Raw genomic sequence first — 57,671 nt, 5'->3', positions numbered from 1 at the left:
TGCGGCTCCGCAGGTCGGTGTGCTCAAGCGCATTGTCGTGATGGATGTCGAGGACGGAAACCAGTATGTCCTCATCAATCCGGTGATCGAGGAGACAGACGGCGAACAGGTCGGCGATGAAGGGTGTCTTAGCGTTCCGGGAAAGACCGGTACGGTGACCAGACCGGAGCACGTCATTGTCCGCGCGCTCGATGAAAACATGGAGGAATTCCGCCTCGAAGGCACAGACCTTCTGGCAAGATGCATCTGCCACGAGTGCGATCATCTGGACGGTGTCCTGTATGTCGATAAAGTGGAAGGCGGACTCCGTGACGTGGAGGCGGGGGAAGACGAGGAAGAAGCATGAGAGCAGTTTTCATGGGAACGCCGGACTTCGCGGTTTCCATTCTCGACGCGGTGATTGAGATGGGCGTGGAAGTGACGGCGGTTGTGACACAGCCGGATCGCCCGAAGGGGAGAGGAAAAGCGGTTCAGATCTCCGATGTCAAGGCGAGAGCGATGGAACTCGGGCTTCCGGTCTATCAGCCGGTCCGCATCAAAAAGGATCCGGAATTTGTGGAGCTGCTCCGGAATATGGCTCCGGATGTCATGGTGGTTGCCGCTTTCGGACAGATTCTTCCGAAAGAAGTGCTGGAGATTCCGAGACTCGGCTGCATCAATGTTCACGCGTCGCTTCTGCCGAAATACCGCGGAAGTGCGCCGATTCAGTGGTCCGTCATCAACGGAGACCGCACGGCGGGTGTCACGACGATGCAGATGGATATCGGCATGGATACGGGCGATATGCTCGAGAAAGCTGAAATCGAACTGGCACCGGACGAGACCGGAGGGAGTCTTTTTGACCGTCTCGCCGTTCTCGGAGCGGATCTGATCAAGTCGACGCTTCGAAAAGCGGAAGCCGGAGAACTTCATCCGGAAAAACAGAACGAAGAAGAGGCAACCCATGCCTCCATGCTCACCAAAGAGATGGGAGACATTGACTGGTCAAAGGATGCCGAATCCATCGAGCGGCTGATCCGGGGACTGAATCCGTGGCCGAGTGCATTTTCCTCTCTGGACGGCAAGGGAATCAAAATCTGGAAGGCAAAGGTGCTTCCGGAGAGTGATTCCGCATCAAAAGCCGAGCCGGGAGAGGTGGTTGCGGTTTCAAAGAACGCCTTTGATGTCAGAACCGGAAAAGGTCTTCTGCGGATTCTGGAACTTCAGCCGTCCGGCAAAAAACGTATGTCTTCCGACGCTTTTCTTCGGGGATATCCGGTGAAGGAAGGCGACCGTTTCACAAAGGCATAGATTTCCCGTAACAATCTGTTCTCTGCACGGGCCGTTTCGGGTCCGCATCATGAAAGGGTGGGTTAGTTTTGTATTACGGATATTATGGTTACTATTTTGATCCGACATATTTTCTGATTCTGATCGCGATCGCCATCTCCGGCATCGCATCGATGAAGATGAAGTCGACCTTTCTCAAATACACCCGCGTTTCCTCCCGTCTCGGTCTGACCGGGGCGGAGACGGCAAAGCGCATTCTCGAGAGCCAGGGGATTTATGACGTTCAGGTGGTTCACGTGGCCGGCGAGCTGACAGACCACTATGATCCGAGAACACGCACCGTGAATCTCAGCGATCCGGTCTATGCGTCGACCAGCATCGCGGCGGTCGGTGTTGCCGCGCACGAGTGCGGCCACGCGGTTCAGGATGCGGTTGGGTATGTTCCGCTGCAGGTGCGCGGCGCAATCGTTCCGGTGGTCAACATCGGTTCCTCCCTGTCCTGGCCGATGATTCTGATCGGCGTATTTCTCAGCCAGGGGCGCCTGATCAGTCTCGGCATTGTGCTGTTCTCATTTTCGGTGATCTTCCAGCTTGTCACGCTCCCGGTGGAGTTCAATGCTTCCCATCGCGCGCTCAGGCTTTTGGAATCCACCGGAATTCTGATCCGGGATGAGGTGAATGACACGAGAAAAGTGCTCACAGCGGCGGCACTCACCTATGTTGCCGCGACGATCGGATCACTCCTTCAGCTGCTTCGTCTGCTGATCCTGTTCGGAGGAAGACGACGTGACGACTAAGAATACCGTGAGAGAGATCGCGCTCGACGCATTGCTCGAGATTCTGGAGCATGACCGTTACAGCCATATTGTGGTCGGACGGACGCTGGACAAGTTCCGCTATCTCAGCCGTCAGGAACGCGCGTTTTTGAAGCGCCTGATCGAAGGCACGGTGGAGTGCCGGATTCAGGAGGATTATGTCATCGGACAGTTCTCCACCGTAAAGATGAAAAAAATGAAGCCGGTGATCCGCACCATTCTGCGGATGTCTGTCTATCAGCTGTTTCATATGGACAGCGTGCCGGACTCCGCTGTCTGCAATGAGGCCGTGAAACTGGCGACGTCCAGAGGTTTTTCCGGTCTCCGCGGTTTTGTCAACGGTGTACTGCGCAATATTGCCCGAAAAAAAGATACCGTCACATGGCCGGACCGTTCGGTCCGGTATTCCATGCCGCAGTGGATCCTTGACCGTTGGGACAGGGACTGCGGAAAGGAAGCGTGCGACGCCATGCTGAACGCTTTTTCCGAGCCGTCCGGGATGACCGTGCGCGTTGTGGAAGGACTGGACCCGGAGCAGGTGATCCGGTCGCTGAAGGAGGACGGTGCCGCCGTCACGGAACTCTGGCCGGACAGAAGAATCCTCCGCCTTGACGGAGTGGATCAGCCGGATATGCTCCGGGCGTTTCAAGAAGGAAAAATCCGGATTCAGGATCTGAGCTCCGCTCTGCAGGGATATGCCGCCGGCTTCAAGGCCGGTGATACCGTCATAGATGTGTGCGGCGCACCGGGTGGAAAGGCAATTCACGCCGCGGAGCTTGTGGGACCGGAAGGCCATGTCACGGTCCGGGATCTCTCGGAGAACAAGATTCTTCTGACGGAGGCAAATATTGCCCAGACGGGGCTCTCCAATCTGACCGCAGAGGTCCGGGATGCATCCCGTTTTGTGCCGGAAGATGAGGAGTCCTGCGATGTCCTGATCTGTGATCTTCCGTGTTCCGGTCTGGGAGTCATCGGCAGGAAACCCGATATCCGATATCACGCGTCCGAAGAGGCGATCCGTGATCTGGCAGGACTTCAGCGGACAATCCTTGAAACCGTCTGGAAATATGTAAAGCACGGTGGGACACTAATCTACAGCACCTGCACCGTGACAAGAGAAGAAAATGAAGAGAACCGGAGATGGTTTCTGGAACATTTCCCATTTGAGGCAGTGGATATCTCGGGCCGTTTCGGAAGCGGCCTGGACGACGGGACACTGAAAGAAGGATATGTTCAGCTTCTTCCGGGGGCACATCCCTGCGACGGCTTTTTTATCGCAGTCTTCCGCAGACAGTAAAACCGTGTGCCGAAACGCTTCATACACAACTTCATATACAATAACAGGAAGAAACAATGAGTGAAAAAACAGACATCCGGTCCCTCACACTCGAGGAACTGAAAGAATATATGACCCGAATCGGGGAAAAGCCGTTTCGCGCTACCCAGCTTTATCAGTGGATGCACGTGAAACTGGCATCCTCCTTTGAAGAGATGACGAATCTTTCGAGGGATCTCCGGGCAAAGCTGTCAGAAAACGCCGAGTACGTTCATCTGGAGATTGCGGACGTCCGCATTTCCAAAATCGACGGGACAAGAAAATATCTTTTCCGTCTTTCGGACGGAAATGTGATCGAAAGCGTTCTCATGCGCTACCATCACGGCAATTCCGTCTGCGTGTCCAGTCAGGTCGGCTGCCGTATGGGCTGCCGCTTCTGTGCGTCCACCCTGGACGGTCTGGAGCGGAACCTGAGACCGTCTGAGATCCTGGATCAGGTGTATGAGATCCAGAAAGACTCCGGCGAACGGGTTTCCAATGTTGTCATTATGGGATCGGGCGAACCGATGGACAATTATGACAATGTCATCCGTTTTATCCGGCTTCTCACATCGCCGGACGGGCTCGACATCAGTCAGCGCAACGTGACCGTTTCCACCTGCGGCATCGTCCCGGGAATCCGGAAACTTGCGGACGAGGATCTTCCGGTGACTCTGGCGCTGTCCCTTCACGCGCCAAATGATGAGGTGCGGAAGACGCTGATGCCGGTGGCGAATTCCTACCGGCTGAAGGATATCCTGGCCGCCTGCCATGAGTACTTTGAGAAGACCGGAAGACGGCTGACGTTTGAGTACAGCCTTGTGGCCGGCGTGAACGACAATCTTGAGGAGGCACGTCAGCTCGCCGAGCTGATCCGCGGTCAGCACGGCCATGTCAATCTGATTCCGGTCAATCCGATCAAGGAGAGAGACTACCGGCAGTCGGACCGCCGTGCGATCGAGGCGTTCCGGGATTATCTGGAACAGAAGGGCATACCGGTGACCATCCGCCGGGAGATGGGAAGAGATATCAATGGCGCCTGCGGCCAGCTCCGCAAGAGCTTTATGGATGAGAATGTGACAGAGTAAACGAAAAGGAGATTCTTCCGAATGAGGATTTATGCAGCAACGGATATCGGTAAGAAACGACCGGTAAATGAGGACTGCCTGGCCGCTGTCGAAAAGCCGGTCGGTCCTCTGGACAATCTGATGATCATCGCCGACGGCATGGGCGGGCATAAAGCCGGTGATTTTGCGTCCCGGTATCTGGTGGATCATTTCACGGAAGCGGTTTCTGCTTCCGCAGCTTCGTCTCCGATCCGCGTGATGCGCGAAGCGCTCGAAAAGGTTAACCGTGAGCTTTTCCGAATATCGCTTGAGCGGGATGAATGCAAGGGAATGGGAACGACCATTGTTGCAGGAACGACGTCGGACGGACTTCTCTACGCCGCCAACGTCGGCGACAGCCGGCTCTACCTGATCCGAAGCGGCAGGATCCGTCAGATCACCCGCGACCATTCTTATGTGGAAGAGATGGTCGAGAAGGGGCAGATGTCCCGGGGAAGCGATTCCTACCGCCGCAGCAAAAACATCATTACACGGGCTGTCGGCATCGACCGGACGGTGGAATGTGATTTTTTTGAGGAAGAACTTCAGGAAGGAGACCGGATTCTTCTTTGCTCGGACGGTCTCACCAATATGCTCAGCGATGCTGAGATTCTCGCAATCGCCGAAGAACCGACCGATCTGAAACAGAGAGTGGAAAAAATGATACATCTGGCCAATGAACATGGCGGTAGAGATAATATCTCTGTCATCCTGGCGGAGCCGGAAACGAAAGAGGTGAACCGACATGATGCTTAAGATAGGACAGTATCTGCAGAATCGATACGAGATTCTGTCACTGATCGGCACCGGCGGCATGTCGGAAGTCTATCAGGCAAAATGCCATGTGCTGAACCGGCTGGTTGCGATCAAACTTTTGAAAGAAGAATACAGCACAGACGCAAACTTTGTCAGCCGCTTCAAGATGGAAGCGCAGTCTGCAGCCGGACTCTCGCATCCGAATATTGTCAGCATTTATGACGTCGTCGACGAAGACAGCCTGCACTATATCGTCATGGAGCTGATCGAGGGCGTCACCCTGAAAAACTATATCCGGAACAAGGGGCGCCTCGAGAACCGGGAAGCCATCGGGATTGCCATTCAGGTGGCACAGGGTATCGCGGCAGCGCACGATCAGCACATCGTCCACCGCGATATCAAACCGCAGAATATGATCATCAACAAAGACGGGAAGGTGAAGGTTGCCGATTTCGGCATTGCGAGAGCGGTATCCAGCCAGACAATCAACGGCAATGCCGTCGGTTCGGTCCACTATATTTCACCGGAGCAGGCGAGAGGGGAGTACAGCGATGCGCGCAGCGACATTTACTCACTCGGAATCACGATCTTTGAGATGGTGACCGGAAATACTCCCTTTGAGGGTGAGACTCCGGTTCAGATCGCGCTTGCTCATCTGCAGCAGCCGATGCCGCACGCGGAGAGCCTGAATCCGGAGGTGAGTTCCGCGCTCAGCCGGATCATTTCCCGCTGTACACAGAAAATGCCGGAAAACCGTTACCAGGATTGCTATGACCTGATCAGCGAACTTCGGAGAGCGTTAGTCGATCCGGAGGACGAACAGCTGAACCGCCAGGCAGAGAGCGATGATGCGCCGACACAGGTCCGCGGTGCGGAAAGTGACGGCCCCACGATCATACTGGACCGGATCGCCGACAGCAGCGATGCTCTAAAGAGAAAAAACACAAAATCCGCAGAGGAAAAAGAAGCCGCCGGTGCTCCGGAAAAGAACGGGAGAACAAACACTGCAAACGGAAAGCAGAAAAATGGCGTATCCCGCGGCAACGCCCACGAGGGAAACCGTCACAAACGCAGGGAGACCGCGTCCCTCGACAAGATGCTGAATGCAATCGGCGTTGCGGCAGCGATCATTATTGTGATCATTATCATTGTGATCGGTGTGAAGCTTTCCGGACTGTTCAATGACAGTTTTTCCGATTCGGGTAAGAGTACCGAGATCACTGCCGAGAGCGGAACGGACGAATCCACTTCCGAGAGTGAATCCGGCAGCACGGATGCCGAGAGCGGAGCACAGGAGAGCAGCGCAGGTGAAACCATCCGTCTTGATTCGCTGAATCTCGTCGGTATGACGCTGGATAATGCGAAGCAGATTCTGTCGGACAAAAAACTCGAAGTCAAGATTGAAGAAGAGAACAACACAGAGGTTGAGAAGGGAAAAATCATTCGCTTCTCTCCGACAGAGGCGGAAGAAGGCGATACGATAACGCTGATCAGCAGTCTCGGGCCGGAAAAGGTCATGGTTCCGGTTCCGAATATCACCGGAATGTCCGTGGAAAATGCAAGGGTGGTACTGGATACCATCGGGCTTTCCCTCGGCATGGAGACCAGAACCAAAGACGATGCTCCGGCCGGAACGATTCTTTCCCAGTCGGCAGAGCCGCAGTCGGAGATCGCAAAGGGTTCCACCATCGACTATGTGGTCAGTGAGGGAAAAGACACGCATTTTGTGGCTGCGGTAAATGATACCCTTTCGCTGCAGGATTATTTCGGACCGAGTTCCGGCAACACGGAACTGAAGATCTCCATTGTCATGAAACAGGTGGTCGATGGAGAAAATCACACCAAAGTTGTGATGGATCCGACGACGATCATGGCGAATACCGCGCTTCCGGTCCACTACAGCATCGAAGGAGCGGACGGCATCCGGAGGGGAACACTTCAGGTTCTGGATCTGACGAATGACCGTGTGCTGAAGACTTATAATCTCACGTTTGTCGAGGTGGCCAGATAATGCAGGGGAAGATCGTGAAAGGGATTGCGGGATTCTATTATGTCCACGACGGAATCGGTTCGGTTTACGAATGCCGTGCCAAAGGCGTGTTCCGCAACCGGAAAGAAAAGCCGCTGGTCGGTGATGACGTGGAGATCACGGTACTGGACGAGAAGAATAAGACCGGCAACGTGGAGCGGATCCTTCCGAGGAAGAACAGTCTGATCCGTCCCGCTGTCGCCAATGTGGATCAGGCGCTGGTGGTGTTCGCTGTGACCGATCCGGAACCGAATCTGAACCTTCTGGACCGTTTTCTGGTTATGATGCGGATGCAGAAGGTACCGGTGATCATTGCATTCAGCAAGGCGGATCTTACCGATTCGGACGGAGAGGAAAACCTTCGCAGAATTTATGAGCACGCAGGCTGTACCGTATGCTTTTTCAGCACCCGAAAACAGCTGGGCCTTGACCGGCTGGATGAGCTTCTTGCCGGTAAGACGACCGTTCTTGCCGGTCCTTCCGGCGTCGGAAAATCGTCTCTCACGAACCATCTTCAGCCGGATGCAGAGATGGAGATCGGAGAACTCAGCCGTAAAATCAGCCGCGGAAAGAATACGACCCGTCATTCGGAACTGTTTTTTGTGAAGGACGGAACCTTTGTCTGCGATACACCGGGGTTCAGTTCGATCTATGTCGACGGAATTGAGGCGAGAGATCTTCAGGCCTTTTATCCCGAATTTTCGGCGTACGAGGACCGGTGCCGCTTCCTCGGCTGCGTTCATGTCGGTGAGCGGGAGTGCGGCGTAAAAGATGCCGTTGCCGCGGGGACCATTGCTGCGTCTCGCTATGAGAATTATCTTCTCATCTATGAGGAACTCAGAAACAAGAGAAGGTACTGAGAAAAGAGGGTCCACCGGCGTCAGACAGATCTGCGCCCGTGTCTCAATATTTCATACGAATCATTCAAAGGAGAGTATCATGATCATCTTATCACCGTCTGTTCTCGGAGCAGATTTCACAAAACTCGGAGAGCAGATTGCAGCTGTAGACAGAGCTGGAGCTGAGTACATTCATCTGGATGTGATGGACGGAAGCTTTGTGCCGAGCATTTCCTTCGGTATGCCGGTAATCGCTTCCATTCGCGGATGCACCAGACGGATTTTTGACGTTCACATGATGGTGGAAGAACCGGGAAGATTTGTCGACGACCTGAAAAAAGCGGGCGCTGACATTGTCTGTGTTCATCAGGAAGCCTGCAGACATCTGGACAGAACGATCAATCAGATCCGTGAGGCCGGTATGAGTCCGGCAGTTGCACTGAATCCGGCAACACCGGTGGAAACCATTTCCTGCATTCTTCCGTATGTGGACATGGTACTGGTGATGAGCGTCAACCCGGGATTCGGCGGACAGAAGTTTATTCCGTACACTCTCGATAAGATCCGTGCTCTTCGCCGGATGATCGATGAGCAGGGGCTGAAATGCCGGATTGAGATTGACGGCGGCGTAAAACTCTCCAATGTAGAGGAGATTCTTGAGGCCGGGGCAGATACGATCGTTGTCGGATCCGCCGTCTTCAGCGGCGATGCAGGAAAGAATGCAGCCGATTTTATGGAAATATTCCGCAAGTATAACGCATGAAAAGATTTCACTTTGAACGAAAGCCGGAAGACGGACTTTGCCGGATTACGAAACCGGACAGCGATTGCTGTCTGATCGTGACCGGCGGAGACCTTGAACCGGCTTTTGCCGCAGACTTCATCCGCAGCAGAAGTTACGGCAGAATCATCGCTGCGGACGCCGGTCTCCGGTTTCTTGCACAGTCCCGGATTCTTCCCGATCAGATCGTCGGGGATTTTGATACTCTCGAGCCGGAAATCTTTGAAGAATTCCGCAAAGATGAGCGGATCTGCCGGGACATTCATCAGCCGGAAAAGGACGAGACCGACACGGAACTTGCCCTGATGGACGCATTGAGCGCGGGATTTCACCGAATGGAGGTTTTAGGTGCGTTTGGTGGCCGTATTGACCACGAACTGGCCAATATCCAGCTTCTTTACGAATACCGTAAAAAGGGAGCCTTCATTTCCCTGATCGATCCCCGGAACCGCATCAGTATGGCGTGGAGCGGGCGTGTATTCCGGAAAGACAGTCAGTTTGGAAAATATATCTCTTTTCTGCCTCTGACGACAAGTGTCACGGGGATTACGCTTCGCGGTTTCAAATATCCGCTGGAGAACCGGGATATCGAGATGGGCTGTTCCCTTCTGATCAGCAATGAGATTGTGGAAGATACGGCGGAAATCACCTTTGACGGCGGGGAACTGATCGTCATCGAATCGTGCGACAAATCGTTCCCTGAGCGCTAATTTTTGCTTTCATGATTCCGGCAGATGGTGTATAATCGAAAAAGTTATTATATTAAGGACATGGTGGGAGGTCATTATGTTAGATTTAAAGTTCCTCAGAGAGAATCCTGAGGCTGTTAAACAGAACATCCGCAACAAATTCCAGGACAGAAAGCTTCCGATGGTTGATGAAGTCATCGAGCTTGACAAGAAGAACCGCGCGGCGATTGCCGAGGCGGAGGAGCTGAGAGCGCAGAAGAACAAGATCTCAAAGCAGATTGGCGCGCTGATGGCTCAGGGAAAGAAGGAAGAAGCGGAGGAAGTTAAGAAGCAGGTAGCGGCCAATGCGGCACGCCTTGAGGAACTTTCCGGACTGGAGAAAGAGTACGCGGAGAAGATCAAAAAGATCATGATGGTAATCCCGAACATCATCGATCCGAGCGTTCCGATCGGTAAGGATGATTCCGAGAACGTGGAAGTTGAGAAGTTCGGAGAGCCGGTTGTCCCGGAATTTGACATCCCGTATCACACCGATATCATGGAGAGCTTTGCCGGTATCGATCTGGACGCGGCAAGAAGAGTTGCAGGTAACGGTTTCTACTATCTGATCGGCGATATCGCAAGACTGCATTCCGCCGTACTGGCTTACGCGCGTGATTTCATGATCAACCGCGGTTTCACCTATGTCATCCCGCCGTTCATGATTCACGGCAATGTTGTCAACGGCGTAATGAGCTTTGACGAGATGGATGCGATGATGTACAAGATCGAGGGAGAGGATCTCTATCTGATCGGCACTTCCGAGCATTCCATGATCGGCCGTTTCATCGATCAGATTGTTCCGGAGCAGCAGCTTCCGATCACTCTGACATCCTATTCTCCGTGCTTCCGCAAGGAGAAGGGGGCGCACGGTATCGAGGAGAGAGGTGTATACCGCATTCACCAGTTCGAAAAACAGGAGATGATCGTTGTCTGCAAGCCGGAAGAATCCAATATGTGGTATGATAAGCTCTGGCAGAACACCGTTGACCTGTTCCGCTCCATGGACGTTCCGGTCAGAACACTCTGTTGCTGTTCGGGTGACCTTGCGGACCTCAAGGTAAAATCCCTTGACGTAGAAGCGTGGTCTCCGCGCCAGAAGAAATACTTCGAGGTAGGAAGCTGCTCGAACCTTGGCGACGCTCAGGCAAGAAGACTGCAGATCCGTATCAACGGTGAAGACGGCAAAAAGTATCTTCCGCACACACTGAACAATACGGTTGTTGCTCCGCCGAGAATGCTCATCGCATTCCTTGAGAACAATCTTCAGGCGGACGGTTCCATCCGGATTCCGGAAGTGCTCAGACCTTACATGGGCGGCAAGGAAGTCCTTGTTCCGAACTACAACAGCATCGAAAAAGCTACTCAGAATAAACAGTAATTCTATCCGCAATGAATTCTCCACGGGAGATTCTCATATGCGAAACGGCCCGTACCGTTCGAAGTCTTGCGTCTTCAAACGGTACGGGCCGTTTTTTGGAATACAGAAAAGATTATTTTTCCTCGGCCTCCCGGATCAAAAGTTTCGGAACAGCCATGAGGGAATAGTTGGTGTGGTAAATGACAAAACCGGGAGCGGCACCGGCAACCTTGCGGAGTTCTCTGCGCTGAACGTAGTCGATTTCGACCTTGTCCGCATTCCGCCCCTTGCTGTAATAGGCGGCCAGCGCACCGGCTTCCTCGAAGGCACGGTCGGTCATCTCACGGCCTCCGGTTTTTACGATGACGTGAGACCCCGGAACTTTTTTGCTGTGGAACCACCAGTCATTGCCGGAAGCGGTCTTAAACGTGAGTTCTTCATTCTGATAGTTGTTTTTCCCGACATACATATCGAAGCCGTCACTCGAAATGTAATGGAACGGGCGGCTGGTCACTTTTTCTTTCTTTGTGCGCGGGCCGTGGTGACGGATGAAACCGTATTCCGTCAGCTCCTGCCGGATCTGCGTCAGATCTTCTTCCTTCAGCGCAATTTCGAGGGAGGTGGAGATGGATTCCAGATGTTCAATTTCCTGTCTGGTCTCCGCGGTCTGAACGGACAGTGCCTCCTGTGTGCGCTTGAGTTTCCCGTAGCGGTCAAAGAATTTCCGGGCGTTCTCCTGAGCGGTTTTCTGCGGATCAAGCGGGATGGTGACCTCCTCACCGGAATAGTAATTGGTACAGGTAAGCGACTTTTCGCCGCCCTTCAGCTCATATCCGTACGTATTCAGCAGTTCGCCGTAGATGCGATATTTGTCTTTCTTGTCCGTATCCGCAAGCTGTTTTTCCTGCAGATCGAGTTTTTTATAGTCTTTTTCGAGAAGATTGGATACGATCTTCCGAAGATCTGCGGATTTCTGGCGGATCCGGCTGGTCACATCGCGGTCGCGATAGTATGTCACGATGACACGGCTCATGGAAGTCATGGCCATCATGTGGGAATCTTCCGGAAAACGGGTGATCGGAAACGCGGAGTATTCCACCGGTTCCTCCCCCTGATAGAGGACGCAGGGCGAAAATGCCCCGGCAGTCACATCCTCCATCAGCCGGTGGAAGCTGTGGGCCAGATGCACTCGGGCGGCCTCGGACAGTCCGGACACCGGAAGGTCCGCATCCACGCCGGAGAGATGGACTATCTCAGAGGCAATGGACTGACTGATGCCGGTGTAGGTGCCGCTGAGGGTTTTGGCAGCCGGCATGTTGGAGGCCGAAAGGACATTGAAAATACTCTCCTCCGACGCTTCGAGAGGATCGGTTTTTCCGACGGTATTCGGAAGGAAATACGGTCTTCCCGGCAGAACTTCCCGGACCGATGACAGCGAGACCGGAACGTGCTTGATGGCGTCGATGATGACATTGTCATCCGATATAAAAATAATATTGCTGTATTTTCCCATCAACTCGATGACAAGAGTTTTGGTTCCAAGATCGCCCATCTCATCGCGGTGTTCCACGTCAAAGCGGATGCATCGCTCAAGTCCCGGCTGGGTGATGCTTTTGATCAGTCCGCCGCCAAGGTGCTTGCGAAGAAGCATACAGAAATTCGGCGCGGTCAGCGGAGACGGTTTGCCGTCTTCGGTGATGGCCGCGAGCGGAAGAGATGCATTGGCCGAGAGCGTCAGACGGATGTTTTTCCGGTCCGGCGCCTTGACGGTGAGCTGCAGCTCATCTTTTTCCGTCTGCGCGATTTTTGAGATATGACCGCCGGTCAGGCGATCGTTGAATTCCCGTACCAGAGCGGCTACGGTAATGCCGTCAAATGCCATATTGATTCACAACTTTCTTTATATATTCCATGAGATAAATGAAGACAGCGGATCCGGAAGCACAGGGTTCTCCGTGCCGGTTTTTCACGCTGCACAGATCTACATTTTAACATAATCGCAGAGAGGCGGCAAGCGAAGGCCCGGAGGTGGTTGACGGGATTCCGGATTCGAAGTATAATATCAAGAACTATGGATGAAAATCAGAGGTGATTCATTATGGTAAAGAGTATGACGGGTTTTGGAAGAAGTGAAGTGATCACTCCGGAATACCGTATGGCTGTTGAAATGAAGGCAGTCAATCACAGATACCTCGACCTTTCCATCAAGATGCCGAGACGGTTCAATTCTCTGGAAGCGCAAATCCGTGCCGTGCTCAAAGAGTATATGGAGCGCGGAAAAGTCGATGTCTATATCAACTATGAGGACTATGCGGAGAACCGCGTTTCTCTGAAATACAACCGCGGCATGGCAGCGGAATATGTAAAATATTTCGGCCAGATGACAGAGGAATTCGGAATTGCCAATGATATCACGACAAGCCGGATGGCCTCTCTCCCGGAAGTATTTCTGATGGAGGAAGAGGGCGACGATGAAGAGCATCTCTGGAAGATCCTCGAACCGGTTGTCCGAAGCGCCGCGGAGAAATTCGTGGAAGCGAGAGTCCGTGAGGGTGAAAACCTTCGCGCGGATATGCTTGCAAAGCTTGAAGAGATGTCGGTTCTGGTGGATGAGATTATTGAGAGATCTCCGGCAATTGTCGAAGAGTATCGCACAAAACTTCTCGATAAAGTGAAGGAACTCATCGGCGGAACGCATGTGGATGAGAGTCTGATTGCGACAGAGGTGACCGCCTATGCCGATAAGATCTGTACCGATGAGGAGACCGTCCGCTTAAAGAGTCATATCGGCTCGACGAGAGCAGAACTCGAGAAGGGCGGCAGCGTCGGCAGAAAACTTGACTTTATTGCGCAGGAGATGAACCGTGAGGCGAACACGATTCTCTCAAAGGCGAATGACATTTCGGTCAGTGACCGGGCGATCCTGCTGAAGACGGGAATTGAAAAAGTCCGCGAACAGATCCAGAATCTGGAATAAAGAGGGTGCCTGTCTGTCAGGCAGTACCTGGCGACGGACGATCTTTTTTCGCAAATATATCACAGAAAGAAGTGTTACAATGGATAATCGCGGTGTATTAGCGGTGATTTCGGGCTTTTCCGGTTCGGGAAAAGGAACGCTGATGAAGGCGCTCCTTGAAAAATACGACAATTATGCACTTTCCGTGTCGTGGACAACCAGAAAGCCGCGTGAGGGAGAAGAAGACGGAGTATCCTATTTCTTCCACACACAGGAAGAATTCGACCGGCATATCGAAGAAGACGGTTTTCTGGAATATGCGCGGTATGTGGATCACTCGTACGGAACTCCGAAACAGTATGTCTTTGATCAGCTGGATCAGGGAAAGGATGTGCTTCTTGAAATCGAGATGCAGGGAGCGCTTCAGGTGAAGGAGAAGTATCCGGATACCATCCTGATCTTTGTCACACCGCCGGATGCCGAAGAATTAAAACGGCGTCTGATCGGCCGCGGAACGGAAGATATGGAGACAATCCGGAAGCGCCTTGCGCGCGCGGATGAAGAATCCAGAGGAATGGAACAGTATGACTATCTTCTGGTCAACGACTCCATTGATCGCTGTGCCGAGGAGCTTCACGGAGTGATCATGGCAGCGCATGCAAGGATGGGAAACCATCTGGAGCTGGTAAACAATATTAAGGAACAGATGAAACAATTCTGAAGGGAGAATTTACATTATGATGTTACGTCCGTCTTTCAATGAACTGGTAGATGCAGCAAACAAGTATTCCGGTCAGGAGGAGCCGGTTGTTGAGAGCCGCTATTCCATCGTAATCGCTGCTGCGAAGAGAGCAAGACAGCTGATCGACGGCGATGAGCCGTTAGTGGACCCGAAGGGCAGAAAGCCGCTTTCCATCGCCATTGATGAGATTTATCAGGGAAAGGTTCAGATTCTTTCTGAGGATGATAACGCGGATATCGATTGATATTCTCCGGAAACTCAATTCTGACAATGCCATCACCGCTCATCTGGACGGTGGTGGTGTTTTATTTGACTGAAAGGTTCTGTTTACATGAAAATTTTATGCGTTTCACTTGGCTGTGATAAAAATCTCGTGGATTCCGAGATGATGCTCGGTCTTCTGACCAAAGACGGGTATCAGCTCACGGATGACGATCAGGAGGCGGATGTTGTCATTGTCAATACCTGTGCTTTCATTGACGCGGCCAAAGAGGAAAGTATAAACACCATACTCGAAATGGCCCATCTGAAAGAGGACGCAAAATGTCAGGCACTGGTGGTGACCGGCTGCATGGCAGAGCGATACAAAAAAGAAGTGCTGAAGGAGATTCCGGAAGTGGATGCCGTGCTCGGAACCACGACATACGGCGAGATCAGCAAGGTTCTGAAGCGTCTTCAGGACGGGGAAAAGCACATTGAAGTATATGAGGACCTCTCAAGAATGCCGGAGGATGACCACCGTGTGTTCACTACCGGTTCCGCTTATTCCTACCTCAAGATCGCCGAAGGCTGTAATAAGAGATGCACCTACTGCATCATCCCGTATCTTCGCGGTCCGTACCGCAGCGAACCGATGGTGAAGCTGATCTCACAGGCAAAAAAGATCGCGGAAAACGGCGTGAAGGAGCTGATTCTGGTAGCGCAGGAGACGACGCTCTACGGCACCGATCTGTCGCAGAAGAAAATGCTTCCGACCCTTCTTCGGGAACTGGGACACATCGACGGTCTCGAATGGATCCGTCTGCAGTACTGTTATCCGGAAGAGATCACCGACGAGATCATTGAAGCGATCGCCAAAGAGCCGAAAGTCTGTCATTATATCGATCTTCCGATCCAGCACGCGAGCGACCGCATTCTGAAACGCATGGGCAGAAGAACCACTCATGACGAGATCATTTCACGAATCCGCAGGATCCGTGAGCTGATTCCGGATGTTGCGCTCCGGACCACGCTGATCTCCGGTTTCCCGGGAGAGACCGAGGAAGATCATCAGATCCTGATGGATTTTGTCCGCGAGGTTGAGTTCGACCGTCTCGGCGTGTTTACCTACTCGCAGGAGGAGGATACTCCGGCAGCGCAGATGGAAGATCAGATTCCGGAAGAGGTAAAGGAACGCAGAAGAGACGAGATTATGGCACTTCAGCAGGAGATCGCCTTCCGGAAAGAAAAAGAAAAGATCGGAAGCGAGATGCGCGTGATGGTCGAGGGCCGTATGCCGGAGGAAGAATACGGCTTCGGCGTTTACACCTGCCGTACCTACATGGATGCGCCGAACATTGACAGTCAGATCTTTGTTCACTCGGAGCGGGATCTGATGAGCGGTGATTTTATCCGGTGTACCGTCACCGACAGCGACGGTTATGATCTGATCGGCGAGGAGATTGCCGATTGGGACGACGAAGAAGAGGACTGATCCGCAAATTTGAGGAGGAGTATTACGATGAATATGCCGAATAAACTGACAACACTGCGCGTACTTCTGGTTCCGCTGTTCGTGTTTTTTCTGCTTCTCGAACATGGTCAAAATCATACATTCCGCATGATATCACTCTTGATCTTTGTTGTGGCCAGCCTGACGGATTTCATCGACGGGCGGATGGCGCGAAAACACAATATGGTCACGGATTTCGGAAAATTCATGGATCCGCTGGCGGACAAGCTTCTGGTCTGCTCCGCACTGATCTGCCTGATTGATCTCGACGCCATTCCGGCGTGGATGGTCGTGGTGATCATCTCCAGAGAGTTTATCATCAGCGGTTTTCGGCTGGTCGCTTCGGACAACGGCGTTGTGATTGCCGCAAGCTACTGGGGGAAATTCAAGACAACGTTTCAGATGATCGCAGTGATTCTGATGATTCTCGACATCCCTGTTCTCGCTCCGGCTACCGCAGCCTGCACCTGGATCGCCCTGATTCTTACGATCATCTCACTGGTGGATTACATTGCGAAAAATTATCAGATTCTCCTGAAAGGAGATATCTGACCTTATCCGGGTTTCCGGTTCCTGTCCGCAGACAGCGGATATGGACGGAGCCCGGATATTTTGATACAATAAACACGGAATGATCCTCATTCTCAAAAAATTCGGTAGTCTCCGGCCGCGGGCCGAAGAGGACATCGGAATCGGGAATGAAGCGGTATGGCATAAAGAATAAGGAATACCAGACGACATGAGAATGTATGACAAGCTGTTTCTCGGCCCGAAGGCCGCAAAACACAGATTTACGGTACTGCAGCGCATCCGGCATCAGAAATGGGTGGATGGGCTGTATGTTCTTGTGCCCAGTTCCAATCCTGGGAATATTATGGATATTCTCCCGGCTGCTGCACTGTCGGAAAAACACGGGATTTACCGCGATGCGCTGATCATCGGAGCAGCAAAAGGCTACGATGAGGCCTGCGAACTGGCCGGATCGATTGTTGCAGCAATGTACCGGGATCACGGCAATTTTAATCTGGAGGCCTTTCTGTGACGGGCGTGCTGCTGACTGTTCTGAAAATCATCGGGATTCTTCTTCTGATCCTGTTCGGAACGGTCCTTGCGATTCTGTTCACGGTTCTGCTGGTTCCGGTCCGTTACCGCGCCCGCGGCAGTTATCACGAAAAGCCCGAAGGGGTCGCCGACATCACGTGGCTTCTGCATCTGATTCATCTTACGATCGGTTACCGGGAAGATGTTTTTTACACTCTTAAGATCGCCGGCCATGTCTTTGCCGCTTCCGATCACGCGGAGCCGGATGACACTGACGGAGATAAAGAAGGCACCGCTGCGGGAAATGAAGATGGCACCGTTACCGGAAACGAAGAGGAAAGCATTGAAGAAGCGTTTTCTCTCGGCGACTCCTCATCCTCAGGAGAAAAAAGGGATGAGGAAACGGAACCGCTGCCGGAGGGAAATGCCTCTCCGGACGATCTCGTCCACGAGTCACTTCCGGAGAAAACCGAAAAGGGAGAAAAGCTCCCGGAAAAAAAGAAGCGATGCCGAAAGAAACTCTCGTTTACAAAATGGCTGGAACGGATTCTTTCCGGGCTGATCCGGAAGATTTCTTCCGCCGTCCGGAATATACGGAAAAAATGGCGCCGGATGGAGAAGAAATACCGGTATATACGGAAGGTGATCGGAGATGAGAAGAACCGGAAGACGGTCCGGCTGCTTTTGCGTCAGATCAGGCGGCTGGCCGGTCATATTCTTCCTCGAAAGGCGGATGGATATGTCTCGTTCGGATTTGAGGATCCGGAGACGACAGCTCGCGTCCTCGAAGCATGCGCATTTCTGTATCCGTTTTACCGGGGATGCGTGTCCGTCACCCCTTATTTTGACCGGAACTGCCTTGACGGCGAGCTTACGGTAACCGGACGTGTGCGAATCGGAACGGTTCTATGGATCGTTCTGCGCATGTTCTTTGATCGGAATTTCCGGAAATGGCTGAAACGGCTCATGCATCATTGATGTTTTATGGTATACTGATACATATTTATACAGGAGGCTAACGATGGCAGAGAACCATTTTAATGATACGGTAAAGGCACTTTTTGACGGCATGGACCGGTTTGTCACATCGAAGACTGTGGTCGGAGAAGCGGTCCATATTGACGAGGAGACGGTGATCGTTCCGCTGATTGATGTCAGCTGCGGGATGGCAGCCGGCGCGTTCAACAAGGATTCCAAGAATGACGGAGCAGGCGGACTGAATGCGAAAATGTCACCGTCCGCGGTACTGGTCATTCAGAACGGAGCGACCAAGCTTGTCAGCATCAAGCATCAGGATGCAGTTACCAAGGTTGTCGACATGGTACCGGATCTGATCAACCGTTTCACAAAGAAGAATCAGGTGACCGATGAAGCGGTTCACCAGGCCGAGAATATTGCCGAAGAGATGAAAGACGAGACCAGTGCGGAATAAAATCCGACGCTGTGAGAAAAGAAAGCGCGCAGAAGAGCGAATCGTTCTTCTGCGCGTTTCTTTTTGAAACAGATCATTTCTCTGTGTTTTCTCTGTGATATTCTGTAACAATACGACCCGCGGGATGCGATCGCCGAAGAGTGGCAGATGTCGCATTGATCCGCGGGGCGTTTTCCCGCGATCCGTATTCATTTTCAATGTTTTCTGTTAAAACAGTCTCAGGACAGAAAAAGAACCGCCCGAAGGCGGTTCTTTTAAATCACACGAATGTATGTGAGCTTGATTAAGCACGCTCTACAGCCCCGGATCTCAGGCAGGAAGTACATACGTACATCTTGCGCGGACCATTATCGGTAATAACCTTAACGGACTTAACGTTTGCCTTCCACATTCTGTTGGATCTTCTATGTGAATGGCTCACATTGTTACCGAAGTGAGCAGCCTTTTCACAGATTGCACATTTTGCCATCTTATCGCACCTCCCTTACTGAAGATCGTAGGACTTCATTTCCAAAGTCCATAACGATGATATAATAGCAGAATCTTTTCGCTATTGCAAGTGCAATCTAAAAAATTGTTTTCTTTTTACTCAAAATAGGTTATACTCACATCATCACGAATTATGGTGAATCATATTATGAAAGAACGGAGGCTGTCATAATGAAAGGACGCATAGACAACAAATTAGGCTCGATCACCATCGACCCGGAAGTAATTGCCATGTACGCAGGCACGACAGCGGTCGAGTGTTTCGGTATCGTTGGTATGGCCGCTGTTAATATGAAAGACGGTCTTGTAAAACTGCTTCGAAGAGATAGCCTGACACACGGCATTAATGTCAGCATTAATGATAATTCCATTAGCATCAATTTCCATGTAATCGTAGCATACGGCGTCAGCATCGCTACTGTTGCGGATAACCTGATCGAAAGTGTCAAGTACAAGGTCGAGGAATTCACCGGCATGACTGTCGACAAGATTAACATCTACGTCGAAGGCGTGAGAGTGATAGATTAAGGAGGACCAGACTTGTGGTTATGAATTCAGTCGATGCGCAGACGCTGAAAAAAGCGTTTCTTTCCGGCGCAAAAAATCTGGAAATGAATAAAGAGTTCATCAACGAGCTAAATGTATTCCCGGTACCGGACGGTGACACGGGAACGAATATGACGATGACGATCCTTTCGGCGGCGAGAGAAGTTGCCGCAATCGAAGATCCGACGATGGAGAAACTGGCAAAGGCAATGTCTTCCGGTTCCCTTCGCGGAGCGAGAGGAAACTCGGGTGTCATTCTTTCCCAGCTGTTCCGTGGTTTTTCCAAGGAGATCCAGACGGTCGATACCATCAACGTCACAACGCTTGCCAATGCGTTCGGCCGAGCAACGGAGACAGCGTATAAGGCGGTTATCAAACCGAAAGAGGGAACCATTCTCACGGTTGCCAGAGGCATGGCCGACAAGGCGGCGGAGCTGGTTTTCGATACGGACGACGTAATTGAGTTTGCCGAGAAGGTGATTGCCCACGGCGATGAGACGCTTCAGAAGACGCCGGATCTTCTTCCGGTGCTGAAGGAAGCCGGCGTGGTGGACTCCGGCGGCATGGGACTCATGACCGTGTTAAAGGGCGTTCTGGCCGGCCTCAGGGGTGAGGATCTCGGCGAGCTGATGCCGGAAGGCGTGAAGCCGGTTACCGACCACGCCGGAGCGGATTACAGTGCCGTTGAAAACACGGATATCAAGTTCGGATACTGCACTGAGTTCATCATCAACACCAAAGAAGAGATGAGCGAGCAGGAGCAGGACGAATTCCGCAGTTATCTGGAATCCATCGGTGATTCCATCGTATTTGTCTCTCTGGATGACATTGTCAAGGTTCACGTTCACACGAACGAGCCGGGTAACGCGATTCAGAAAGCTCTCGGCTACGGCTTCCTGACCAATATGAAGATCGATAACATGCGTGTCGAGCATCAGGAAAAGCTGATCAAGGATTCGGAAAAACTGGCAAAAGAGCAGAAAGCAGCGAAAGAGGCGAAGAAGGCAGCCGCTCCGAAGGAGAGACTTCCGTATGCAATGATTGCCGTATGCGCTGGCGACGGCATGGCAGAGATCTTCCGCGGCATCGGCGCAACCGACGTCATCAGCGGCGGACAGACCATGAATCCGAGCACCGACGATATTCTGAGAGCGTGTGAGAATGCGAATGCCGATGTGGTATACGTCTTCCCGAACAACTCCAATATCATTCTTGCGGCCAATCAGGCCCGCGATATCTGCGAATCCTGCCGGATCGTTGTGGTTCCGACCAAGACCGTTCCGCAGGGCGTCGAGGCAATCATCAATTTCGTGCCGGAGATGAGTCCGGAGGAGAATCTCGGGATCATGACCGATGAGATTGCCGGCGTAAAGACCTGTGAGATCACCTACGCGGTTCGTGACACGACAATCGACGGAAAGCCGATCAATCATGGCGATATCATGGCCATCGGCGACAACGGTCTGGTTGCGGTCGGACGCGAGATCGAAGATACCGCTCTCATGGCGCTTCGCGAGCTCATCGATGAGGACTCCGAGCTGGTTACCATTTATTACGGCGAAGAAGCGGAGAAAGAAAAAGCGGAGAGCCTGTGCGAACTGGCGAAGAAGGAATTCGACGGATGCGAATTCGAACTTCATAACGGCGGTCAGCCGGTATATTATTACGTTCTTTCGGTGGAATAAGAAAGACGTTACGCGGGGAAAAGAGCGAAAATACGACGATACAGCCTGCGGCGGGATATCCTGCTGCAGGCTTTTTGCAGAATTGCGAAAGCTGGAAAATGATTTGCCCGATTCGAGCGAATCTGACTTATCTTTTGCGGTTTCACCACGCTGTTTCATGCTGGCGGCGAGAAATGCAATCGTCTTATCAGAAACGGGAGAGAACTCATGAGAGGACATAAGATCACGGAATTAAAGGGAATCGGCGCAAAGACCGGTGAGCTTTTTGCACGCCTCGGTGTCAGAACGACGGAGGATATGATTCATTTCTATCCCAGAGCATATGACGAATACAAGGCTCCGGTGACGTTACGTGAGCTGATCCCCGATACGCAGGCCGCCGTAAGGATCACCCTGAAGAAGGACCCGGATCTTCTGCGATACGGAAAGCTTCCGGTCACCTCAATCAATGTGCAGGAGGACGGCATTTCCCTATCCGTGGTCTGGTTCAATATGCCCTGGCTGAAAAAACAGCTCCCGGCGGGAAATACCTTCGTGTTCCGCGGACACATCGCGAAAAAAAGAGGTCGTCTTACCCTCGAACAGCCCGAAATCTTTACCGAAGAACAGTACCGGTCGAAGGAGGGGACGCTTCAGCCGATCTATCCGCAGACGAAAGGCCTCGGAAACAAGACCATCGCAAAAACGGTACAACAGATCTTTGAGACCCGCGACCTCTCACGGGAATATCTTCCGGAATCGCTTCGGTCCCGATACGGTCTTGCGGAGTACAATTTTGCCATCGAACGGATACATTTTCCGGAAAACCGGGATGAACTGATGTATGCCCGAAAGCGGCTGGTGTTCGATGAGTTTTTCCTCTTCACACTGTCCGCGCGTTTTCTGAAAGAGAAAAAAGAGGATGTGATGAGCCGGAACCGCTTCCGGATCACCGGAACGGCACAGAGAGTCCTGGATCTTCTTCCGTATGAGCTGACCGGAGCCCAGAAAAAGGTCTTAAATGAGATCTTCCGTGACCTGACCGGAGGCCGTGTGATGAAGCGGCTGGTACAGGGAGATGTGGGATCGGGCAAAACGATTATCGCGGTCCTTGCGCTCCTCGAATGTGCGTCAAACGGGTATCAGGGCGCCCTTATGGCGCCGACGGAGGTTCTGGCAAAACAGCATTTCGAGTCCGTCACCGAACTCCTGCGGACCTACGACATTCATTTTACGCCGGTTCTTCTCACCGGTTCCATGAAGGCAAAGGAAAAGCGGGAAACACTGGAAAAAATCAGGAACCACGAGGCGGATCTCATCATCGGCACACACGCGCTGATCTCGGAAAATGTGAAATATGACCGTCTGGCGCTGGTGATCACCGACGAACAGCACCGCTTCGGCGTCAATCAGAGAGCCGTCCTGGAGGAAAAGGGCACAGAGCCGCATGTGATGGTTATGAGTGCCACGCCGATTCCGAGGACACTTGCCATCATCCTTTACGGAGATCTGGATATCTCTGTCATCAACGAACTGCCGGCAAAGCGCCTTCCGATCCGGAATGCGGTGGTCGGAACGGATTATCGGCCCAATGCATGGCGGTTCATCGCAAAAGAGGTTCAGAAAGGGCATCAGGCCTATGTGATCTGTCCCATGGTAGAGCCGGGGGAAATGCAGGATCTGGAAAATGTTTTGGATTATTCGGAGAAACTGACGGCGGAGTATCAGGGGACCGGCATTCGAGTCGCCTTTCTTCACGGACAGATGAAGACGGATGAGAAAAACCGCATCATGGAGGCCTTTGCGGCGGGAGAGATTCATGTGCTCGTCTCCACCACGGTCATTGAGGTTGGCATCAATGTTCCGAATGCAACCGTCATGATGATCGAGGATGCGGAACGGTTTGGCCTTGCGCAGCTCCATCAGCTCCGCGGCCGCGTCGGGAGAGGAGACGCGCAGTCTTACTGCATCATGGTCAACGGCTCCGGTGACGACCATGCCGGAAAGCGCCTGGAGATTCTGAAGAAATCGGATGACGGTTTTTATATCGCAGAGGAGGACCTGAAACTCCGGGGGCCGGGAGATCTGTTCGGTGTCCGGCAGTCCGGCGAACTGGAATTCAGGCTCGGAGACATTTACACCGATGCGGAAGTTCTGAAGACGGCCGCCGCCGAAGCCAGAGACCTTCTGGAGCGGGACCCGAAGCTGGAAAAAGAGGAGAACGCCGACTTAAAGAGAATGCTGGACGGTTATCTCGAAGATAAATTCCGGGAGATCAATCTCTGATCGGAAACACACAAGAGCCCCTGCCGGCGTGGCAGGGGCTCTTGTGCAATTCAATATATAATTTATTTCAAAAATCAGATGAGCGGGAATTAAACCAGGCTCTTATAGTACTGATAGCCGTCATAGTCTTCCATGTACTTGCGGATCAGTGTCTGGATGCGGTCGGTGGAAACGAGAGCGCTCTCCAGAGATACGTTGTGGTTCAGAGAGTTAATGATGGAAGCGATGAACTTGGACATATCCGCCTCCACATACCAGTCACGCTGAAGCAGATCCGGAGTGCGGTAGTTCAGGTTGGTGGTGATCAGGAAATCAAAGTATCCCTTCTTGTGGAACTCATCGAACTTGTCCAGACCGTCCGTGAACAGTCCGAAGGTGGTTGCCACAATAACTCTCTCTGCCTTGCGCTCCTTGAGCTCGCGTGCGGTATCCAGCATGGACTCGCCGGAGGAGATCATATCGTCAATGATGATCACCGTCTTTCCTTCTACGGAAGAACCGAGGAACTCATGAGCGACAATCGGGTTCTTTCCGTTTACGATGGTGGAGTAGTCGCGGCGCTTGTAGAACATACCGACATCAACGCCGAGGTTGTTCGCCAGATATACTGCTCTGGACATTGCGCCCTCATCCGGGGAGATGACCATCATGTGATCCTTGTCGATCTTCAGTTTCTTTTCACGGTCAAAGATTGCCTCGATAAACTGATAGGTCGGCATGAAATTATCCAGACCGGTCAGCGGAATCGCGTTCTGTACCCGCGGATCATGCGCATCAAAGGTGATGATATTGTCCACGCCCATGGCAACCAGCTCCTGAAGCATCATTGCGCAGTCCAGAGACTCGCGGCCGCTTCTCTTGTGCTGTCTTCCTTCATAGAGGAACGGCATGACAACATTCACACGGTGAGCGGTGGAAACGGAAGCTCCGATGATTCTCTTCAGATCCTGGAAATGATCATCCGGGCTCATGTGGTTGGTAAAACCGTTGATGCGGTAGGTGAGACTGTAGTTTGTCACGTCAACCATGATAAAGATATCATCGCCGCGGACCGACTCATTGACCTGACCTTTTGCCTCGCCGCTTCCGAAACGCGGACATTCAATATTAAGGAGGTAGGAATCTGCCTCATAACCCTTATATTTCAGATCCTGTTTTTTCTGGTCTACCGCAGCATCACTGCGGCGCATCTCAACAATATGCTGATTGACCTTATCGGCAAGATCTCTACAGCTCTCCAGGGCAGCAATCTTCAGCGGTCCAACCGGAAGAGTGTTTGTAAATACGTGATTATCTGACATGACGGCCTCCAATATTATAGAACACTATGTATTTTTATAAAAACAAAGCATAAAAAATAGAGATATTAACGCTTTGTCCCCGTCGAATAATATCATTTTCCGCAACACCGCGTCAATACTCAACTTTACAAAGAGGAACGAAATTGATACAATCCTTTAATATGGATAAGAATGGACATTTGATAGCGTCTGTCGATCCGGGCTCCATAGCGGACCAGCTTGGCATTGAAGCGGGAGATATTCTGCTCTCCATCAATGACGACCCGATCGAGGACATTTTTGACTATCAATATAAATTGAACAATGAAACGGTCACGGCGGTCGTTCTGAAAAAGAACGGCGAAGAGTGGGATCTGGATATTGAGAATGATTATCAGGATCTCGGACTGAATTTTGAGAACGGTCTGATGAGCGATTACCGCTCATGCAGCAACAATTGTATCTTCTGCTTTATCGATCAGATGCCGCCGGGTATGCGTGACACCCTGTATTTCAAGGACGACGATTCCAGACTGTCCTTCCTTCAGGGAAATTATGTCACTCTAACAAATATGAAAGAGCATGATCTGCAGAGGATCATTAAGTTCAAGCTTGCCCCGATCAACATTTCGGTGCACACCACCAATCCGGAGCTGCGTGTGAAAATGCTGCACAACCGCTTTGCCGGTGAGGCGCTGAAAAAGATCGATACGCTCTACGAAGCGGGGACTCCGATGAACGGGCAGATTGTGCTGTGTCCCGGGGTGAATGACGGCAAAGAGCTGGACCGCACCATCGGCGATCTGACGAAATACCTTCCGCATATGCGAAGCGTATCGGTTGTTCCGGTCGGGCTCTCGAAATACCGCGATGGCCTTTGCCATCTGACCTCTTTTACCAAAGAGACGGCAGCAGCAGCCATCGATCAGATCGAGCGTTGGCAGAAACTCATCTATCCGCAGTACGGGGTGCATTTCATCCATGCCAGCGATGAGTTTTATCTGATTGCCGGTCGTCCGCTTCCCGAGGCGGACCGGTATGACGGTTATATTCAGTATGAGAACGGCGTCGGGATGCTGCGTCTTTTAAAGGAAGAAACCGATGAGGCGCTGGAAGAACTTTCCCGGGATCCGGACCGCGAAGCCAAAGAGGAAGTGATCTCGATTGCGACCGCCAAGCTTGCATATCCGTTTATCAGGGAGATCTCAGAAAAGTTCATGAAGATCTGTCCGGAAAAGAAGATTCATGTCTACCTGATTGAGAATGATTTCTTCGGCCATATGATCACAGTGGCAGGACTTCTGACCGGAAAGGATCTGATCGCGCAGCTGAAGGGAAAAGAGATCGGCTCCAGACTTCTTCTGACGACCGCGATGTTCCGCAGCGGCGAGGAGGTCTTCCTCGACGATGTCACCAAAAGCGATGTGGAGCGGGAACTTGGTGTCCGCGTGGATATCATCCCGGAAGGCGGAGACGAACTGATCCGCGCCATGTCGGCACCTTATGACGGACCGGCGCCGATGCACGGCGAGTATGAGCCGGATGAGGGCGAATTCATCGAATATGAGGAGCTGTAGGCTGCGGGAGAAGACCGCAGACCGCGTTGCGAAGGCTTTGCAGAAATCATGAGGTAATTTCATAAGAGTCATGCGGAAATATCACATGAATATTTATAAGAATATAGAAAGAGAGTGTTTTATATGAGCAGAAAACCGGTGGTAGCGGTCGTGGGCCGTCCGAATGTCGGAAAATCCACCTTATTTAATGTACTGGCGGGATCCAGAATTTCCATTGTACAGGATACGCCGGGCGTAACGCGCGACCGCATTTACGCGGACGTGGAATGGCTTGGAAAGAAGTTTACGCTGATCGACACCGGCGGCATCGAGCCGGACAGCAAGGATGTCATCCTCGCGCAGATGCGCGAGCAGGCGCAGATCGCCATTGATACCGCGGACGTCATCATTTTCCTGTGCGATGTCCGTCAGGGACTCACCGACGCCGACATGAAAGTCGCCGATATGCTGAGAAAATCCAGAAAGCCGGTGGTTCTCACCGTCAACAAAGTCGACAGCTTCAAAAAGTTTGAAACCGACGTCTATGAATTCTACAACCTCGGCATCGGCGATCCGTATGCGATCTCTGCGGCGAGCCGTCTCGGTCTCGGCGATATGCTGGATGTGGTTGTGGAAAAGTTCCCGGCGGATCTCGGGGATGACGAGGAGGATGAAAGACCCCGTGTTGCCATCATCGGTAAGCCGAATGTCGGCAAGTCGTCTCTGATCAACCGTCTGACCGGAAAGGACCGTGTCATTGTGTCGGATATCGCCGGCACTACGCGCGACGCCATCGACACTCCGGTAAAGCACAACGGAACCGAGTATGTCTTTATCGATACCGCAGGTCTTCGAAGAAAAGGGAAGATTAAGGAAGAGATCGAGAAATATTCCGTTTTCCGCAGCGTGGCCGCGGTGGAGAGAGCAGATGTCGTCATCGTCATGATCGATGCGACCGAAGGAGTGACGGAGCAGGACGCGAAGATCGCCGGTATTGCCCATGATCAGGGTAAGGGAATCATTGTCGTGGTCAACAAGTGGGATGCCATCGAGAAAAATGACAAGACCATTTACGAATTCCGCAACAAGATCAAGCAGACACTGTCCTTCATGGCCTATGCGGAATACGTATTCATCTCCGCCAAGACCGGACTTCGAGTGGACAAACTCTTCGATGAGATCGATCTCGTCCGCCAGAGCCAGTCGCTGCGCGTTCAGACCGGTGTGCTGAATGAGATTCTCGCGGACGCGGTCGCAATGCAACAGCCGCCGTCAGACAAGGGCCGGAGACTCAAGATCTATTATATGACACAGGTCGGTGTCAAACCGCCGACATTTATCCTGTTCGTCAATGACAAAGAGCTGATGCATTTCTCCTACACCAGATACATTGAGAACAAGATCCGTGAGGCTTTCGGTTTTGCCGGAACTTCACTGAAATTCATTACGAGAGAAAAGAAGGAAAAGGATGTATGAGTATTCTGACCGGAAGAATCGTAAGTCTGCTTATAGGTTATGTGTTCGGTCTGTTTCAGACGGGATATATTTACGGTAAAGTGATGGAGCGGCTGGATATCCGCAATTACGGAAGCGGCAATGCGGGCTCAACCAATGTGCTCCGTGTGCTTGGAAAGAAGGCCGCATTTACCGTGCTTCTCGGCGACGTCTTCAAGGCAGTCTTTGCCATGCTGCTGTGCAGCTGGATGTTCCGCGAGACCGGAAATGCCTCTCTATTCGCCATGTACGCGGCTCTCGGCGTTACCCTCGGGCATGATTTTCCGTTTTATCTCGGTTTTAAGGGCGGAAAGGGAATCGCGAGCATGGCCGGTATCATGTCGGTGATGGACCTTCGCATGACGCTGGTCTGTTTCATCCTGTTTGTCAGCATTGTGTTCTTTACAAGATATGTCTCCCTCGGTTCCATCCTTGTCTCGATGACCTTCTGTGCTATGAATGCGTATTTCTGCATTCAGGGAACTTATCAGGCGGAGAGGGCGTCGTATCCGGAAATTATTGGAATCGCCGCCTTTCTGATGATTCTCGCAGTCTGGCAGCATCGGGCGAACATCGGTCGGCTTATTGCGGGAAATGAGAACAAAATCGGCTCAAAGGCTGTAAAAGATCAAAAAACCGATCCGCAGTGACCATTTTGCGGTAGCCATTCCGCGCTGACCGGAACCTGCATTCCGCAAAACAGAATTTCATATGTAAATCCGATACGGGGACATCCCGTATTCAGTTGGCCGTCCGAAAGAAATTCTTTCGGGCGGCTCTTTCTATAGTAAGTTAAAACTGAGCGGGATGGTGAAACCGGTTCATCCGAAGAATGCTGTTATGCATATTATCAGGTTCGGTTATTTTTTTGCGTTTTTTTATAAGCAATATGACTATTTTACATAAAAACAGGTTATAATTAAGACACAAAAAGGGCCTATAATGGGTTTTATTCGAATAAAAAAACGAAAAAACATGTTTTTTTTATTGACATTCAAATCCTATCAACTATAATGTGTATAAACTTCAACATAACAAGAGAGAATAACTGCATGAGTTAAAGTTAACTTGCAGTTAAAACTAAAGGGAGGTTATGCATCATGAAAAGATTAGCAGCTACATTACTTGCAGCAACCATGACCGCTTCCATGGCAGCATGCGGCGGTTCCTCCGCCTCTACCGCAACAACAGCAGGCGCGGCAGAGACGAAGGCGGCAGAGTCCAAAGCAGAAGAGTCCAAGGCGGAAGCAAAGCCGGCAGCAGACGGCGCTTCCTGGAAGATCGGTTCCATCGGTCCGATCACCGGACCGGCCGCTGCTTACGGTTCTTCTGTCAAGAATTCACTTGAACTTGCAGCGAAAGAGATCAATGAAAAGGGCGGAATCAACGGTTATCCGGTTGAGGTTCGTTTTGAGGATGATGAAAATGATCCGCAGTCCGCAGTCAACGCGTATAACACGCTGAAGGACTGGGGCATGCAGATGCTTCTCGGAACCGTTACTTCCAAGCCGTGTATCGCGGTTGAAGCGGAGGCACAGGCAGACAATATGTTCCTGTTTACTCCATCCGGTTCTGCGGTTCAGTGCATCAGCGGCGACAATGCATTCCGTGTATGCTTCGCGGATCCGGCACAGGGAACTAAGTCCGCCGAGTACATCGGAACCAACAAGATTGCAACCAAGATCGGTATCATCTACGATTCTTCCAGCGAGTACTCCACCGGAATTCACGATTCCTTTGTGGAAGAGGCATCCAATCAGGGGCTTGAAATCGTATCCGACGAGGCGTTCACCGCAGATACGAACACCGATTTCTCAGTTCAGCTCGACAAGGCGAAAGAGGCCGGTGCAGAGCTGGTATTCCTTCCGATCTACTATCAGGAGGCTTCCGTAATCCTGAAACAGGCCGCTGACAAGAACTTTAAGCCGCAGTTCTTCGGCTGCGACGGTATGGACGGTATTCTCAGCGTAGAGAACTTCGATAAGTCTCTTGCGGAGGGGCTCATGCTCCTGACTCCGTTCTCCATCGACGAGGAGAGTTCTCAGGATTATGTCAAGGCATACCGCGATGCATACAAGGAGGACCCGCTTCAGTTCGGCGCAGACGAATACGATGGCCTCATGGCTGTAAAGGCTGCTCTGGAGAAGGCAAATGTTACACCGGATCAGAGTGCATCCGATATCTGCGATGCCCTCAAGAAGGCAATGACCGAGATCAAACTGGACGGACTGACCGGAAAAGATATGACATGGACAGCAGACGGCGAGCCGAACAAGGCACCGAAGGCGGTTCAGATTACAAACGGCGCATACAAGATGCTTGAGAACTAAGAAGTGTTTGTAACTTGCCGGTAAACCGGGAAGCAGCAAATTACCGCTGATGATCGGGGGCTGTTGATCAAGACAACCCCCGATATGCTGTTTATACTGTAAGAGAGGAGTGTCAGATATGAGTTTTCTTTCCTATCTGATCAACGGAATCAGCCTTGGCAGCGTATACGCAATCATTGCTCTTGGCTATACGATGGTCTACGGCATCGCGAAGATGCTGAACTTTGCGCACGGCGATATCATCATGGTCGGCGCATTCACGACGTTTACGATCGTCAGCACCATGGGATTATCTCCGGTCGCGGGTGTTCTTGCCGCGATGGCGGTCTGCACGGTTCTCGGTGTCGTGACGGAACGCATCGCATACAAACCGCTTCGCGGCGCTTCTCCGCTTGCAGTTCTGATCACGGCGATCGGCGTCAGTTATTTCCTGCAGAACTTTGCACTGCTTGTCTTCGGATCCAATGCAAGACAGTTCACCAATATTATCACGCTTCCGCCGCTGGTTCTGGCGGACGGACAGCTCTCCATTTCAAGCGTGACGATTGTCACCATTCTGGTGTCGATTCTGATCATGCTCGGTCTGACCGCCTTTATCAACAAGACGAGACTCGGTCAGGCGATGCTTGCCGTGTCGGAAGATCAGGGTGCGGCGACACTCATGGGAATCGATGTCAACAAGACGATTTCGATGACATTTGCCATCGGTTCCGCTCTCGCGGCGATTGCCGGCGTTCTTCTCTGCTCGGCATATCCGGCACTGACACCGTACACCGGTTCGATGCCCGGCATCAAGGCGTTCACCGCAGCCGTATTCGGAGGAATCGGTTCCATTCCGGGCGCGATGATCGGCGGAATTCTCCTCGGTGTGATTGAAAACCTGACGAAAGCATACATTTCGTCACAGCTTTCCGATGCGATCGTATTCTCGGTACTGATCATTGTGCTTCTGGTGAGACCGACCGGTCTTCTCGGACGCAAGATCAGTGAGAAAGTATAAGGTGGTGACAGCTTTGGACAGAATGAAAGCATACAAGAACAAAATATTCCGCAGAGATCTGATTACCTATGCGATTGTGATCGCAGCGTTTGCGGTCATCCAGATGATCGGTTCCGGCGGCGGACTGACCAGCCACATGAAAGGCATTCTGGTTCCGGTCTGCATCTATGTGATCATGGCCGTCTCTCTGAACCTGACCGTCGGCATTCTCGGTGAGCTGAGTCTCGGACACTGTGGCTTTATGTGCATCGGTGCCTTTGCGGGCGCATTTTTTACCAATGCGGCAGCCGCAGCGGTGCCGGATGTCCTGACAAGATTCGTCATCGCGCTTGTGATCGGAGCGCTCTCCGCAGCGCTCTGCGGTTTTCTGATCGGCATTCCGGTTCTTCGACTGAAGGGCGACTATCTTGCCATCGTGACCCTTGCGTTCGGTGAGATCATCAAAAATATCATCAACGCGATGTATGTCGGCGTGGACAGCAGGGGATTTCATTTCTCTCTGAAGAACAGTGCGTCACTGCATCTGGAAAAAGGCGGAAAGATCATCATCAACGGCGCACAGGGTATCACGGGAACCCCGAAGGCGGCAACCTTCGTCATCGGCATCATTCTGGTTCTTCTGACGCTCGTGATCGTCCTGAATCTGATCAATTCCCGAACGGGCCGTGCCGTTATGGCAATTCGTGACAACCGGATCGCGGCAGAGTCCGTCGGAATCAACATCACGAAGTACAAACTTCTCGCATTTACCGTGTCAGCATCCCTGGCAGGAGCGGCCGGCGTGCTCTACGCGCACAATCTCGCTTCCCTTGCCGCGACGCCGAAGAGCTTCGGCTACAATATGTCCATCATGATTCTGGTCTATGTGGTTCTCGGCGGAATCGCCAATATCCGCGGATCCGTCATTTCGGCTACCGTGCTGACACTTCTTCCGGAAGTACTTCGCGGACTCAATGATTACCGCATGCTGATCTATGCGGTGGTTCTGATCATCATGATGATCGTGACAAGCGCTCCGGCCATGATTTCCTATCGTGAGCGTCTGTCCGCAAAATTCTCAAAAAAAGCGAAAAAGGAGGCAGCCTGAGCCATGGCAATGCTTGAAGTAAAAAACCTCGGGATTTCGTTCGGCGGTCTGAAGGCTGTCGACGATTTCAGCATGACGATCGAGAAAGGTCAGCTCTACGGCCTGATCGGCCCGAACGGCGCAGGCAAGACGACCATCTTCAACCTGCTCACCGGAGTATACAAGCCGACAACCGGAAGAGTGTTTCTCGACGGACAGGATATCACCGGAAAGAATACCGTTGAAATCAACCGCGCGGGTATCGCGAGAACGTTTCAGAATATCCGCCTTTTTTCCGAACTCTCTGTTCTGGACAATGTCAAAGCCGGACTTCACAACCATTACCCGTACTCCACGCTCAGCGGGGTTCTCAGACTTCCGTCCTACCGCAGACAGGAAAAAGCGATGGATGAAAAGGCAATGGACATCCTGAAGGTATTCGGACTGGACGGGGAATTTGATTATAAGGCGTCCAATCTTCCGTACGGCAAACAGCGCAAGCTCGAGATTGCGAGAGCTCTTGCGACCGGACCGAAGCTTCTTCTTCTGGACGAGCCGGCAGCCGGCATGAACCCGAACGAGACCGCGGAACTGATGGAGACGATCCGCTTTGTGCGCGATCATTTCGACATGACCATTCTTCTCATCGAGCACGATATGAAACTGGTATCCGGAATCTGCGAAAAACTCACGGTTCTGAATTTCGGTCATATGCTTGCGGAAGGACCGACAGCGGAAGTACTGAACAACCACGACGTCATCGTGGCGTATCTTGGAGAGTAAGGGGGAGAGGACATGTCATTGCTTGAAGTAAAAGATCTGAATGTCTACTATGGTGTCATTCAGGCGCTGAAGGGAATCTCCTTCGAAGTGGATCAGGGGGATGTCATCGCACTGATCGGCGCAAACGGCGCCGGAAAAACGACGACGCTCCACACGGTATCCGGGCTGTTAAAGCCGAAAACAGGAAGTATCGTGTTTGACGGCAAAGATGTGACCCATCTGCCGGGGCACAAGTTGGTAAGCATGGGAATGGCTCATGTTCCGGAGGGACGCCGTGTGTTTGCCCAGCTGAGCGTTCTTCAGAACCTGAAGATGGGGGCCTACACCCGAAGCGACAAGTCAGAGATCGACGCAACGCTGGAGCAGATCTATCAGCGTTTTCCGAGACTGAAAGAGAGAAAAAACCAGCTGGCCGGCACACTGTCGGGCGGTGAGCAGCAGATGCTCGCGATGGGCCGCGCGCTCATGAGCCATCCGAAGCTGATTTTACTGGATGAGCCCTCCATGGGACTTTCTCCGATTTATGTCAATGAAATTTTCTCCATCATCGACAGCATTCATAAAGACGGCGTAACGGTTCTTCTGGTTGAGCAGAACGCAAAAAAAGCGCTCTCGATCGCCAACAAAGCCTATGTTCTCGAGACCGGAAACATCACCCTTCGGGGCGACGCCCATGAGCTGATGAATGACGAGAGAATCAAGAAGGCGTATCTTTCCGAGTAAACCGTCTTTCTCATTTTTTCGCACATTTTCTTTAGCGACGTTTTTCATAGGTACGGTATCTCTGAGAGAGAGATTCGCACAGAACCGCCCGGATTCACGCATATCGGAATCCGGGCGGTTTTTTCTGAAAATATTGCAAAAAATTATAATTGTATATAGAATATCCAGGATCGGTCCAGTCATCATTGGCGAAACGGAAATATATCACGACAGGAGAACATGCTTATGAAACTTACCTTTATCGGCGCTGATCATGAGGTTACCGGAAGTCTGCACATGGTTCAGAGCGGAGGAAAGAATTTTCTTGTTGACTGCGGCATGGAGCAGGGAATCAACATTTATGAAAATGTCCCGATCCCGATTCCGTACAATCAGATTGATTATGTATTTGTCACACACGCTCATATTGACCATGTCGGAATGCTGCCGTATCTGTATTCCCGCGGATTCAAGGGACAGATTTTTGCGACAAGGGCAACCTGCGATCTCTGTGAGATCATGCTGAAGGACTGTGCGCATATCCAGGAACAGGAAGCCGAGTGGAAAAACCGCAAGGCCAAGCGCGCCGGACAGAAAGCGGTGGAACCGATCTACCGGATGGAAGATGCGCTCGGTGTTCTGGACCTGTTCGTCCCGGTGGATTACCGGGAGAGAGTCAATATCTGTGACGGTATCGACATCCGGTTCATCGATGTCGGGCATCTCCTCGGATCCGCGTCCATCGAGATCTGGCTGAAAGAGGGCGATACGGAGAAGAAAATCGTTTTCTCCGGCGACATCGGCAACAAGAATAAACCGCTGATCCGCAACCCGCAGTATATCGAAGAGGCGGATTATGTGGTCATGGAATCCACCTACGGCGACCGTTTCCATGAAAACGAGAACGGCGATCACGTCACGGATTTCGCGAAGATCATTCAGGAGACACTGGACCGGGGCGGAAATGTGGTCATCCCGGCCTTCGCGGTCGGCAGAACACAGGAAGTTCTGAATTATATCCGAATCATCAAAGAACAGAATCTCGTGACCGGACACGAGAATTTCCCCGTTTATCTCGACAGCCCGATGGCTGTTGAGGCTACCGGCGTCTTTAAAGAAAATGAAGCCGACTGCTATGATGAGGAAGCGCTGGCGCTGGTGAAAAAGGGCAAAAATCCGTGTTCCTTCCCGGGACTTCATCTCGCGGTTGCGACGGAGGAATCCGTAGCGATCAACAATAATCCGGAGCCGAAAGTCATCATTTCCGCATCCGGAATGTGCGATGCCGGACGAATCCGTCACCATCTGAAGCACAACCTCTGGAGACCGGAGTGTACCATTCTCTTTGCCGGCTACCAGGCGGTCGGAACACTCGGCCGGAGCCTTCTGGACGGAAGAAGTGAAGTTCGCCTGTTCGGAGAATCGATCGATGTGGAGGCAAGAATCGAGAAGATCGAAGGTCTGTCCGGCCACGCCGATCAGAACGGTCTCCTCGAGTGGATCGGTCACTTCCGGAATCAGCCGACACAGGTCTTCGTCGTTCACGGCGATGACGATGTGACGGACCGTTTTGCCGCTCTTGTGACCGAAAAGTTCGGTTTTGAGGCCTACGCGCCGTTCAGCGGAACGACGTACGATCTTGCTAAAGGCGAGTTTATCACGCTGACCAAGGGCATTCCGGTCGAACAGAAGAAAATCACCCCGGAGCGTCAGAAAGCGAACAGCATTTTCGCTGCACTTCTTGCCGCGGCAGACCGGCTGCGTGAGACGGTTATGCACAACAAGGACGGCGCAAACCGTGATCTTCAGAAATTCGCCCAGGAGATCAACCGCCTGTGTGACAAATGGGACCGGTAAATTTTCGATGATTTTCATGGACGGGTGCTGACGGACGAATCGATCGGCCGGTCATCCGGAAAAAATACTCTGCGGTACATAACCGGCAGGTGTCTTCTCGAACATTTTCGGCAGGCACCTGCCGTTTTTTTTGGTTTGCTCCGTTAACTTACCAAAGCCCGTGCCCCGGCGAGGCCCTGCTGACTTTCGCTGCGCGGAAGCTGTCACTTTGTGCCGCCCGCAGGAAAAGTCCGGATGTCTTCCTTCCGTATGGAGCGGATATGGAGAAGAGAGAAAGGTCTGTCTGTACAGCATAAGAAAAATCCGATAGAATAAATCCGTGAAAAAAATCGAAACGGAGAATAAAATGGCGAAGAAAAAGTATTATGCGGTCCGCCGCGGAAGAAAGACGGGAATCTTTTCCACCTGGGATGAATGCAAAAAGATGGTCTTTCAGTATCCGGCTGCGGATTTTAAGAGTTTTGAGAGTCTGGACGAGGCAAAAGCCTTTCTGAATGCCGGGATGTCTCCGGTTCTGTCCGCAGACGGCGCATCGAAAACGACGTCCGGAACCGCAGACGGCTGTGGCGCAACCGATGCGGATACTTCAGGCGCCGGTATGACAAAAAAAGCCCCCTCACCGGAAAGTCTCCCGTTTGCGGAAGGCTGCGACGCAAAACCGGCGGATACACCGGAAGTGTACGCCTTTGTCGACGGCTCCTTCAACATTTCCACGGGAGTATACGGTTACGGCGGCTTTCTGGTCGATCACGGTAAAAAATACGTCCTGCAGGGGTCCGGCAATGACCCGGAACTGGCCTCCATGCGAAATGTCGCCGGAGAGATTCTCGGTTCCCGCGCGGCGGTGGAAAAAGCCATTGAACTCGGTCTTCCGGAAGTTGCGGTCTATTATGACTATATGGGAATTGAGAAATGGGCGAGAGGCGAGTGGAAACGAAACAAAGAGGGCACAAAAGCCTATTATGAGTTTATCCGCCGGAGTCTCGCGAGCATTTCCATCCGGTTCATCAAAGTCAAAGGACATTCCGGCGTGGCAGGCAATGAAGAGGCGGACCGTCTCGCCAAAGAAGCGGTCGGAATCTGAACTTCCACCGGCGGCTCATACGAGCGCCAAAGGCAGCCGCACGGAAAGAAAACGCTGACAAAATCGACTTAACGGTGGCTCATCCGCACGGAAAAGGCAGCGGCAGGCAAAAGAGCCGTGCAGCCGCCCAAACCGCCGAAGCGCGCGTGGTTCTGCTTGCGCAAACCCCGCGTATATGCTAAAATTCTCAAATGTATGGTCAAATGGGCCTATTGCGCCCATTTGTCGAAAAAAATCCAGTCATCTGCAGCTTGTCGGCATGATACAGATGACGCTGCAGATTATACTTTTTTGTAACTAAGAGGAGGAAACTTAAGTGGAATACCATGGCGTAAACGAGCTCCGCAGAATGTTCCTGGATTTCTTCGAGTCCAAGGATCATCTGAAGATGAAGAGCTTTTCTCTGGTCCCGCACAATGACAACAGCCTTCTGATCATCAACTCAGGAATGGCACCGCTGAAACCGTACTTTACCGGCCAGGAGATCCCGCCCAGAAACAGGGTCACCACCTGCCAGAAATGTATCCGTACCGGCGATATCGAGAATATCGGCCATGACGGCCGCCACGGAACCTTCTTTGAGATGCTCGGAAACTTCTCCTTCGGCGATTACTTTAAACCGCAGGCAATCGCGTGGGCATGGGAGTTCCTGACCAAAGTCGTAGAACTTGACCCGGAGCGTCTTTATCCGTCCGTATATCTCGAGGATGACGAGGCTTACAATATCTGGAAAAATGAGATCGGTGTTCCGGAGGAGCGTATCTACCGTTTCGGAAAAGAAGACAACTTCTGGGAGCACGGCGCAGGTCCGTGCGGACCGTGTTCCGAGATCTATTATGACCGCGGAGAGAAGTACGGCACCGGTCCGGAAGATGTCATGGGCGGCGAAGGCGACCGGTTCATGGAAGTATGGAACGTTGTTTTCTCCCAGTTCAATAACGACGGAAAAGGCAATTACACCGAGCTCGAGCACAAGAACATTGATACCGGAATGGGTCTGGAGCGTCTGGCAGTCATCTGTCAGGATGTATACTCCCTGTTCGATGTCGATACCAACCGCGCAATGATGGATCTCATCGGAGAAATGTGCGGAACAACCTATGAAACCGATGACGTGAAGGATATTTCCTTCCGAATCATCGCCGATCACGTTAAGAGCTGCACCTTCATGGCCAGCGACGGCATTCTTCCGTCCAATGAGGGAAGAGGATATGTATTCCGCAGACTTCTCAGACGTGCTGCCCGTCACGGCCGCATGCTCGGCATGCCGGAGAAATTCATGAGCAAACTGGCGCAGAAGGCGATCGATCTTTCCTGCGACGGTTATCCGGAACTGAAAGAGAAAGAGGCGATGATCACCCGTGTCATCGAGCAGGAAGAGGAGCGTTTCAACCAGACACTGAACAAGGGTCTGGAAATCCTCGAAGAGATTGAAAAACAGATGGAAGCGGAGGGAAAGACTGTTCTGTCCGGAGAAGACGCATTCCGTCTCTATGATACCTACGGCTTCCCGATCGATCTGACCAAAGAGATCATGGAAGACAAGGGCTGGACCGTCGACGAGGACGGTTTCCAGAAGGCCATGAAAGTTCAGAAAGACACCGCACGAGGCGCACGCAAAACTTCCAACTACATGGGCCGCTCCGACATTTATCAGCAGCTGGATGCATCCCTCACCACCGAGTTTGTCGGATACGACCGGCTTGAGGCAGATGCTTCCGCGACCGCACTCGTCATCAACCGCGGAAATGAAGACGATCCGGACGATGAGATCGTGGAGGTTCTGACCGACGGTGACCGCGGCGTTATGATCACCGATGTCACTCCGTTCTATGCAACCATGGGCGGACAGGAAGGCGATACCGGCGTTATCACCAAAGACGGCGCAGAATTTATCGTGGAAAAGACCGTTCACCTTCAGGGCGGAAAAGTGGCCCACCACGGCAAGGTTGTCAGGGGAATGTTCCAGACCGGAGACAAAGTAACCTTAACGGTTGACCGGGAGGCGAGAAGCCTGACAGCAAGAAATCATTCCGCAACGCATCTTCTGCACGCGGCGCTCATGGAAGTTCTCGGCTCTCACGTTGAGCAGGCCGGTTCTCTCGTGGAAGCGAAGAGATGCCGTTTCGACTTTACTCACTTCCAGGCGGTAACCGCCGAGGAACTGAAGAAGGTAGAAGATATCGTCAATCAGAAGATTGCGGAGGAAATCCCGGTTGTCACCGAGGTTCTCCCGATCGAAGAGGCGAGAAAGACCGGCGCGGTTGCGCAGTTCGGCGAAAAGTACGGCGCAGAAGTCCGTGTTGTGGAGATGGGCGAGTTCTCCAGAGAATTTTGCGGAGGTACCCATGTAAAGAATACCGGTGATATCCAGGCGTTCCACATTCTCTCCGAGTCCGGTGTCGCAGCCGGTGTCAGACGTATCGAAGCGCAGACATCCAAGGGCCTGTTTGAGTACTACGCAGGTCTCGAGAATGAGCTTCACCGCGCGGCACAGCTTCTGAAGACCGCTCCGGCCGATGTGACGGAAAAGATCGAGTCTCTTCAGAACGAGATCCGTGAGCTGAACTCCGAGAATCAGAAGCTGAAGAGCGAGATCGCCAATGCCTCTCTCGGTTCCGCGGAAGACGAGATCTCTGAGATCAAGGGAGTAAAGTTCATCGCAACCGCCGTTGAGAACGTGGAGATGAACGAGCTCCGCAACCTCGGCGACCAGCTGAGACAGAAGATCGGTGAGGGTGTTGTCGTGATCGCAAGCAAGAGCGGTGACAAAGTAAACCTCATGGCAACCGCGACAGACGGAGCGATTGCTCAGGGCGCACATGCCGGCAACCTGATCAAGGGCATTGCGGCTCTGGTCGGCGGTGGCGGCGGCGGCCGTCCGAACATGGCGCAGGCCGGCGGAAAGAATCCGGCCGGAATTCCGGAAGCTCTGAAGAAGGCGGCGGAAGTTCTGGAAAGCCAGATCAGGTAATCGCGAAAAACGGGCCGATGACGAATCCTGCGGGAGTTTTTCAGGGAAGAATTTCCGCAGAATGATTTACCAGAATAAGTTCCAAAATATTTCCGAATTACATGTTGACGAAATCTCTGTTTGTGGTATAATTGCAGAAGTGCAAAAGGAATACCCATCAGTTGTATTGACATGCACAAATACGGAACAACTGAAGGGAGGTTGGGTAGAAGCTATGTCTAATGTTATCGTAAAAGAGAACGAGAGTCTTGACAGCGCATTACGCAGATTCAAGAGAAACTGCGCAAAGGCTGGTATTCAGCAGGAGATTCGCAAGAGAGAGCATTACGAGAAGCCGAGCGTTCGTCGTAAGAAGAAATCTGAAGCTGCAAGAAAGCGTAAGTTCAAATAATTTCATTTGAACGTACATTTGCTGTGTCTATCACAGATGTTGCATTCAAAGAAAAATCCCCGGTTGGTTCAACCGGGGATTATTTTCGTTGTACAAAACATTTCGCAAATTTCAGGAAACAAACGCTCCGGCAAAACATACAGACAATTTCACAAAATTGTATTAGAATAGACTGTGATGTGACAATATGTTTTAAAGGAGTCGGAACAGATCTATGAGCATCATTGAGACAACCATCGATATCCCGCAGGAACATCTCCCGAATGTCTGCGGACAGTTTGATTCATACATAAAAAAGATCGAGCGGACACTGCACAGCACGATTATTCTCCGGGACGGTGCGCTCAAGGTGATCGGACCGGAGGAATCGATCCGTCAGACCAAAAGTGTCATTGAAAACCTGACTGCCCTCTCGGCAAGGGGCAATACGATCACCGATCAGAACGTCGATTACGCGCTTGCGCTTTCATTCCGCTCGGAAGCCGGAAAAATTCTGGAGATCGACCGCGACGTGATCTGCCACACCATCGACGGCCGACCGGTCAAGCCGAAGACGGTGGGACAGAAAACCTACATCGACAACATCCGAAAGAAAATGATCGTGTTTGGAATCGGTCCCGCGGGCACCGGAAAAACCTACCTTGCGATGGCCATGGCGATACATGCGTTTAAGAACGGCGAAGTGAACCGCATTATTCTGACCCGTCCGGCGATCGAGGCGGGAGAAAAGCTCGGTTTTCTTCCGGGTGATCTGCAGAGCAAGATTGATCCGTATCTTCGTCCGCTCTATGACGCGCTTTATCAGATCATGGGGGCTGACAGTTATCTCCACAATGCCGAGAAAGGGCTGATCGAAGTTGCGCCTCTGGCATATATGAGAGGCCGTACCCTCGATAATGCCTATATCATTCTGGATGAGGCACAGAACACGACGCCGGCGCAGATGAAAATGTTCCTGACCAGAATCGGTTTTGGTTCCAAAGTCATCATCACCGGTGACCGGACGCAGAAAGACCTTCCGGCCGACGCGGTTTCGGGTCTGGATGTGGCGATCCGTGTCCTGAAAGGCATCAGCGACATCGGCTTCTGTCATCTGACCAGTGAAGATGTGGTTCGACACCCGCTGGTTCAGAAAATTGTCGAGGCGTACGACCGGTATGAGACCTCCCGCCCGGGGCATGGCAGCGATAGAGAAGAGAAGACGCAGAGCGGAAAAGAAAGCCGCAAAGCCCATGCATCCACCCGTAACGTCAGGACATCCAAAAAAGAGAAAGACTAACACCGCGTCCGGTGTGACAGAAAGAGGTTGTAATGACAGTCAATATTGAAAATGAGTATGAAGGCGAACTGAACCTCCCGTATGAGAAGATCATCGAGGAGATCGTTCTCGCCGCCCTTGATTATGAAAAATGTCCGTACGAGGCGGAAGTAAGCGTCGTGCTGACCGACAATGAGAATATTCACGCACTGAACAAAGAATTCCGCAGCATTGACCGCCCGACGGACGTGCTCAGTTTCCCGATGTGCGATTATGAGACGCCGGCGGATTTTGACCGGCTGGAAGAAGATGCCGAAGACTGCTTCAATCCGGAAACCGGAGAACTGCTTCTCGGAGATATTGTCATTTCCATCGACAAGGTGCGCGAGCAGGCCACAAGCTACGGCCACTCCGAGACCAGAGAGCTGGCCTTCCTTGTGGCGCACAGCATGCTGCACCTGATGGGCTATGATCACATGGAAGATGACGAACGGATCGTCATGGAAAAGAAACAGGAGGAGATTCTGCAGTCAAAGGGGTATACAAGATGAGCGGAACGGATGGCAGAAGCAAAAAGGGATCGAATTTTCTGATTCAGGGTTCCATCCTTGCCGCGGCCGGCATTATCGTCCGGCTGATCGGCATTCTGTACCGCATTCCGATGACCAATATCATCGGCGATGAAGGAATGGGGTATTATTCAACAGCCTTTAATGTGTACAACATTATGCTGATCCTGTCCTCCTACAGCCTTCCGGTAGCCGTATCCCGAATGGTATCCGCAAAACTGGCCCGAAAGGAATACCGGAATGTATACCGGATCTTCATCGTCGCGATGATCTATGCGACCATCGTCGGCAGCGCGGCATTTTTCGTCACATGGTTCGGTGCGGATTTCTTCGCAAACCATGTTTTCGCGACCCCGCTTGCCGTCTATGCGCTGCGCGCGCTGGCGCCGACGATCTGGCTGATGGCCTATCTCGGCGTACTCCGCGGTTTTTTTCAGGGTCACGGAACGATGCTTCCGACGGCCGTGTCCCAGATTCTCGAACAGATCGTCAATGCCATCATCAGCGTTGTCGCCGCATTTTACCTCTTCCGCATGGGAAACAGCAGTTTCTGGGCGGAAAAAGGGGCCGGATACGCCGAAGCCTTCGGCGCGGCGGGAGGCACCATCGGAACCGGCATGGGAGCATTTGCGGCATTTCTCTTTGTTCTCGGACTATTTATCCTTTATCGCCCGACCATTCGGAGAAGGTGCCGGCGTGACGAGAGCGGATCATCCGACCGTTTCGGAAAAGTCGGGAGCGCGCTGCTTTCCATCACCATTCCGGTCATTCTCAGTTCCACCATCTACAATATCAACAGTGTCATCGACAATGGAATCATGGCCCACGGTATGGCCATGACCGGGCAGGGCGACCGTTTTCTCTCGCTCTGGGGTATCTTTAACAACAAATATATGCTTCTGGTCAATGTACCGTTGGCCATGGCGAACTCGCTTTCTTCGTCCCTGATCCCTTCGATCTCCGGTGCATGCGCGAGAAAAGATGTCCGGGAAATGGTGAAGAAGACCGGACTTGTCATCCGTTTCTCCATGCTGATTGCCATCCCGTGCACGGTGGGACTGACGGTTCTGGCGGGTCCGTCGATGAACCTGCTGTTTCACAGCGGCGATAACACCGAAGCGATCCGCATGATGGTCTACGGAAGCACGGTGATCCTCTTCCTGTCGATGTCCACGGTGAGCAACGCGATTCTGCAGGGGCTCGGCCGATTCCGCGAACCGGTGAAAAATGCGCTGATCGCACTGATTCTGCATATTATCGTTCTCGTGATCATGCTGATCCCGCTCCGGATGGGTATCTACGCTCTGGTACATTCCAAAATCTTCTTCGCGGTTCTGATGTGCTGGCTGAACCAGCGGTCGATCCGGGCCGCGATCCCGTACCGGCAGGAGTTCCGGAGAACGTTCCTGATTCCCGGCGCCGCAAGCGCCGTCATGGGCATCTTCGCGTGGCTGATCTACCATGGAGTTTATTCAGTCATACCGATCAACATTGCAGCCATTGCGGTTTCGGTCGGCTTTGCCGTTCTTGTATACGGAGCAGTTCTGCTCCTTCTTCGCGGCATTACCGAAGAGGAACTGCGCCATATGCCCGGCGGAACACGGCTTGTGAGCCTGGCTAAAAAATGCAGACTGATGTGAGGAAAATGATATGGCAAAAAAACGCTTTGTGACCGTAATCGGAGGCGGCGCAGCCGGTCTTGCCGCTGCTGTGCGTGCAGCGGAACGCGGGGCAAAGGTTACGATCCTCGAACACAATGACCGGGTCGGAAAAAAGATTCTGTCCACCGGAAACGGAAAATGTAACTTTGCAAACCGGCTGCAGAAACCGGAATTCTGGCGCAGCGGCGATCCGGATTTTCCGTGGGCCGTCATTTCCCGCTTTCCGATCGGTGAAGTGGAACACTTTTTTGAATCGCTCGGTATTGTAATCTCCGAACGTGACGGATACCTTTATCCGGCATCCGGTCAGGCCGCATCGATTCTGGATGTCCTTCGCCATCGTGCGGACCATCTCGGCGTCAGGACAGTGGTAAACTGTCATATCGAAGAGATCCGGGATCAAAAAAAGCTGACTGCGGATCCCGGGAAAGCGGCCGCGGATCGTTTTCAAATCCGGACCGACTGCGGAAATTTCGCCGCGGATGCGGTGATTCTGGCAGCCGGCTCCAAGGCGGCTCCGAAGTCCGGCTCGGACGGTTCCGGATATGCGATCGCGGAAATCTACGGTCACCGGATCATTGAACCGCTGCCGGCGCTGGTACAGCTCCGCTGTACCGAAAAATTCTACGGAAAGGTCAGCGGTGTCCGGGTCCGGGCTCGTGTTGCACTTCGCGACGTGGCTTCCGGCAGTCTTCTTGCCGAGGACACCGGAGAAGTTCAGCTGACCGACTACGGCATTTCCGGCATCCCGGTCTTTCAGGTCAGCCGCTATGCTTCGAGAGCTATCGCCGATGGAAAGAAGATCCGTGCGGAGCTGAACTTCTGGCCGGATCTGTCCGAAAATGAGCTTTTAGACATGCTTGTTCAGAGAAGAGCGATGCTCGGCGAAAAGGGTCCGTCGGAATTTCTGACCGGATGGTTCAACCGGAAACTCGGAAATCTCCTGATGGAGCGTGCCGGAATCCGGTTTGATGGGGCCGGCGCGGTATCCGCCTTGACCGACAAAGATCTCGCGAAACTTTCCCGGATGATCCATGTGTTTCCGACGGAGATTACCGGAACCAATTCCTTCGAACAGGCGCAGGTGTGCTGCGGGGGCATCGATGTCTGCGAGATCACTCCGGAGACTATGGAGTCCCGCAAACGCCCCGGTCTGTATTTTGCCGGAGAGATCGTCGATGTGGACGGAATCTGCGGCGGATACAATCTCCATTGGGCCTGGGCATCCGGCTTTGTCGCCGGCAGTGCCGCAGCATCCGTACAGTAAGTTCTTCATTCTTTTCCGGATATATCCTTCCGGATCAGCCGCGAACCACCGCCATCGGAGATTATATCGAAAAATGATCCTCCGGCAAAATCGGCGGGACTGCTTTTAAACTTTTTTTCGTTCCGGATTTATTGAAAGTGCGGTTTCATCCGAAAAATACATATAACGCTGTAAAACGAGTGTTTCGTTCCTGCCCGATGGGAGAGAGGAAGCGTATGATATATACCGATGCAACCCGAAAAGCAATGAAAATCATGTATCAGCAGCACATGGGACAGACCGACAAGAGCGGCGTGCCGTACTGCTTTCATCCGTGGCATGTGGCTGAATCCATGCAGGATGAACTGACGGCCTGTGCTGCGCTTTTGCATGACGTGATCGAAGATACCGATATGACGATCGAAGAACTGGCGGAAGAAGGATTTTCCGAACCGGTTCTTGTGGCACTGGAAATCCTGTCCCGCCCGGAGGGCGTATCCTACGACGATTACATCCGGCGGATTGCGCCGAATGAGATCGCACGGAAGGTAAAAATCTCCGATCTCCGTCACAATATGGACGAAACGCGTCTGCGCAGAATCACGGCGAAGGATGAAGCGCGGAGGGAAAAATACGAGCGCTCTCTGCGCTACCTCGAAGAATTTGAGCACATCTGACGCGGCAAAGTCCCGAACAGAGTCCCGGAGGCGGATTTCGTTTTCACATCCCCTCACGCCGGAAGAGAGTTTGCAATCTTTGTAAAGAGAGCCTGCAAACTTTTCGAGCCGGAGAAGAGACCTGTCGATAATGTCAGGCTCTGATAAACTTATTGTAAGAATCTCATCCCTTCAGATATGATATAATTCCGACAGTAACCAATATTTTTTAAAATTGACTGGTTTTCAGTCGGGAGGAAACAGTATGGGATTTGTTTTCATGCTCATCATCATCGTTGCCGTCATCATGTTTCTGGCAGCGAACATTCGAATCGTACCGCAGTCCTACGCGTTTGTCATCGAGCGTCTGGGTGTATATTACGGCACCTGGGGGGCCGGTCTTCATGTGAAAATTCCGATTGTGGATCATATTACCCGCAAAGTCCTGCTGAAAGAGCAGGTTGCCGATTTTGCTCCGCAGCCGGTTATCACAAAGGATAACGTCACCATGACGATTGACTCGGTTCTCTATTTCCGTGTCGTTGATCCGAAGCTTTACGCTTACGGCGTGGAGAATCCGATCATGGCGATGGAGAATCTGACCGCAACCACACTTCGAAACATCATCGGTGATATGACCCTCGATGAGACACTTACCAGCCGTGAACGTGTCAACGCACAGATGCTTGCCACGCTCGATGTGGCAACCGATCCGTGGGGAATCAAGCTTTCCCGCTGTGAGCTGAAGAATATCGTTCCGCCGCAGGCAATCAAGGAATCGATGGAAAAAGAAGCAAAGGCAGAGAGAGATAAGCGTGCAGCCATCCTGACCGCGGAAGGTGAGAAGAAATCCATGATTCTGACCGCAGAAGGTAAAAAAGAATCCGCTGTCCTCGACGCCGAAGCCAAAAAACAGGCGATGATTCTGGAAGCGGAAGCATTCAAGGAGAAGACTGTGAAAGAAGCGGAAGGCCGTGCCGAAGCGATTCGCCAGGTTCAGGAAGCGACCGCGGAAGGTCTCCGGATGATTAAAGAGGCCAATGTTGATCAGAATGTTCTTCAGCTGAAGAGTCTGGAGGCATTTGCACATGCGGCAGACGGAAAAGCGACCAAGATTATCATTCCGTCGGAAATTCAGGGAATTGCCGGCCTTGCGGCTGGAATTCACGCTGTTGCCTCCGGATCGGATCCGGACCGGAGCTCCGACGCAGCTCCGAAGGCCTGAGTTTTGCACAAGCGGTTCTGAGCAGGTTCTGAGCAGACCGATTCCTAAGGAGGGCATATGGGAGCAATGTTCAGCCTGGCCTATTTCGCATTGATCATCTACATCATACGAAAAGTACTTCAGGCCAGCAAAGTTAAAAATCAGCGGAACCGTTCCGCCGGAAAAAGCCATACGACGCCCGGAAATATTTCTTCCGAAACCGTTGTCCCCGATACGCTGAAAAATTTTTTCGAAAAAAACGTGTCTGACGACGGTCACCCGGTGCCGAAGTCACAGGATCTGACCTGTGAGACAAAGCACGGACACCGTCACGCACCCACCGGTCCGCGCTATATCGTACATGAAGAGCCGGAGCTCGGATACGTTGTTCTGAACGGTGTCAAGCGGAGACTGACGGACTGCAGAAATCTCTGACGGAAAGGAACCACCATGAACAGAGACGACATTCATGAACTAAAATATAACGGCTATACCGGGTCTGTAATCTATCACCTGAAGGAAAAGTATTATTCGGGTGAGGTGGAGATCGAAGGCGTTCTCTACAGTTATGAGGGCGATACGCTGGAAGAACTCCGGGAAGACTTTGAAGATGTCATTGACAGTCTTGCACTTTTCGAAGAAGAGGGCGGTCCGGAAGAAGAGTAATATCCGGAATATATATCAGACGGCAGGGTGACTTTGACTCATTGACGGCCCGCTGTTGTGAAAAGGAAGATCCGTACAGACGCGGATCTTCCTTTTTCTGTTTACGCGGCAGTAAGAAATTTCAGCAAAAAAATTTCAGTGATCCCTTGAACACGGATCAAACATATGATAATATATTCATATGAAAATATGAAACATAAAAGGAGGTACCGATGGAGCAGAACATCGTTTACGATGAGAAGAAGATCGAGCACCTGATTGCCAATGTCTCGGAAGATGAGCTGTTCAATCTGGCGGAACTGTTCAAGGTATTTGCCGATTCAACGCGGATCAGAATTCTTTACGATCTGTTTCAGGGCGAACGAAACGTCACGGAAATCTGCGAAGATCTGCAGATGAATCAGTCGGCGGTCAGTCATCAGCTGAAGCTGCTGAAGAGTTCCAAGCTCATTCAGTCAAAGCGAAGAGGAAAAACCATCATTTATTCCCTCGCGGACGAACACGTCAAAACCATCATTGCGATGGGCAAGGAACATATCGAAGAATAACCGATCATCGATTCCCGGATGTCCGGAGTCATTCCGGAAAACCGGAGATTCACGAACAGGATAGAATTCCGATACAGACAAAAGGAGAAAAAACATGAAAAAGAAATTCAAATGTGACATTGACTGTGCAAACTGCGCCGCAAAAGTAGAGAGAGCCATCAGTGCGATGGATGGTGTTCACGACGTAAAAGTCAACTTTATGATGCAGAAGTTCACGCTGGATGCGGACGATGACCGTTTTGACGAGATTCTTCATAAAGCGATCGAAGAAGGCCGTAAAATCGAGCCGGACTTCCGTGTCGATATCTGAATCCGAATGTGAACAGCCCGTCGTTCCCGGTTGGATGAAAGGAATACATCCATGAATGATAAACAGAAAAAAGAACTGATCAAAATCTGTTCTGCCGTTATTCTGTTCCTGATCATGATGACGGCAGAAAAAACCGGAATGCTGCCGGCTCTGTTCGGCGACAGGAAGATCAGTTTTGTCCTTTACCTGATTCCCTATCTTTTGTGCGGTTATCCGGTTGTCCGAAAAGCGTTTCTCGGAATCCGGAACCGACAGCCTCTCGACGAATGCTTTCTGATGTTTATCGCGACAATCGGTGCGTTTGCAACCGGCGAAAACTCCGAAGCAGTCGCCGTCATGGCCTTTTATCAGGTGGGCGAATGGTTTCAGGGATACGCCGTCGGCAAATCCCGACAGTCCATTTCCGATCTGATGGATATCGTCCCCGAATTTGCCAATGTGGAACGGGAGGATGGCAGCTTCGAGACAGTCGATCCGGATGATGTATGTCCGGGCGATATTCTCGTGATCCGTCCGGGTGAAAAAATCCCGGTGGACAGTGTTGTCCTTTCCGGAGAAAGTCTGATCAACACCTCCGCTCTGACGGGAGAACCCGTTCCGCGGACCGTACGGGAAGGTGACGATGTCATCTCCGGATGCGTGAACGGAGAGGGACTTCTCCGCGTGAGGGCGGTTAAAGAATTTGAGGATTCGACCGTTTCCCGGATTCTGGAGCTGGTGGAAAATGCCTCCGAGAAAAAATCCCGGACCGAAGCATTTATCACCCGTTTTGCCCGGGTGTACACACCGATCGTTGTCGGGCTCGCCGTCATGCTCGCCCTTCTTCCTCCGCTCATGTTCGGAGGATGGATGACCTGGATCTACCGTGCCTGCACGTTCCTCGTTATTTCCTGTCCGTGTGCTCTGGTCATTTCCGTCCCGCTGGCCTTTTTTGGCGGGATCGGAGCCGCATCCAAGAGCGGCGTGCTCGTAAAGGGTTCGAATTACCTCGAACTTCTCGCGCATCTCGACACCGTGGTGTCCGACAAGACCGGAACACTGACCGAAGGAAGCTTTACCGTCACGGATCTTCGCCCGGCGGATGGCGTGACACCGGAAGATCTTCTCCGCACCGCGGCGATCGCCGAGAGCCTGTCCGTTCATCCCATTGCGCATTCCATCCTTTCGGAGTATGAATCACGTTTTGGCAAAACACGGCCTCTTTCCGAGCGTCCGTCCGATTCGGAAAATGTATCCGGCAAGGGAATTACCGCCAAACACGGGGATCGCGAGATCCTTGTCGGAAGCCGGAAATTCATGGAGGATCAGGGGATTCTCCCGGAAAACATCGAAGATCCTGCGGCAACCATCGTATTTGTCGCGAAAGACGATCGCTATCTCGGCGCGGTTCTGATTCGCGACCGGATCAAGAAATCCGCGACAGAAGCCATCCGCGGTCTGAAAAAGGCCGGTGTGCGCAGCATTGTCATGCTGACCGGAGACCGCCGGGAGGCTGCGGATGCAGTCGGAAGAGAACTCGGTGTGGATTCTGTCCGTGCGGAACTTCTTCCCCAGGATAAAGTGAGCGAAGTAGAAGCTCTTCTGACCGGGCTGCAGAAAAACGGCGACACGGCAGGGCGGGGCAGACTGGCCTTTATCGGTGACGGAATCAATGATGCACCGGTTCTCACCCGGGCAGACGTGGGAATCGCCATGGGCTCCATGGGCTCGGACGCCGCGATTGAAGCCGCGGATATCGTGATTATGGATGATAATCTTTCCCGGATTCCGGGCGTGATCGCCATCGCCAAAAAAACCGCTGCCGTTTCCGCTCAGAATATCGTGTTTGCCATCACCGTGAAGGTGCTGATCCTGATTCTCGGTGCAATCGGTATCGCCAATATGTGGGCGGCCGTTTTCGCGGATGTCGGTGTCGCGGTCCTGTGCATCCTGAACTCCATGCGCCTGTTAAATACATATCGTTCTATTACAGTTTAGTTACAGCCGTTTCCATTTTACATAGTATTGTGAACAATGGGAACGGTCCTTCGTATTTCCGGGCCGGTATTTTCGCCGTATCGTGCAGACGATACACCGGAGAACGAAGAGATCCACGCCAAAGTGAATACAAAATTTACATTCCATAAAAAGCAGGTAAATCATATGATCCGTATCAGTCAGCTTCGCATGTCCATTTCCTATACTGAAGAGGACCTGCGCAGAAAAGCATCAAAAATCTTAAACATTCCGGAGGACCGGATCTCCGAAATTCATCTGATCCGCCGTTCTCTCGATGCCCGAAAGAAAGAGGATATTCACTACTCGTTTGCGCTGAATCTCAGCGTTCGCGGTGACGAAGCGGCCATCGTCCGAAAATGCCGGGACCGCTCCGTATCGGTCAGCCGGGACCGGGCCTATCAGTTCCCGCTGCCGGGGCAGAAGGTTATGAAAACCCGTCCCGTCATCATCGGATTTGGCCCCGCCGGCATGACCGCCGCGCTGAACCTCGCCCGTGCCGGTTACCGCCCGATCGTTCTCGAACGCGGTGAGAAAGTGGAGAAACGGACGGAGAAAGTTCGCTCGTTCTGGGAGGGCGGTCCGCTCGATCCGGAATCGAACGTTCAGTTCGGGGAAGGCGGAGCTGGAACATTTTCCGACGGAAAACTGAATACAATGGTGAAAGATCCCCTCGGACGCAATCGTGAAGTTCTGAAGATGTTCGCGGAAGCCGGAGCGGATCCGGACATCTGTTATGTGAACAATCCGCACATCGGCACAGATGTTCTGATCGGCGTCGTGCGGAATATCCGAAAAGAGATCCTTGCCCTCGGCGGAGAGATCCGTTTCGGCACAAAATTCAGCGGACTGCTGACGGAAAATGACGCAGCCGGAAACCGTCGTGTCAGCGGCGTCATGCTTTCCACCGGTGAGGCCATCCCTGCGGAGACGGTTATCCTCGCGATCGGACACTCGGCGAGGGACACCTTCCGTATCCTGAGCGGTCAGAATCTCGGCATGGAACCGAAGCCTTTTGCCGTAGGTGTCCGCGTACAGCATCCCCAGTCCATGATCAACCAATCCCAATACGGAAGAGCGGAAGCGGGCGAATTCGGCGAGGCGTCCTACAAACTGACATACACGGCTGCAAACGGCCGCGGCGTATACTCTTTCTGTATGTGTCCGGGCGGTATCGTCGTCAATGCGTCCAGTGAAAAGGGCATGCTCGCCGTGAACGGAATGTCCAACTCCAGACGGGACAGCGGAACGGCCAACAGCGCGATCATTGTGACCGTGCGCCCGGAAGATTTCGAGGGAGACGATGTACTTCGCGGAATGTCGTTCCAGCAGAGTCTGGAAAAAGCGGCCTACGAGGCAGGAAACGGCGCCATTCCGGTTCAGCTTCTGGAGGATTTCCGAAGCGGACGCATTTCCGATCACTTCGGCGAAGTGAAGCCGGTATTCGGCGGAAAATACACCTTTGGTGATGTGCGTCATATCTTCCCGGACGAGATCGCGGAATCGCTGACCGAGGGAATGGATCATTTCGGCCGCATCATTGAAGGCTTTGACCGTCCCGATACCGTCATCGCCGGCGTGGAGAGCCGGACCTCCTCCCCGGTACGGATTCCGAGGGATAAGGACAGTCTCGAGTCCGTCGCATGCAGAGGACTGTTTCCCTGCGGCGAGGGAGCAGGCTATGCGGGAGGAATCACCTCTGCAGCCATGGACGGCCTGAAATGCGCGGAAAAGATTGCGGAACAGTATTCACCCGGAAATGCCCTGATCACCAAAAAAGACCTCCGGGCCGAGGTGGCAGAGCGCCGGAAGAACACCTCCGAGAAAGATCGAGAACAGTGGAAAAAGGGCCTTTTTGAGAACCTGACCGGTGTCATGGATGACGTGCTCGGAGACGGTAAAACTGTCTATGCCTATGTCAGCGTTCACGGCGAAGCGGACACAGAGGCCATCATCCGGCACCTCCTGAAGCGCGGAATCCGCGTCGCTGTCCCGCGTGTGGAAAAAGATGCGGCAGGAAAGACCATGCATTTTTACTATATTTCCGGACCGCAGGATCTCGAACGGGGCGGGTTTGACCTTCTGGAACCGAAGAGCGGATGCGAACAGGCGGACGACAAGACCTGTCCTGTCATCACGCCGGGAGTCGCCTTCTGCGACGAGGGATGGCGGTGCGGCTACGGCGGCGGATTCTATGACCGTTTCTTTGCGGCCGAACCTGACCACAAGCGCATTGCGATCGCCTATGAACAGCAGTTCTTTGACACTGTTCCTCATGCAGATTTTGACCTTCGCCCGGACCGGATCGTCACGGAAAAGCGGATTCTCCGTTTTGACGAATCCCCGGAGAAGAGCCGGAAAACCAGCGACTGATTCATTCACCACCGGATCCGGGACACTCGTAATTCTGAAATCGGATAAGCCGAAGAAATGATGAATACATCATAAGTAATTGACGATATTTCTTTTATGATTCCACAAAACGGATCCTATGAATGGATGAGCTTCGTGAAATACAGAAGGCACTGATTACAGATATTGCTTCCGGTCAGGAAAAAGGGAGAAACAGCATGCTCCAATGGATTAGTCCTTTTAATTATGATTTTGCAATTGCATCGATACCGGTTCAGATCATTCTTCTCATTTTTTACGGGTTCCGGAGAAATCTGCCCATTCGGCAGAGCTCCTATTTCTGGCTTATTATGATATCCAATCTGATCATGACAAGCACGGATATTGTGGCCTGTGAGATGATCACGATCTGGACCGATTTTCCGGTCTGGTCTCTCTACGCCATCAATCACGCATTTTTTCTGGCTTTTGTCATCCGCGGATGGGCTCTGTTTGCGTACACGATGGAGACCACCCGCTGCTGGAATGACAGCCGCCTGTTTATGATTCTGACAGCTCTTCCGACCGTGGTCATGATTTTGCTGGTTCTGTCGACGCCGTGGACACATACGATCTACAGAATCGGAGAGAACGGATACGAGAATTGTGACCTGTATCAGCTGATTTATACCGGCACCTATTTTTATCTCGCCGTATCGGTCGGTCTGATCGCCCGTTCCTGGAAACGTCTGTCCGGAAGAATGCGGGCCGGACTGCTGTCCTTCAACCTTATTCTCTTTATCGGGATCATTATGCGGAAGCAGTTCTACCATATTCTGGTGACCAGCTACTTCAGCATCATTTCCATTATCATCATCTACCTTACGGCCGAGAACCCGGACCTGTATCGGGATAGCCGGACAAAACTGATGAATAAAGAGGCGCTGGATCTGATTCAAAGAGATTATCGGGAAAAGAGAATTCCGTTCAGTCTGCTGACAATGTCCATTCACAACTACGAGGCATCCAAATCCATCTATGGAGTCAGCATGGTAAATGACGGCCTCCGGATCTTTGCTTCCTGGCTGATGAAAACCTTTCCGCATTCGCTTGCATTTTATATCCGGAACGGAAACTTTTCCCTTCTTCTCCGCGGTCATCCCCATATGACTGCGCCTCAGATGATGGAGGAGTGGAAGAGCAGCTATGACGAATTTCAGAAATCATATACCGGAACGGTTCCGATGAAAATCTCCGCCCTGCTGATTCCGGATTCCATCCTTTCCGGAAATGAAATCGATCTCGGCGACCTTGTGCGGTATTCCAACGCCAGATCCTACGATGAAAACCGGAGAGGGCACGATGTCTTTTCCGATCAGATGGTCGAAAGTGTCCGGAAACGGAAATCCGTGGAGAGAGCGGTCAAAGATGCGATCGCAGCCAATCGTTTTGAGGTCTATTTTCAGCCGATCTACTCAACAAGAGAAAAAACGGTTCAGGGAGCAGAGGCCCTTGCGCGGCTGCAGGATCCGGTTCTCGGCTATATTTCACCGCTCGACTTCATTCCGGTGGCGGAAAAGAACGGCGATATCATGGAGATCGGACGGCAGGTATTTGAGAAGACCTGCATATTTCTGAAAACAGTCGATACGAAGAAGCTCGGGATCGATTTTATCAACATCAATCTCTCACCGATTCAGTGCATGAGTCACAGTCTTCTGAGAGAGCTCTCCGAGATCGCCGGAAGACATGGAATACCGATGAGCATGTTTGATTTCGAGATCACGGAATCCCTGGTCGAGGATTACGATATGATTCAGATGCAGATCCAGGGGCTCCAGTCAATGGGCGCGGAACTGTCACTGGATGATTTCGGTACCGGAGCGTCCAATCTGACCAGTCTGATGAAACTTCCGATCCACGTGGTCAAGATCGATATGCTGTTTACCCGGTCCTTCTTTGACGGAAAGGCTCCGTTCCTTCCGGATCTCATACGGCTGTTTCAGCACTCGAATATGGAGATTGTCGTCGAGGGAATCGAGACAAAGGAAATGATGGATACCATGATCAAACTGGGCTGCGATTATGAGCAGGGCTTCTATTTCTCAAAACCGCTCCCGCCGGAAGAGTTTAAAGCGTTTATGGCAGAAAACTCCGGAACAGTATAAAAAAATACAGGTTAAAACGACAGGCGCCGTTCCTTTTCAGGTTCTGAAAAGAAGCGGTGCCTGCGTTGCAGAAAAAGGCCGAATAAAGCCGCCATCGGATTTCGCTCCCCTCATCCCCGCAATCCGGGGTGGCCGGCGGATAACAGACGACTCGCCGTCAAGGGAACCTTGCGAATCCTTTCATCTTATAGTAATATAAGGAGATGCATGAACTAAGGAGATTTATATATGACTGCTTTTAACTATGACAGCATCGATCTGGCGGCACTTCCGCCGGAGACGGAGCCGGCAAGACAGCGGTATTTCATCGCCAGACTCCGCCACTGGACAAAGAAGCGCCGGGAAGCGCTCGGAAGACCGCTTACCTGTTTCGTCACAACCTTCGGGTGTCAGATGAACGCCCATGAATCGGAAAAACTGCTGGGCATTCTGATCGATGCCGGCTTTGAAGAAGGAACGGATGAGACTGCCGATCTTGTTCTCTATAACACCTGTACGGTCCGCGAAAATGCCGATCTTCGCGTATACGGCCGCCTCGGGCGTGTCAGCACGATCAAAAAGAAGAATCCGGATATGATGATTGCGATCTGCGGATGCATGACGCAGGAAGAACACGTCGTTGAGAAGATCCGGAAAAGCTATCCGTTCGTCGATGTGGTTCTCGGTCATATCAATAATTACCGTCTGGCAGAACTTCTGGCCGAGAGAATCGACTCCGGTCATCAGGTCATCGACATTGAGAACGGCAAACGCCTGATTGTGGAAGATCTTCCGGCAGAGCGAAAATATTCCTTTAAGTCCGGAGTCAACATCATGTTCGGCTGCAACAACTTCTGCAGCTACTGCATTGTCCCGTATGTGACGGGACGGGAGACCAGCAGGGAAATGCAGGACATTCTGAACGAGTGCCGCCTTCTGGTGAAAAACAGCGTAAAAGAGATTATGCTTCTCGGCCAGAATGTCAATTCCTACGGAAAGACACTCGACAATCCGGTTTCCTTTGCCGAACTTCTGAGGGAAGTGGAGAAGATCGAGGGTCTGGAGAGAATCCGATTCATGACATCGCATCCGAAGGATCTTTCCGACGAGCTGATCGAAGTTATGAAGAATTCCGACAAGATCTGCCGTCATCTTCATCTGCCGCTCCAGTCCGGCTCAAGCCGGATTCTGAAGATCATGAACCGTCATTATGACAGGGAACAGTATCTGGCGCTGACACGAAAGATCCGTGAAGCGATTCCGGACATGGCCATCACCACCGACATCATCGTCGGTTTCCCGGGTGAGACCGAAGAAGATTTTCTGGAGACCATGGATGTGGTGGAAAAGGTTCAGTATGACAGCGCGTTCACGTTTATTTATTCCAAACGAAGCGGCACACCGGCTGCCAAAATGGAAGACCAGATTCCGGCCGACATTGTGAAAGACCGGTTTGACCGGCTTCTCGCTCTGGTTCAGGCCAATGCGGCAAAGCGCTGCGAGCTCCTTCAGGGAACCGATCAGAAGGTTCTCGTGGAAGAGGAGGACGACCATATGTATGGGTACGTGACCGGCCGCCTTTCGAATAACAGCGTCGTTCACTTTGAGGGATCCAAAGATTTGATCGGAAGTATCGTCACGGTACATCTGGATGAGGCAAGAGGCTTCTACTATATGGGAACCATGATCCGGTAATCAGGGAGGAGTTAACCGTTATGAAAAAGAATCCGTTACTAATTGCGGCAATGGCAGCCGCTATGTTCAGCGTTACCGCGACTCCGGCTGTCTATGCCGGTCCGGCAGCCGAGATTGCACAGGCAAAGGCAGAAGGAAAAACCGTAAAGCAGGTTACTTCCTCGACCTCCGCAAACTCTCCGAGCCAGGATCCGAATGTTGCCACTCCGGCACTGGTATTGCCGACACCGGAGTCTGCGCTCCCGGTTGAGATCAACTATCTGAGAGATTCCAAAAACCAGATCTGTGCAATGACCATGAATCTGGGCGGATATGAAGGGATCGGCGGCATTTCCTACCGGACCTACAACAATTATGGCGGTTTTCTGTGGTGGAATCACGACGGTATGGAGTCCACCGTCGTCAGCGACGACAACAAAATGCAGGCGGTTCAGATCGCTCTGACTGGAACAGCCGAAAAAGAATATGACGTTTATTACCGCACCACCACAACCGGACAGGGTCAGATGGGCTGGGCGAAGAACGGTGAGCTTGCCGGAACCGTAGACCTCGGCGAGTGCATCACCAATCTGGAAGTTGTCGTTCTCCCGAAGGGTGCGGCGGCTCCGCAGGACAACGGCAGCGCAAGATACCGTTCCAATGTGACCGGCCGGCTGAACATTGCGGACAACGCGACCACCATGACGGCTGAGGACGGCACACCGTACAACGGCTGGCTCGACGAAGAGCACCAGAGATACTATTTCCGCGACGGACAGGCTCTGACCGGATGGCAGTACATTGACGGTCTGAAATTCTTCTTCGAGCCGAACGGCCAGCTGAATCAGGATGTGGACGCGCTGATCGGAAAACAGCCGAGCTATCAGATCCGCATCAACAAGACACTCAACTGTCTGACGGTTTATGCCCAGGACGGACAGAACGGCTACATCATTCCGGTGAAGGCGATGAAGACCTCCACCGGCGGAGAGAATACACCGGTGGGAACCTTCCATACACTGGA

The 57,671-nt window shown here is 52.2% G+C and carries 52 protein-coding genes and 1 pseudogene (2 of these 53 only partly in view); 50 read left to right on the top strand and 3 right to left on the bottom strand.

Annotated elements, in window-relative coordinates:
• From def to serS, 11 genes are all read left to right on the top strand, one after another.
• On the top strand, positions 1 to 346 hold the 3' portion of the coding sequence (def, locus tag BR86_RS0103290) for a peptide deformylase (protein ID WP_031471579.1). Its footprint begins 140 nt before the window's first position; only the last 346 of its 486 coding nucleotides appear in the window; the start codon falls outside the window, past its left edge; it ends in the stop codon at positions 344 to 346.
• A complete protein-coding gene (gene fmt / locus BR86_RS0103285; RefSeq protein WP_031471578.1) occupies positions 343 to 1,290 on the top strand; it encodes a methionyl-tRNA formyltransferase in 948 nt (315 codons plus the stop codon). Before def ends, fmt begins: the two co-directional genes overlap by 4 nt.
• Positions 1,291 to 1,358: 68 nt before the next feature.
• Positions 1,359 to 2,066 (top strand): zinc metallopeptidase, encoded by a 708-nt coding sequence (locus BR86_RS0103280; protein ID WP_031471577.1) that lies wholly within the window; start codon positions 1,359 to 1,361, stop codon positions 2,064 to 2,066.
• Positions 2,056 to 3,381: a 16S rRNA (cytosine(967)-C(5))-methyltransferase RsmB gene (gene rsmB / locus BR86_RS0103275; RefSeq protein WP_031471576.1), complete on the top strand. Its 1,326-nt coding sequence runs from the start codon at positions 2,056 to 2,058 to the stop codon at positions 3,379 to 3,381. The genes BR86_RS0103280 and rsmB overlap by 11 nt, the downstream gene beginning before the upstream one ends.
• Positions 3,382 to 3,437: 56 nt before the next feature.
• Complete coding sequence (gene rlmN, locus BR86_RS0103270) at positions 3,438 to 4,487, top strand: dual-specificity RNA methyltransferase RlmN (RefSeq protein ID WP_031471575.1); 1,050 nt, start codon at positions 3,438 to 3,440, stop codon at positions 4,485 to 4,487.
• A gap of 21 nt (positions 4,488 to 4,508) precedes the next feature.
• Positions 4,509 to 5,261, top strand: coding sequence for a Stp1/IreP family PP2C-type Ser/Thr phosphatase (locus BR86_RS0103265; protein ID WP_031471574.1), 753 nt, complete (start codon positions 4,509 to 4,511; stop codon positions 5,259 to 5,261).
• Positions 5,254 to 7,272 (top strand): Stk1 family PASTA domain-containing Ser/Thr kinase, encoded by a 2,019-nt coding sequence (pknB, locus tag BR86_RS0103260; protein ID WP_408644183.1) that lies wholly within the window; start codon positions 5,254 to 5,256, stop codon positions 7,270 to 7,272. Before BR86_RS0103265 ends, pknB begins: the two co-directional genes overlap by 8 nt.
• Complete coding sequence (rsgA, locus tag BR86_RS0103255) at positions 7,272 to 8,150, top strand: ribosome small subunit-dependent GTPase A (RefSeq protein WP_031471572.1); 879 nt, start codon at positions 7,272 to 7,274, stop codon at positions 8,148 to 8,150. The genes pknB and rsgA overlap by 1 nt, the downstream gene beginning before the upstream one ends.
• A 79-nt stretch (positions 8,151 to 8,229) precedes the next feature.
• Complete coding sequence (gene rpe / locus BR86_RS0103250) at positions 8,230 to 8,892, top strand: ribulose-phosphate 3-epimerase (RefSeq protein ID WP_031471571.1); 663 nt, start codon at positions 8,230 to 8,232, stop codon at positions 8,890 to 8,892.
• Positions 8,889 to 9,620: a thiamine diphosphokinase gene (locus BR86_RS0103245; protein WP_081844014.1), complete on the top strand. Its 732-nt coding sequence runs from the start codon at positions 8,889 to 8,891 to the stop codon at positions 9,618 to 9,620. The genes rpe and BR86_RS0103245 overlap by 4 nt, the downstream gene beginning before the upstream one ends.
• Before the next feature lie 76 nt (positions 9,621 to 9,696).
• Positions 9,697 to 11,019: a serine--tRNA ligase gene (gene serS, locus BR86_RS0103240; RefSeq protein WP_051684548.1), complete on the top strand. Its 1,323-nt coding sequence runs from the start codon at positions 9,697 to 9,699 to the stop codon at positions 11,017 to 11,019.
• A 112-nt stretch (positions 11,020 to 11,131) separates the two neighbouring features.
• On the opposite strand, the gene BR86_RS0103235 is transcribed toward serS, so the two are convergent.
• Positions 11,132 to 12,880 carry an Rqc2 family fibronectin-binding protein gene (locus tag BR86_RS0103235; RefSeq protein WP_031471568.1) on the bottom strand — a complete coding sequence of 583 codons (1,749 nt, stop codon included), beginning with the start codon at positions 12,878 to 12,880 and terminating at the stop codon, positions 11,132 to 11,134.
• Positions 12,881 to 13,096: 216 nt separating this feature from the next.
• On the opposite strand from BR86_RS0103235, the gene BR86_RS0103230 reads away from it, so the two are divergent.
• The 8 genes from BR86_RS0103230 (at position 13,097) to BR86_RS0103190 (ending at position 18,880) form a co-directional block, all read left to right on the top strand.
• Positions 13,097 to 13,975: a YicC/YloC family endoribonuclease gene (locus tag BR86_RS0103230; protein ID WP_031471567.1), complete on the top strand. Its 879-nt coding sequence runs from the start codon at positions 13,097 to 13,099 to the stop codon at positions 13,973 to 13,975.
• Between the two features lie 79 nt (positions 13,976 to 14,054).
• On the top strand, positions 14,055 to 14,675 hold the full coding sequence (gene gmk, locus BR86_RS0103225; RefSeq protein WP_031471566.1) for a guanylate kinase: 621 nt from the start codon (positions 14,055 to 14,057) through the stop codon (positions 14,673 to 14,675).
• Between the two features lie 19 nt (positions 14,676 to 14,694).
• Positions 14,695 to 14,940 (top strand): DNA-directed RNA polymerase subunit omega, encoded by a 246-nt coding sequence (rpoZ, locus tag BR86_RS0103220; RefSeq protein WP_031471565.1) that lies wholly within the window; start codon positions 14,695 to 14,697, stop codon positions 14,938 to 14,940.
• An 87-nt stretch (positions 14,941 to 15,027) separates the two neighbouring features.
• Complete coding sequence (gene rimO, locus BR86_RS0103215; RefSeq protein ID WP_031471564.1) at positions 15,028 to 16,389, top strand: 30S ribosomal protein S12 methylthiotransferase RimO; 1,362 nt, start codon at positions 15,028 to 15,030, stop codon at positions 16,387 to 16,389.
• 27 nt (positions 16,390 to 16,416) lie between these two features.
• Positions 16,417 to 16,959 carry a CDP-diacylglycerol--glycerol-3-phosphate 3-phosphatidyltransferase gene (pgsA, locus tag BR86_RS0103210; protein WP_031471563.1) on the top strand — a complete coding sequence of 181 codons (543 nt, stop codon included), beginning with the start codon at positions 16,417 to 16,419 and terminating at the stop codon, positions 16,957 to 16,959.
• 187 nt (positions 16,960 to 17,146) lie between these two features.
• Positions 17,147 to 17,449 (top strand): hypothetical protein, encoded by a 303-nt coding sequence (locus BR86_RS0103200; protein ID WP_031471562.1) that lies wholly within the window; start codon positions 17,147 to 17,149, stop codon positions 17,447 to 17,449.
• On the top strand, positions 17,446 to 18,426 hold the full coding sequence (locus BR86_RS0103195; RefSeq protein ID WP_031471561.1) for an ICP22 family protein: 981 nt from the start codon (positions 17,446 to 17,448) through the stop codon (positions 18,424 to 18,426). Before BR86_RS0103200 ends, BR86_RS0103195 begins: the two co-directional genes overlap by 4 nt.
• A gap of 43 nt (positions 18,427 to 18,469) precedes the next feature.
• Entirely contained in the window at positions 18,470 to 18,880 is a 411-nt protein-coding gene (locus BR86_RS0103190) for a GerW family sporulation protein (RefSeq protein WP_031471560.1), read from the top strand.
• A gap of 283 nt (positions 18,881 to 19,163) precedes the next feature.
• Here BR86_RS0103190 and rpmB read toward each other — a convergent pair whose 3' ends face one another.
• The gene (rpmB, locus tag BR86_RS15505; RefSeq protein ID WP_074649291.1) at positions 19,164 to 19,349 is read right to left on the bottom strand and encodes a 50S ribosomal protein L28; all 186 of its coding nucleotides are present in this window, start codon (positions 19,347 to 19,349) and stop codon (positions 19,164 to 19,166) included.
• 191 nt (positions 19,350 to 19,540) lie between these two features.
• Between rpmB and BR86_RS0103185 the strand changes: the two genes are divergently transcribed.
• The 3 genes from BR86_RS0103185 to recG all read left to right on the top strand — a co-directional run bounded on the left by BR86_RS0103185 (position 19,541) and on the right by recG (position 23,865).
• Positions 19,541 to 19,897 carry an Asp23/Gls24 family envelope stress response protein gene (locus tag BR86_RS0103185; protein WP_031471559.1) on the top strand — a complete coding sequence of 119 codons (357 nt, stop codon included), beginning with the start codon at positions 19,541 to 19,543 and terminating at the stop codon, positions 19,895 to 19,897.
• A gap of 14 nt (positions 19,898 to 19,911) precedes the next feature.
• On the top strand, positions 19,912 to 21,600 hold the full coding sequence (locus tag BR86_RS0103180) for a DAK2 domain-containing protein (protein ID WP_031471558.1): 1,689 nt from the start codon (positions 19,912 to 19,914) through the stop codon (positions 21,598 to 21,600).
• Positions 21,601 to 21,807: 207 nt separating this feature from the next.
• A complete protein-coding gene (recG, locus tag BR86_RS0103175) occupies positions 21,808 to 23,865 on the top strand; it encodes an ATP-dependent DNA helicase RecG (protein WP_031471557.1) in 2,058 nt (685 codons plus the stop codon).
• 89 nt (positions 23,866 to 23,954) lie between these two features.
• Here the strand turns inward: recG and BR86_RS0103170 are convergent, their stop codons facing one another.
• Positions 23,955 to 25,166 carry a ribose-phosphate pyrophosphokinase gene (locus tag BR86_RS0103170; RefSeq protein WP_031471556.1) on the bottom strand — a complete coding sequence of 404 codons (1,212 nt, stop codon included), beginning with the start codon at positions 25,164 to 25,166 and terminating at the stop codon, positions 23,955 to 23,957.
• Positions 25,167 to 25,327: 161 nt separating this feature from the next.
• On the opposite strand from BR86_RS0103170, the gene BR86_RS0103165 reads away from it, so the two are divergent.
• The 28 genes and pseudogenes from BR86_RS0103165 to BR86_RS0103035 form a co-directional block, all read left to right on the top strand.
• Positions 25,328 to 26,722, top strand: coding sequence for a DUF512 domain-containing protein (locus BR86_RS0103165; RefSeq protein ID WP_031471555.1), 1,395 nt, complete (start codon positions 25,328 to 25,330; stop codon positions 26,720 to 26,722).
• A gap of 123 nt (positions 26,723 to 26,845) precedes the next feature.
• On the top strand, positions 26,846 to 28,177 hold the full coding sequence (gene der / locus BR86_RS0103160) for a ribosome biogenesis GTPase Der (protein WP_031471554.1): 1,332 nt from the start codon (positions 26,846 to 26,848) through the stop codon (positions 28,175 to 28,177).
• Positions 28,174 to 28,845: a glycerol-3-phosphate 1-O-acyltransferase PlsY gene (gene plsY, locus BR86_RS0103155; protein WP_031471553.1), complete on the top strand. Its 672-nt coding sequence runs from the start codon at positions 28,174 to 28,176 to the stop codon at positions 28,843 to 28,845. Before der ends, plsY begins: the two co-directional genes overlap by 4 nt.
• 447 nt (positions 28,846 to 29,292) lie before the next feature.
• Positions 29,293 to 30,525, top strand: coding sequence for an ABC transporter substrate-binding protein (locus BR86_RS0103150; protein WP_031471552.1), 1,233 nt, complete (start codon positions 29,293 to 29,295; stop codon positions 30,523 to 30,525).
• A gap of 118 nt (positions 30,526 to 30,643) precedes the next feature.
• Positions 30,644 to 31,525 (top strand): branched-chain amino acid ABC transporter permease, encoded by an 882-nt coding sequence (locus BR86_RS0103145; protein ID WP_031471551.1) that lies wholly within the window; start codon positions 30,644 to 30,646, stop codon positions 31,523 to 31,525.
• Between the two features lie 22 nt (positions 31,526 to 31,547).
• Complete coding sequence (locus BR86_RS0103140) at positions 31,548 to 32,612, top strand: branched-chain amino acid ABC transporter permease (protein WP_031471550.1); 1,065 nt, start codon at positions 31,548 to 31,550, stop codon at positions 32,610 to 32,612.
• 3 nt (positions 32,613 to 32,615) lie between these two features.
• Positions 32,616 to 33,374: an ABC transporter ATP-binding protein gene (locus BR86_RS0103135; protein ID WP_031471549.1), complete on the top strand. Its 759-nt coding sequence runs from the start codon at positions 32,616 to 32,618 to the stop codon at positions 33,372 to 33,374.
• A gap of 12 nt (positions 33,375 to 33,386) precedes the next feature.
• Positions 33,387 to 34,097, top strand: a complete 711-nt coding sequence (locus BR86_RS0103130; RefSeq protein ID WP_031471548.1) for an ABC transporter ATP-binding protein — start codon at positions 33,387 to 33,389, stop codon at positions 34,095 to 34,097.
• Positions 34,098 to 34,322: 225 nt separating this feature from the next.
• Positions 34,323 to 35,933 (top strand): MBL fold metallo-hydrolase RNA specificity domain-containing protein, encoded by a 1,611-nt coding sequence (locus BR86_RS0103125; RefSeq protein ID WP_031471547.1) that lies wholly within the window; start codon positions 34,323 to 34,325, stop codon positions 35,931 to 35,933.
• Positions 35,934 to 36,279: 346 nt separating this feature from the next.
• A complete protein-coding gene (locus BR86_RS0103120) occupies positions 36,280 to 37,017 on the top strand; it encodes a ribonuclease H1 domain-containing protein (RefSeq protein ID WP_031471546.1) in 738 nt (245 codons plus the stop codon).
• 349 nt (positions 37,018 to 37,366) lie between these two features.
• Positions 37,367 to 39,991: an alanine--tRNA ligase gene (alaS, locus tag BR86_RS0103115; RefSeq protein WP_051684559.1), complete on the top strand. Its 2,625-nt coding sequence runs from the start codon at positions 37,367 to 37,369 to the stop codon at positions 39,989 to 39,991.
• Positions 39,992 to 40,205: 214 nt separating this feature from the next.
• Complete coding sequence (rpsU, locus tag BR86_RS0103110; protein WP_022342019.1) at positions 40,206 to 40,382, top strand: 30S ribosomal protein S21; 177 nt, start codon at positions 40,206 to 40,208, stop codon at positions 40,380 to 40,382.
• Positions 40,383 to 40,596: 214 nt separating this feature from the next.
• Positions 40,597 to 41,661, top strand: coding sequence for a PhoH family protein (locus tag BR86_RS0103105; RefSeq protein ID WP_051684547.1), 1,065 nt, complete (start codon positions 40,597 to 40,599; stop codon positions 41,659 to 41,661).
• A 32-nt stretch (positions 41,662 to 41,693) separates the two neighbouring features.
• Positions 41,694 to 42,191: an rRNA maturation RNase YbeY gene (ybeY, locus tag BR86_RS0103100; RefSeq protein ID WP_031471543.1), complete on the top strand. Its 498-nt coding sequence runs from the start codon at positions 41,694 to 41,696 to the stop codon at positions 42,189 to 42,191.
• A complete protein-coding gene (locus BR86_RS0103095; protein ID WP_031471542.1) occupies positions 42,188 to 43,849 on the top strand; it encodes a putative polysaccharide biosynthesis protein in 1,662 nt (553 codons plus the stop codon). Before ybeY ends, BR86_RS0103095 begins: the two co-directional genes overlap by 4 nt.
• Positions 43,850 to 43,859: 10 nt before the next feature.
• Positions 43,860 to 45,137, top strand: a complete 1,278-nt coding sequence (locus BR86_RS0103090) for a BaiN/RdsA family NAD(P)/FAD-dependent oxidoreductase (RefSeq protein ID WP_031471541.1) — start codon at positions 43,860 to 43,862, stop codon at positions 45,135 to 45,137.
• Positions 45,138 to 45,352: 215 nt separating this feature from the next.
• A complete protein-coding gene (locus tag BR86_RS0103085; RefSeq protein ID WP_031471540.1) occupies positions 45,353 to 45,793 on the top strand; it encodes an HD domain-containing protein in 441 nt (146 codons plus the stop codon).
• Between the two features lie 244 nt (positions 45,794 to 46,037).
• Positions 46,038 to 46,997: an SPFH domain-containing protein gene (locus tag BR86_RS0103080; RefSeq protein ID WP_031471539.1), complete on the top strand. Its 960-nt coding sequence runs from the start codon at positions 46,038 to 46,040 to the stop codon at positions 46,995 to 46,997.
• Positions 46,998 to 47,054: 57 nt separating this feature from the next.
• Entirely contained in the window at positions 47,055 to 47,411 is a 357-nt protein-coding gene (locus BR86_RS0103075) for a hypothetical protein (RefSeq protein ID WP_031471538.1), read from the top strand.
• A 15-nt stretch (positions 47,412 to 47,426) separates the two neighbouring features.
• A complete protein-coding gene (locus BR86_RS0103070) occupies positions 47,427 to 47,642 on the top strand; it encodes a hypothetical protein (RefSeq protein WP_051684546.1) in 216 nt (71 codons plus the stop codon).
• A 212-nt stretch (positions 47,643 to 47,854) separates the two neighbouring features.
• Entirely contained in the window at positions 47,855 to 48,190 is a 336-nt protein-coding gene (locus BR86_RS0103065; protein WP_031471536.1) for an ArsR/SmtB family transcription factor, read from the top strand.
• Between the two features lie 94 nt (positions 48,191 to 48,284).
• The gene (locus tag BR86_RS0103060) at positions 48,285 to 48,500 is read left to right on the top strand and encodes a heavy-metal-associated domain-containing protein (protein WP_031471535.1); all 216 of its coding nucleotides are present in this window, start codon (positions 48,285 to 48,287) and stop codon (positions 48,498 to 48,500) included.
• A gap of 51 nt (positions 48,501 to 48,551) precedes the next feature.
• Positions 48,552 to 50,477, top strand: a complete 1,926-nt coding sequence (locus BR86_RS0103055) for a heavy metal translocating P-type ATPase (protein ID WP_031471534.1) — start codon at positions 48,552 to 48,554, stop codon at positions 50,475 to 50,477.
• A gap of 165 nt (positions 50,478 to 50,642) precedes the next feature.
• Positions 50,643 to 52,250: pseudogene (locus BR86_RS0103050) on the top strand (NAD(P)/FAD-dependent oxidoreductase); the annotation flags it as partial.
• The gene (locus tag BR86_RS16540; protein ID WP_278245584.1) at positions 52,230 to 52,868 is read left to right on the top strand and encodes a 5-formyltetrahydrofolate cyclo-ligase; all 639 of its coding nucleotides are present in this window, start codon (positions 52,230 to 52,232) and stop codon (positions 52,866 to 52,868) included. The pseudogene BR86_RS0103050 and the gene BR86_RS16540, both read left to right, overlap by 21 nt.
• Positions 52,869 to 53,065: 197 nt before the next feature.
• Entirely contained in the window at positions 53,066 to 54,994 is a 1,929-nt protein-coding gene (locus BR86_RS15025; RefSeq protein ID WP_161767267.1) for an EAL domain-containing protein, read from the top strand.
• Between the two features lie 228 nt (positions 54,995 to 55,222).
• Positions 55,223 to 56,668 (top strand): tRNA (N6-isopentenyl adenosine(37)-C2)-methylthiotransferase MiaB, encoded by a 1,446-nt coding sequence (miaB, locus tag BR86_RS0103040; RefSeq protein ID WP_031471531.1) that lies wholly within the window; start codon positions 55,223 to 55,225, stop codon positions 56,666 to 56,668.
• Between the two features lie 20 nt (positions 56,669 to 56,688).
• Positions 56,689 to 57,671: the 5' portion of a L,D-transpeptidase family protein gene (locus BR86_RS0103035; protein WP_031471530.1), read on the top strand. It continues 334 nt past the right edge of the window; 983 of the gene's 1,317 nt are visible here — the first part of the coding sequence; the start codon lies at positions 56,689 to 56,691; the stop codon falls past the right edge of the window.

It is taken from the genome of [Clostridium] aminophilum DSM 10710, assembly GCF_000711825.1.
Lineage (GTDB): Bacteria > Bacillota > Clostridia > Lachnospirales > Lachnospiraceae > Clostridium_R > Clostridium_R aminophilum.
The sequence above is the reverse complement of the archived record's forward strand: the minus strand, read 5'-3'. Positions and strand labels throughout refer to the sequence as shown.

What these genes read in the sequence shown, in the direction of transcription:
- rpmB (WP_074649291.1), bottom strand. Translation starts at nt 19,349, where the DNA reads ATGGCAAAATGTGCAATCTGTGAAAAGGCTGCTCACTTCGGTAACAAT.
- alaS (WP_051684559.1), top strand. Translation starts at nt 37,367, where the DNA reads ATGTTCCTGGATTTCTTCGAGTCCAAGGATCATCTGAAGATGAAGAGC.
- BR86_RS0103170 (WP_031471556.1), bottom strand. Translation starts at nt 25,166, where the DNA reads ATGTCAGATAATCACGTATTTACAAACACTCTTCCGGTTGGACCGCTG.
- rsgA (WP_031471572.1), top strand. Translation starts at nt 7,272, where the DNA reads ATGCAGGGGAAGATCGTGAAAGGGATTGCGGGATTCTATTATGTCCAC.
- gmk (WP_031471566.1), top strand. Translation starts at nt 14,055, where the DNA reads ATGGATAATCGCGGTGTATTAGCGGTGATTTCGGGCTTTTCCGGTTCG.
- serS (WP_051684548.1), top strand. Translation starts at nt 9,697, where the DNA reads ATGTTAGATTTAAAGTTCCTCAGAGAGAATCCTGAGGCTGTTAAACAG.
- BR86_RS0103245 (WP_081844014.1), top strand. Translation starts at nt 8,889, where the DNA reads ATGAAAAGATTTCACTTTGAACGAAAGCCGGAAGACGGACTTTGCCGG.
- BR86_RS0103090 (WP_031471541.1), top strand. Translation starts at nt 43,860, where the DNA reads ATGGCAAAAAAACGCTTTGTGACCGTAATCGGAGGCGGCGCAGCCGGT.
- rpoZ (WP_031471565.1), top strand. Translation starts at nt 14,695, where the DNA reads ATGTTACGTCCGTCTTTCAATGAACTGGTAGATGCAGCAAACAAGTAT.
- BR86_RS0103085 (WP_031471540.1), top strand. Translation starts at nt 45,353, where the DNA reads ATGATATATACCGATGCAACCCGAAAAGCAATGAAAATCATGTATCAG.
- BR86_RS0103080 (WP_031471539.1), top strand. Translation starts at nt 46,038, where the DNA reads ATGGGATTTGTTTTCATGCTCATCATCATCGTTGCCGTCATCATGTTT.
- BR86_RS15025 (WP_161767267.1), top strand. Translation starts at nt 53,066, where the DNA reads ATGCTCCAATGGATTAGTCCTTTTAATTATGATTTTGCAATTGCATCG.
- rpsU (WP_022342019.1), top strand. Translation starts at nt 40,206, where the DNA reads ATGTCTAATGTTATCGTAAAAGAGAACGAGAGTCTTGACAGCGCATTA.
- miaB (WP_031471531.1), top strand. Translation starts at nt 55,223, where the DNA reads ATGACTGCTTTTAACTATGACAGCATCGATCTGGCGGCACTTCCGCCG.
- BR86_RS0103145 (WP_031471551.1), top strand. Translation starts at nt 30,644, where the DNA reads ATGAGTTTTCTTTCCTATCTGATCAACGGAATCAGCCTTGGCAGCGTA.
- BR86_RS0103065 (WP_031471536.1), top strand. Translation starts at nt 47,855, where the DNA reads ATGGAGCAGAACATCGTTTACGATGAGAAGAAGATCGAGCACCTGATT.
- BR86_RS0103125 (WP_031471547.1), top strand. Translation starts at nt 34,323, where the DNA reads ATGAAACTTACCTTTATCGGCGCTGATCATGAGGTTACCGGAAGTCTG.
- fmt (WP_031471578.1), top strand. Translation starts at nt 343, where the DNA reads ATGAGAGCAGTTTTCATGGGAACGCCGGACTTCGCGGTTTCCATTCTC.
- BR86_RS0103140 (WP_031471550.1), top strand. Translation starts at nt 31,548, where the DNA reads ATGAAAGCATACAAGAACAAAATATTCCGCAGAGATCTGATTACCTAT.
- BR86_RS0103265 (WP_031471574.1), top strand. Translation starts at nt 4,509, where the DNA reads ATGAGGATTTATGCAGCAACGGATATCGGTAAGAAACGACCGGTAAAT.
- recG (WP_031471557.1), top strand. Translation starts at nt 21,808, where the DNA reads ATGAGAGGACATAAGATCACGGAATTAAAGGGAATCGGCGCAAAGACC.
- BR86_RS0103095 (WP_031471542.1), top strand. Translation starts at nt 42,188, where the DNA reads ATGAGCGGAACGGATGGCAGAAGCAAAAAGGGATCGAATTTTCTGATT.
- BR86_RS0103075 (WP_031471538.1), top strand. Translation starts at nt 47,055, where the DNA reads ATGGGAGCAATGTTCAGCCTGGCCTATTTCGCATTGATCATCTACATC.
- plsY (WP_031471553.1), top strand. Translation starts at nt 28,174, where the DNA reads ATGAGTATTCTGACCGGAAGAATCGTAAGTCTGCTTATAGGTTATGTG.
- BR86_RS0103105 (WP_051684547.1), top strand. Translation starts at nt 40,597, where the DNA reads ATGAGCATCATTGAGACAACCATCGATATCCCGCAGGAACATCTCCCG.
- BR86_RS0103120 (WP_031471546.1), top strand. Translation starts at nt 36,280, where the DNA reads ATGGCGAAGAAAAAGTATTATGCGGTCCGCCGCGGAAGAAAGACGGGA.
- BR86_RS0103230 (WP_031471567.1), top strand. Translation starts at nt 13,097, where the DNA reads ATGGTAAAGAGTATGACGGGTTTTGGAAGAAGTGAAGTGATCACTCCG.
- BR86_RS0103200 (WP_031471562.1), top strand. Translation starts at nt 17,147, where the DNA reads ATGAGAATGTATGACAAGCTGTTTCTCGGCCCGAAGGCCGCAAAACAC.
- BR86_RS0103185 (WP_031471559.1), top strand. Translation starts at nt 19,541, where the DNA reads ATGAAAGGACGCATAGACAACAAATTAGGCTCGATCACCATCGACCCG.
- BR86_RS0103070 (WP_051684546.1), top strand. Translation starts at nt 47,427, where the DNA reads ATGAACAGAGACGACATTCATGAACTAAAATATAACGGCTATACCGGG.
- pgsA (WP_031471563.1), top strand. Translation starts at nt 16,417, where the DNA reads ATGAATATGCCGAATAAACTGACAACACTGCGCGTACTTCTGGTTCCG.
- ybeY (WP_031471543.1), top strand. Translation starts at nt 41,694, where the DNA reads ATGACAGTCAATATTGAAAATGAGTATGAAGGCGAACTGAACCTCCCG.
- BR86_RS0103190 (WP_031471560.1), top strand. Translation starts at nt 18,470, where the DNA reads ATGGCAGAGAACCATTTTAATGATACGGTAAAGGCACTTTTTGACGGC.
- BR86_RS0103235 (WP_031471568.1), bottom strand. Translation starts at nt 12,880, where the DNA reads ATGGCATTTGACGGCATTACCGTAGCCGCTCTGGTACGGGAATTCAAC.
- pknB (WP_408644183.1), top strand. Translation starts at nt 5,254, where the DNA reads ATGCTTAAGATAGGACAGTATCTGCAGAATCGATACGAGATTCTGTCA.
- BR86_RS0103055 (WP_031471534.1), top strand. Translation starts at nt 48,552, where the DNA reads ATGAATGATAAACAGAAAAAAGAACTGATCAAAATCTGTTCTGCCGTT.
- rpe (WP_031471571.1), top strand. Translation starts at nt 8,230, where the DNA reads ATGATCATCTTATCACCGTCTGTTCTCGGAGCAGATTTCACAAAACTC.
- BR86_RS0103130 (WP_031471548.1), top strand. Translation starts at nt 33,387, where the DNA reads ATGTCATTGCTTGAAGTAAAAGATCTGAATGTCTACTATGGTGTCATT.
- BR86_RS0103165 (WP_031471555.1), top strand. Translation starts at nt 25,328, where the DNA reads ATGGATAAGAATGGACATTTGATAGCGTCTGTCGATCCGGGCTCCATA.
- BR86_RS0103135 (WP_031471549.1), top strand. Translation starts at nt 32,616, where the DNA reads ATGGCAATGCTTGAAGTAAAAAACCTCGGGATTTCGTTCGGCGGTCTG.
- rimO (WP_031471564.1), top strand. Translation starts at nt 15,028, where the DNA reads ATGAAAATTTTATGCGTTTCACTTGGCTGTGATAAAAATCTCGTGGAT.
- rlmN (WP_031471575.1), top strand. Translation starts at nt 3,438, where the DNA reads ATGAGTGAAAAAACAGACATCCGGTCCCTCACACTCGAGGAACTGAAA.
- der (WP_031471554.1), top strand. Translation starts at nt 26,846, where the DNA reads ATGAGCAGAAAACCGGTGGTAGCGGTCGTGGGCCGTCCGAATGTCGGA.
- BR86_RS0103060 (WP_031471535.1), top strand. Translation starts at nt 48,285, where the DNA reads ATGAAAAAGAAATTCAAATGTGACATTGACTGTGCAAACTGCGCCGCA.